The following is a 49130-nucleotide window of genomic DNA, read 5'->3' as shown; positions in this document are numbered from 1 at the left end:
TGCCCCGCGATAGGTATGAACTCAACTCCCCGAGCGTGTCGGCACCTGCAGGCACACCCGCAAGCCATCGGCCTGGCTGTCGAAACGCAGGTTGCCAGAACAGCGCTGGACGATGGCCTGGACGATCGCCAGCCCCAGGCCGCAGCCACCGCTCTGGCCGTTGCGCCAGAAACGCTCGGTCAGGTGTTCGAGATCTGCCGGCGCGATACCTGGACCATGATCGCGCACGAGGAAATCCACCTGGCCGTCCTGCGCCTGCACATCCAGCTCCACGGCGGCATCACCGCCATGGCGCAGGGCATTGTCCAGCAGGTTGCGCAGTGCCGCCACCGCCAGCGGCGCCGGCATGCCCAGGTAGACCCTGGCAGCCTCCTCGGGCAGATGCAGGTGAATACGGCGGTTGTCGCCGCCCCCGGCATCCTCGATGGCCTGCCGGGCAACCTGGGCGGCGCTGCACTGCACACCGTCATCGAACGACAGGCTGCCCTCGACCCGCGCCAGCATCAGCAACTGCTCCAACGTGCGGTGCATGCGGTCGGTACCCTGCTCGGCGTGTTCCAGGGCCTGTTCGCGCACCGCGCCGTCAGTCATGCGCGCCACCTGCAGGTGGGTCTTGATCGCGGTCAACGGGCTGCGCAGTTCATGGGCGGCGTCGTCGGTCAGGCGGCGTTCGCGTTCGAGGGTCTGGGCGATGCGCAGGAACAGCTGGTTCTGGGTGTCGAGCAGCGGTTGCAGTTCGCTGGGCAGGCCGGCCACCTGCAACGGCTCGACGCTGTCGGCGCGGCGCCTGCGCAAGGCGTCGCGCATGCGATTGAGCGGTTCCAGGCCCTTGCCCAAGCCGATCCACAACAACCCCAGGCTGCCCAGCAGGGCCATCAGCACCGGTGCCGAGGCCGCCAGCAGGATCGACTGGTTCAGCGCCTCGCGCTCCTGATGACGGTCGGCGGTGGTGATACGCACGTCGCCATGGTTGTAGGTGAAGGTACGCCATGAGGCACCATCGATGGTCTGGTCACGGAACCCACTGCGCTCGTCGTCCATGGCGCCATCGTGCTTGTGGTTGCTGGCGAGGATCTCGCCACGCAACGAGCTGACCTGGCAGGCCATGCCATCCGGCACACTGAACTGGTCGGCGGAGAAATGCGCGTCCTGCCCCTTGGCGGCCAGCGGCTGCGGCAACTGGTCGATCAGCCCCGCGACCATGCGCGCCGAGGCCACCAGCCGCTGGTCGAGGGAAAACATCATCTGCTGGCGCAGGTCACGCAGCATCCACGCCGCCGCCAGTGCCCAGATGACGATGAACACGCTGCCGAGGATCAGTGACAGGCGTACCCGCAGGCTCATGATGCGGCCTCCTCCGGCGCCTGGGCCGGGCCCAGGCGGTAACCCAGGCCGCGCACGGTCTCGACGATACTGTTGCCCAGCTTGCGCCGCAGGTGGTGGATATGCACGTTCAGCGCATTGCTCTCGACTTCGTCGCCGAAGCCATAGACGCAATCCTTGAGCTGCTCGCTGGAAAGCACGCGCCCCGGGTTCTGCAGCAGCGCCTGGAGCAGCGCCTGTTCGCGCCGCGACAGGTCCAGTGGCCGACCAGCCAGGGTCGCCTCGCAACTGCTGGGGTCGTAGCGCAGCGGACCATGCTCGATCACGTTCACCGCCCGCCCGGCCACCCTACGCAGCAGGGTGTGCAAGCGGGCGGCGAGTTCGCGCAGGTCGAAGGGCTTGAGCAGGTAATCGTCGGCGCCGGCCTGCAGGCCATCGACCCGGTCGGTGACCGCGTCACGGGCGGTGAGCACCAGCACCGGCAGGATCTCGCCCTGCTGGCGCAGGCGGCGCAACAGCTTCAGCCCATCTTCGTCGGGCAGGCCCAGATCGAGGATCATCACGTCGAACTTCGCGGTCTGCAGCATCTGCCGAGCCTGCGAGGCGCTGGCCACCCGGTCCACGGTCAGGCCTTGGGCCGAGAGACCGGCGCAGATGCCGCTGGCGATCAGGTCATCGTCCTCGCAGAGCAGAACGTGCATGGGGGGGCTCCTGGGTGGGGAAGATGGCATTGCACAGGTTCATCATTAAGGGGGGATTATGAACCGGTTTGGCGACGTTCGTCGGGCTGATAGCATCAGGCGCTGCAACGCCCCCACCGACGGTCCTAGGACCAGCTTAACCTTCAGTTAATAACCCAAGGCCAGCATGGCCTCCTTCAAAGTTCTGCCAAGGCGTCGACATGCGTGTTCTCCTGCTTTTCCTGACATTCCTGCTCGCCGGCCCCCTACAGGCCAACCCGTTCGCGGTCAAACCGGACTTCCTGCCGGTGAACGAAGCCTTCGTGCTGACTCACGACCGCCTGGAAAACGGCCAGACGCGCCTGCATTTCCAGATCAAGGACGGCTACTACCTCTACCAGAAGCGCCTGAAGTTCGACGGCCTGCCTCCCGAGCAGCACCCGCCCCTGCCCCAGGCCGAGAACCATCACGATGAGTTCTTCGGCGACAGCGCGGTCTACCGCACCGAACTCGAACTGCTGCTGCCGGCCAGCGCCAGCGGGGAACTGCGCCTGGGCTGGCAAGGCTGCGCGGACGCAGGGCTATGCTATCCGCCGCAGACCACCCCGATCGCCCTGGGCGGGGCGGCTGCGGCAACACCGGCTGCCGACCAGGCCAGCGACCAGGCCCTGGCCGGCACCTTGCAGCAGGACAGCCTGGCCTGGAGCCTGCTGGCATTCTTCGGCCTGGGCCTGCTGCTGGCCTTCACCCCGTGCTCGCTGCCAATGCTGCCGATCCTCGCCGGGCTGGTCCTGGGCAATGGCGCCAGCGCCCGACGTGGCTGGTGGCTGGCCGGCATCTATGTGCTGAGCATGGCGTTGGTCTATGCCGCCCTCGGCGTGATCGCCGCGCTGCTGGGCGCCAGCCTGCAAGCCTGGCTGCAACAACCCTGGCTGCTGGGCAGCCTGGCTGGTTTGTTCGTGCTGCTCGCCCTGCCCATGTTCGGCGCTTTCGAACTGCAACTGCCCGCCGCACTGCGTGACCGCCTGGACCGCGCCGGGCAAGGCACCCGTGGTGGCAACCTGTATGGCGCGGCGCTGCTGGGTGCCCTGTCGGGCTTGCTGCTGGGCCCCTGCATGACCGCGCCCCTGGCCGGCGCGCTGCTGTTCATCGCCCAGAGCGGCGACGTGCTGCAAGGGGCACTGGTGCTGTTCACCCTCGGCCTGGGTATGGGTGTCCCGCTGTTGCTGCTGGTCACCCTGGGCAATCGCTACCTGCCGCGCCCAGGCGCCTGGATGAACCTGGTCAAGGGCTTGTTCGGCTTCGTGTTCCTGGCCATGGCCCTGTACACCGTGCGCGGCCTGCTGCCGGAAACGCTGGTGCTGGCCCTGGCCGGTGCCTGGTTGATCGCCCTGGGCTGGGCCGCCTGGCCTGCCCTGCAGCGCCTGCCCGCCTTGCGTGCTATCCCACTGCTGGGCGCGCTGTGGGGCGGCCTGTTGCTGGTGGGCGCCGCAGCCGGTGGCAAGGATGTGTGGCAGCCGTTGCAGCCTTTCGCCGGCAATAGCGCGGCCACGGTCCCCGCCAGCGGCCACGACGCCTTTGTCACCGTCAGCGCACCGGCCGAGCTGCAGCGTGAACTCGATGCCGCCAAAGCCCGTGGCCAATGGGTACTGGTGGACTACTACGCCGACTGGTGCGTGTCGTGCAAAGTCATGGAGAAGCAGGTGTTCGCCCGTGCCGATGTCCAGGCCAGCCTTGACGACGTGCGCCTGCTGCGCCTGGATGTAACCGCCGACTCCCCGGCCAGCCGCGAGCTGCTGCAACGCTACCAGGTTCCGGGCCCGCCCAGCCTGATCTGGGTCGGCCCGGAGGGCGAGGAACGCCGCGCCCGCCGTATCACCGGTGAAATCGACGCCGCCGGATTCCTCCAGCACTGGGCCCAGACCAGGAGCCAAGGCTGATGCTCACCATCACTCTCGGGCCGCTGACCATGGCCCTCAACCACCTGCTGCTGCTTGCCGCACTGGGCATCGCCAGCCTGGTCGGCTGGCGAGTCGCCAAGCGCGGCGGCGAAAACCCGGAGTCGGCACTGTTCAACCTGTTCCTGCTGGGCTTGCTGTTCGCCCGCCTGGGGTTCGTCCTGGCCTACTGGCCGATGTACCGCGATGACCTGCTGCAAATCATCGATATCCGTGACGGCGGCTTCCTGCTCTGGGGTGGGCTACTGGGCATCGTGCTCGGTACCCTGTGGCAAGGCTGGCGCCGCCCGGGTTTGCGCCGTCCGCTGGGCTGGGCGCTGTTCAGCGGCGCCCTGTTCTGGGGGCTCGCCAGCCTGGCCAGCCACCTCTACAGCAAAGGCACCGAGCTGCCCGACATGAGCCTGCGCGACAGCCGCGGCCAGGCGGTGGCCTTGCATGGCTACCGCGGTCGCCCGCTGGTGATCAACATCTGGGCCACCTGGTGCCCACCCTGCCGCCGCGAGATGCCGGTGCTGCAACAGGCCGAGGACGACTATCCCCATGTGACCTTCCTGTTCGTCAACCAGGGGGAGACCCCTGAGAACGTCAGCACCTTCATGGCCACCACCGGCCTGACCCTCTCCAACGTGCTGTTCGACGGCACGGGCGAGCTGGCCCGCAAGGTCGGCTCCATGGCCCTGCCCACCACCCTGTTCTACAACGCCGAAGGGCGGCTGGTCGGCAGCCACCTGGGCGAACTGTCGCGCGCCAGCCTGCGCCACGCCCTGGAACCCTTCGAACGCGCCGATGCGCCCGCCCCACAAGGAAACTGACATGCGATTGAATGCACTGCTGCCCCTGACCCTCGCCCTGCTTGCCACCCCCACGCTGCAAGCAGAGGAACTGCCCAAGGCGATCCAGCAACTGCAAGCCAAGGGTGCCGTGATCAAGGGCAGCTTCGACGCCCCCGACGGGCTGCGCGGCTATGCCGCCGAGTACCACAACAACGGCATTGCCCTGTACCTCACCCCCGACGGCAAGCACGTCCTGGTGGGCAGCCTGTTCGACGAGCAAGGCAAGGACCTCAGCGCCGAACCCTTGGAAAAACTGGTGTACGCACCGATGAGCAAGGCCGTGTGGGCGAAGATGGAAAAGACCGCCTGGATCCAGGACGGCAAGGTCGATGCGCCGCGTACCGTCTACCTGTTCAGCGACCCCAACTGCCCCTACTGCAACATGTTCTGGCAGCAGGCGCGGCCCTGGGTCGACTCGGGCAAGGTGCAACTGCGCCACATCATGGTCGGCATCATCCGCGAGGACAGTCCGGGCAAGTCCGCCGCGCTGCTCGCCGCCAAGGACCCTGCCAAGGCCTTGCAGGAACACGAGAAGGCCGGCAAGGCCAGCTCGCTCAAGGCGCTGGACAAGGTGCCGGAGGCGGTACAGAAAAAACTTGAGGCGAATCTGGCGCTGATGGAAGAACTGGGCCTGGCCGCAACCCCGGCGATCTTCTATCAGGATGAAAAGGGGCAGTTGCAAAGCCAGCAAGGCGCGCCGCGGCCAGAGATGCTCGGGAAGATCCTCGGCAAACGCTGAAACGCGTCAGGGGAAACGGCTCAGGGCAGCTTTCCGGCTGGCTGCCCTGACCGCCCTGCCACCCTTTCTGGCACTGCGCACTGCGTACAGGATCACCAGCTTTTCATGGCGGTGGAGAAACACGGCGTTTGCCCATCGAAGTACAGTTTCACCCCCGTCGTGGTCAGCAGGATGGTCTGCCCATCCTTGCGCTCCGCCTCGAAGCCCACCCCTGCCTCGGTCAGGTAATCCTTGAACGCCTCCACAGACGTCGTCTCATCGATCGGATGCCGGTTGAAGGACATTTTGCGGATGCGCGAAATATCATATTGCACAAGACAGAGCTGGTTCATGTCGAACAGGTACTCGATACCTTGCGAGAACACCCCGAAGCGCTGATCCGGCTCGCTGATCATCTGCACGGTGGGTTTGTGAAAACCGGGCATGAGTGTTTCCAGAGAAGCCCCGAACCGCACCTGCAGCTTGCCCTTTACAAAATCGTCGAACGTCATGTGATTGCTTCCAGTAGTTTCTTGAACCTGACAACGCCTCGCTCCGCCTGCTGGTAGAGGCGGGTAGCGGGCTTGTTGTGCTTGAGGATCTGCTCGAAATCGGCAAGCGCCCGACGTGTCTGCGATACGGCTTCAGTCATGATGGAGGTGTCCTTGCCCATGCCACCGATGACTTTGTCCGCCTCTTTCAACATCTTCTTGTCCTTGATCAACTCGCCCCAGCGGAACCAGTCGCCATCATCGGACAAGCGCGCCTCGGCAACTTTCCGGTTGTTGACGTAGATATCGGCGTGCGGCCCCTTGACCATGACATCGTCGCGGTAAGGTTGCATCTTGGCATGACTGCAACTCAACCCCAGCGGATCGATCCAGGTCACCGGGTTGGGTGAATACTGGTACAGGTTCACGCCACCCAGCAGGCCGACAGGATCTTGCTGGGTGAACCGCCCGATATCCGGGTCGTAGAATCTGAACATGCTGTAATGCAGCCCGGTTTCCCGGTCCAGGTACTGCCCCTGGAAGCGCAGGTTCTGCCGACTGACCTGTTCGGATGCGTGCCACTCCTCCCTGCTGTTGCCCCACACCTGGAAATTGCCGTGCCAGACACTCATGCCGCGCTCATCAGTCAGTTGCTCTGGCAGACCGGCAAGATTGGTGTGGAAGTAGAAGACCCGTTCATGGCCAGGCGCTCCATCCACCCTGGCCAGAGGCTCGTGACTGGTCGCATCGGCATACAGGAACAGGCTCGGCCTGCCATCCTGTACTTCCTGCAGCAGACGCAACCCTTGCCACAGGAATTCGCTCCGGCTGACGGGTGCTTCATGATTGTCACGATAGACACGCTTGTCGACTCGCCTGCCCAAGGGATCATAGGCGAACTCGATTCGCTCGCGGACTGCTCCGCGTTGCTGCCTGACCCTGATCAGCCGATGCTCGGCGTCATACTCGAAATGCTGGACAAGGCGGTTGCCGCTGCGCTTCTCGCTGAGCCGGCCAAAGCGGTCGTAGCGGTAGCGTCTGTCCTGGAACACCTTGACCCGGTCATGGCGCACCCGGCCACCGACCTGGTAACCATCAAGCAGGTTCCCGGCAGGGTCATAGCCGAAGTGTTCGACAGTCGGCGACTGCCGGTGGGGCAACTGCCGTGATGCGCCATGGATACGTTCGGTGGGACCGTAGTCATAGCTGACGCGCCCACCAGCACCTGTCTGAAAGCGCCCGATGATCTCATCGAGCTCCACTCCCAGCCCATTGCCGCAGCGCTGGGCCTGGGTCAGTACCTCGCCAACGAGATTGTTGCCGGCATCGTACCGGTAATCCTTTTGCAGCAAAGGCAGTACCGCCTGTGCGCCATCCTGGTACTCGATGACCCTCTGCACCAGACGCCGCGTGCTGTCGTGGCGTGTCCTGGTTGACAATGCGCCCTGGCTTCGCAGGACTTCGGCGTGCAACGCATCCCGTTCGAAATCACTGATTACCCGGCCATCGAGGTTGAGCTGGTGAAGGTGCCCACTCCCGTAGCGCAGGTAATTGATCCGACGCTGGTCCGGCAAGGTCAGGGTCTGCAGGTTGCCCAACGGGTCGTAGCGGTATCCGAGCTGCCCGGGGCCGCAGCTTTCCTCCAGCAATTGCCCTGAAGCGTCATAGGCAAAGTCCAGTTGCCGGGATTGCCCAGCCTGGTCGCTGAAACGGATCGACAGCAGATTGTCGGCTGCATCGTAGGTATACGCTGTCAGCCCATCCTCGGTTCGCTTGCGCACCAGGCGCCCGGCCGCGTCATGCTCGAAGCAGCGCAACTGCACCTGAACGTCCGCTTCCTCAGGGCTGCCCGCAAGAGCGGGCTCCGCTGTACTGGCCGGATGCAGGGTCGTCTGGACGACGTTGCCCAACGCATCGTACGACAGGCTGTAACCACCGCCGTCGAGGTTCTTCTGGGCCAGAAGTCGATCCAGCGCATCCCACTGAAAGCGGTAGCACTCGCCGTTCTCGTTTTCCAGCTGCTGCAGGCGGCCGTAGGCATCCCAGCCCAGGCGTACGGTCAGGCCCATGGCATCGGTACGTTGCAGCAGCCGGCCGCTGGCGTCGTACTGCCATTGGGTCATACATTGGTCCGGGCCGGTATGGCCTGTCAGCTGGCCGGCCGCATCGACTTTATAGTGCTCGACCCTGCCGTCTGCCAGTTCGCGCTGCAACAGGTTGCCACGGGCATCGAAACGATATCGCATGGTACCGCCTTCGGCGTTGCGCAACTCGCTCAAGTACCCCTGCGGGTCATAGCGATAAGCCGTCTTTTGTCCTGAGCAGTCACGCGTGGCAATCAGCTGGCCTCGCTCATTCCAGCGCAACGAGCGGTCCTTGCCCTGCGCATCGACAATCCGCGCCAGTCTTCCCTGTTGATCATAGTCATAGCGGGTCTGTTGCCCGAGCGGGTCGATTTCGGCAAGCAGATTGCCCCGTCGATCATAGGTATAGCGACGCAACCGCCCTGCTCCGTCGGTGATACGGTCTGGCAAGGCCCAATGCTCGATGTAGCCGATGCTTTCACAACGCCCCAGGGGATCGGTCGTGGCGACCAGACGGCCAAGGGCATCGTAACCGTAGGACCACTCGCCCCCCTGTGCGTCGAGACTGCGGCGCAGCAATCCATCGACGTAGTCATACCGCCAGCATTGCCCCAAGGCATCACGGAAGGTATGGATTTCGTACAGCGCCCCCCAGTGATAATGCTCGGTGCGCCCCAGGCCGTCGACCACCTGGGTATGGCCTTGCTCAAGATCATAGGTGAAGCGGTACTCCTCGCCATCACTGCCCCAATGCCGCACCACACGCCACTCATGGTCTGGTTGTGCCTCAAGCAGTGGCGGCATGTGATAAGGCGTGCCGTCGAGGCTGCAGGGCTGACGACGGATGGCCGCAGAGGCGAAGCAGGCCCACTCGTACTGACGAATCGCGCCCGTGGGCAGCGTATGGCTGGCCAGCAATCCCTGGTCGGTGTAGGCGAAATGCCGCAGCACCCGCCCTTCGCCGTCGGCGACCTGTTCCAGTTGGCCCGCCGGGGTATACCCATACCGTGCCAGGCATTCCCGGCGCTCGACCACAAAGGCCTGGCCGGCCTGCAGGTACAGCCTGTGCACCGCCGACACGCGACGGGGTTGGGCTTCGGTGTAGTGCAGCTCGATGAATGTGCGAGCGAAACTGTCACCCAGAAACTGCAGGCGTCCCTGCGCGTCGTAGAACAGCTCCAGGGTATTGAGATTACGGTCGCCCAGCTTGACCAGCCGCGAGCGCCGGGGTTCCAGCGGATCGGTATGGAACACCTGATACAGTCCGCTGTTGATGTTCTCGACGATGGTGAAACCGTTGTCCTGATGGAAAAACGCCAAACCATCGAGAATGCTGACGAATGCGCTGCCGACCTGCAGGCGACCAAGCTCCAGCCGCGCACCCTCCTCGTCGACGTAGATCCACAGCTCTCCACCTTCCGGGTGCGCGACACGTTCCAGGCACACCTCGTAAGGCACGCTCCAGCCCATGCCGAACAAGCCATCGACACGTCTGTCGTTGCTGTCGTAGCGGCGCGCCCAGGTAATCGGCACCAGCGCCGCCAACCTGAAGTCCACATCCTCAGGACCGTCCTGGAACTTGCCGCCCGTGGACGGCGCCACTGGGTTGCCCACACCGCATCGGCGACCTTTGAGCATTCCCCTTCGACTGATGAGCATCCCCGCGATCAAGCCGATGATCTTCGCCGCGGCGCTCTTGCCATCATGGATGTCGCGCACTGTCAGCGTACCGCCGCCGATACGTACATTGGGCGAGAAGGTCATGCCGATGGGCCCGTCGCAGGTGGTCTTGTCCCCCACCCGGGCGGCGGGCTGGCCATTGATGAACACCTTGTCGGAGCCTTGGGCGACGAACTGTTCAGGCATCGGCGGGTGCTTGCTGCACACCGCCTTGTCCTGGGGCTTGGGGATCGTACCGGGTGCCGCGGGGGTCGTCACCGGTGGGTTGAAGATGCTGTTGATCTCCTGGGCCAGGCCGATCACCGGCAACACCATGGATGCCCCGACCATGGCGTACGCCCCGATATTTTCGAGGATCGACGGCTCCTCGCCCACGGCGGGCGCCTCGACCGGGCCACCGCTCACCCCGGCTGCGCGGGCGGCGAAGATGCCGTTGATGCGGGTATTGTGCGAGCCACTGCTGATGGCGCCGTAGGGCTCCGGGGGGAACAAGGAATTGCCGACCCAATTGCTGAAGTCGGATATGCGATCGCCGATACTCTTGTCCTCGCCACCCGGCAGCAGGCTGGCGGCACTGACCATGGCCCCGGCGATCAGCGGCGTGAGCACGGCGGCGGCACCGCCGGTACCGACCACCGCGACCACCGCGCCACCGATGGCGGCACCGACCGCGGCGACCGCCGCCGCATAGACCGCAGCCTCGACCAGGCCACTGACCAGCTCGGCCATCAGCGGCGGATGAAGAATGAGATCGCCCATGCGGGCGGCATGCAGGCTATCGTCCATGAAACCTGTGAAATCCTTGGCTACTGAGTGTGCAGCGTAGCACCGGCAAGGGTGGGTTTTACAGGGTGGCCCGGCGCCACATCGCCGCGTCAGCGCAGGGCTTGCCTGATCCTGTGGGAGCAGGCAAGCCCTGCGCTGACGGCAATGAGGCTACAACGCCTCCAGCTCCGCCATCAGGTCGCTCAACCGATCGACCTTGGCGTCGTCCAGCGCGCTGTCCTGCAAGCCACGCACATAGTCCGCCAGCTCTTGCACCGTGCTGCACTCGAACATTGCCCGCAACGGCACGTTCAACTGCAGGGCCTTCTGCACCCGCGAGGCGATCTGCGTTGCCAGCAGCGAATGCCCGCCCAGCTCGAAGAAGTTGTCGCGCACGCCCACCCGCTCGACCTTGAGCACATCGGCCCAGATGCCGGCGAGCGTCTCTTCAAGCTCATTGCGCGGCGCCAGGTAGGCCTGGCTGTGCTGGCCACCGATATCGATGGCAGGCAGCGCCTTGCGGTCGAGCTTGCCGTTGGCGTTGTGCGGCAGGCTGTCGAACCAGCCCCAGTGCAGCGGCACCATGTACTCCGGCAACTCGGCGCGCAGGCGCTGCTTGAGCTGGTCGAGCAGCGCGGTATCGGCACTGACGCCCTGGTGCGCCACCAGGTAGCCGACCAGGTGCTTGCCATTGACGCCCTCCTGCACGCCCACCGCCGCATCGCGCAGCTCCGGCTGTTCGTGCAGGCGCGCCTCGATCTCGCCCAGCTCGATGCGGTAGCCACGGATTTTGACCTGATGGTCGATGCGCCCGACGTATTCCAGCACGCCATCCGGACGGCGCCGCGCCAGGTCGCCGGTGCGGTACAGGCGCTCACCGGGGGCACCGTACGGGTGCGGGATGAACGCCTGGGCCGTGCGCAGCGGGTCGCCGACATAGCCACGGCCCACACCGGTACCAGCGACGCACAGCTCGCCCACCGCGCCTAGCGGCACCAGGGTCTGGTCTTCGCCGAGCAGGTACAGGCGGTTGTTGTCGGTCGGCGTGCCGATCGGCAGGTAGCTGCCCTGGGTCGAGGCGGCATCGACGCGGAAGAACGCCACGTCGTCCGAGCACTCCGCCGGGCCGTAGGCGTTGACCAGGCCGATGGCCGGGTAGCGCTGCAGCCACTGGGCGGCCAGCTCGGGCGGCATGGCCTCGCCGGTCGGCAGCATCCAGCGCAGCCCATCGAGGGCCTGGTGATCGTTGGCCAGCATGCCCTGGATCAGCGACGGCACACTCTCCAGCACTGTGATGCCGGTGGCCTGCACATGGCTCAGCAGGCCTTGCGGATCATGGGCGATGGCGTTCGGCACGATCTCCACACGGGCACCGAACAACGGCGCGGCGAGGAACTGCCACACCGAGATGTCGAAGCTCTGCGAGGCGGTCTGGGCGATCACGTCCTGCTCGTCCAGGGCCAGGTACGGCACCTTGCTCAGCTGGTTGTTGAGCATGCCGCGCTGCTCGACCATCACGCCCTTGGGCAGGCCGGTGGAACCGGAGGTGTAGATCACATAGGCAAGGTTGTCCGGCGCGCTGTGGATGCCAAGGTTATGGCTGGCCACGTTGCCTGCCTGCACGTCTTCCCAGACCAGCAGCTTCGGCCGCGCCGTGCCCGCTACCTCATCGAGCAGCTGGCGCGCCTGCTCGGCGCAGGCCGCGCTGCACACCAGCACTGGCGTGCGGCTGAGCTCGACGATACGTTGCAGGCGCGCTGCAGGCAGGCCCGGATCCAGCGGCAGGTAGCCAGCGCCGGCCTTGAAGCTGCCGACGATCATGCCCAGCAGCGCCAGGCCGCGCTCGGCCAGCAACGCCACCGGTTGGTCGATGGCCACGCCAGCCGCAACCAAAGCATGACCAAGCCGGTTGGCCGCCACGTTCAGGCCCGCATAGTCGTATGCGGCCGCCTCGCAACGGGCGACGGTGCGCTGCGGATGCGCGGCCACCCGTGCCTCGAACAGCTCGATGTAGCTCTGCTCCAGCGCATAGGCATGTTCGGTGCGGTTGCAGTCCTCGAGCAGGAAGCGTTGTTCGTCGGCCCCCAGCAGCGGCAGCTCGCCGACCTCGCCGTCGAAGCCCTCGACCAGCGCCAGCAGCAGGCGCTTGAATTCGGCGAGCAAGCGCTCGACGGTCGGGTAGTCGAAGTAGCGCTGGTCGAACGACAGGTGCAGGCCCAGGTCATCGCCCGGGTAGCACACCGCGGTCAGCGGGAAGTTGGTGTGGGTCCGGCCCGAATCGGAACTGGCGTCCAGGTGCTGGGCGTGGTCGAGCACCGCAGTTTCCACCGGGGCGTTCTCGAACACGAACAGGCTGTCGAACAACGGCTGGCCCTTGGGCAGTTCGCTGCATTCCTGGATCGCCACCAGCGGCAGGTACTCGTACTCACGCAACTGCATGTTGCGATCGAGCAAGCCTTGCAGCCACTGGCGCACGCTGCTGCGCTCGCCCGGCTGCGGCAACTGCACGCGCAGGGCGATGCTGTTGATGAACAGGCCGACCGTGCGCTGCATCTGCGGCAGGCTCACCGGACGCCCGGCCACGGTGACGCCGAATACCACGTCGCGCTCGCCGCTGTAACGGGCCAGGGTCAGCGCCCAGGCCGCCTGGGCGAAGGTGTTGACCGTCAGTTGGTGGGCCTGGGCCAGATCACGCAGGCGGGCGCCCTCGCTCACTTGCAGGCGGGTGTAGCAGTCACCCACGACCATGCCGTCTCCGGCGTGGTCATGGCGCAGCGGGCGGTCGCTGGGGATCGCCGTGGCGCGCTCGAAGCCGGCCAGGTTGGCCTGCCACCACTGGCGCGCCTCGTCGAGGTCCTGGCGCTGCAGCCAGCCGATGTAGTCGCGGTAGCGCGGCGGCACCGGCAACTGGGCCTGGCGCCCTTCGCCCAGGGCCTGGTAGATCTCGAAGAAGTCGTTCATCAGCAGCGAGCGGCACCAGGCATCGATGAGGATGTGGTGGTTGCTCATCATGAACCAGTAACGCGCATCGTCCACACGTACCAGGCGCAGGTGGAACGGTGCTTCGCGCAGCAGCTCGAAGCCGGCCTCGCGCTCCTCCTTGTGCAACGCTTGCAGGCGCGCTTCCTGGGTGTGCTCGTCGAGGCCGCGCCAGTCCTGATAGTCCACCGCGGTCTTGCCGGGTTTGTGGATGATCTGCAGCATCGCTTCGCCGGCGTTCCAGCTGAACGAGGCGCGCAACGCCTCATGGCGCGCCACCACCGCCTGCCAGGCCCGGGCGAAGCGCTCGGGATCTAGGGCGCTGTTGATGCGGTAGCGGTCCTGCATGTAGTAGATGCCGGTGCCCGGCTCGAGCAGGGTGTGCAGCAGCAGGCCTTCCTGCATCGGCGTCAGCGGGTAGACGTCCTCGATCTCGGCGGCCGGGATCGGCAGCGCGTCGATCTGCTCCTGAGTCAGTTGCGCCAGCGGGAAGTCCGAGGGGGTGAAGCTGCCGTTGCCGTCCGCCAGGCAGTGGGCGACCAAGGCCAGCAGCTCCTGGCGATAGGCCTCGGCCAGACGGGCGATGGTCGCCTCGTCATAGCGCTCGGCACTGAAGCTCCAGCGCAGTTGCAGCGCGCCGCCGTAGACCTGGCCATCGACGCTCAGCCAGTTCGGCAGCGGCGCATCCAGGTCATGGGCCAGGCCCGCCGGGGCATCCAGCGGCTGGAACAGTGCCGCCTGGTCGAACTGCTGGTCGAACTGGCCGAGGTAGTTGAAGGTGATCCGGGCCTGGGGCAAGGCGGCCATGCGCTCACGCCCGGCCTCGTCGGCCAGGTAGCGCAGCACACCGTAGCCCTGGCCTTTGTGCGGTACCTGGCGCAGTTGTTCCTTGATGCGCTTGATCGACGCGGCGCGGCCAACTTCGCCCTCAGCCATTACGGGGCTCAGGCTCAGTGGGTAGGCGTTGGTGAACCAGCCGACACTGCGGGTCAGGTCCATGTCCTCGAACAGACCATCGCGGCCATGGCCTTCCAGCTGCACCAATACTTGTTGGTCGCCGCTCCACTGGCACAGGGTACGGGCCAGGGCAGTCAGCAGCAGGTCGTTGACCTGGGTGTGATAGGCCGCCGGCGCCTGTTGCAGCAGCTGGCGGGTCTGCTCGACGTCCAGCTCGATGGCGATGCTGCGGGCATTACGGTGCAGGTTGTCGCCCTGGGGGTGGTCGCAGGGCAGTTCACGACGGGCGTTGCCCAGTTGCGCTTCCCACCAGCCCAGCTCGTCGCGCAGCGAGTCGCTGCCGGCATAGCTGGCCAGGCGCGCCGCCCAGTCACCCATGGCATGGGTCTTGGCGGCCAGGGTTTCACCGCGGTACAGCGCCTGCAGGTCTTCCAGCAGGACGCGCCAGGACACGCCGTCGACTACCAGGTGATGGATCGCCAACAGCAGGCGCTGGGCGCCCTGGTCATCGCTGACCAGCAAGGCGCGCAGCAGCGGCCCCTCGGCAAGGTCGAGGCTGCGCTGCACATCGGTATAGAACGCCTGGCAGTCCTCGAAATCGCTCACCGTCGCGGTCCATAGCAACGGCTGGGTGCTCGGCTGGGCGTACTCGGCCTGCCAGCGGCCGTTGGCCTGGCCAAAGCGCAGGCGCAGGCTGTCGTGGTGTTGCACCAGCGCGGCCAAAGCCCGCTCCAGCGCCTCGGCCTGCAATGGCTGGCGCACGCCGAGCAGCACCGCCTGGTTCCAGTGCTGCGGTTGCGGCACTTCGCTGTCGAAGAACCAGTGCTGGATCGGCGTCAGGCCGGTGCGTCCCTGACGTGCGCCCTGCTCGATCGCGCTCGGCGCCTCGCTGCGGGTCACCACGGCCGCCAGGGTCTGGATGGTCTGGTGCTGGAACAGGTCACGCGGGGTGAACTGCAGCCCCAGCTGGCGGGCACGGCTGACCACCTGAATCGACAGGATCGAGTCGCCGCCCAGTTCGAAGAAGTTGTCCTGCACGCCGATGCGGGGCAGGTTGAGCACCTCGCGCCAGATCTGCGCAAGTTGGCCTTCCAGCTCATTGGCCGGCGCCTGGTAATGCTGGCGCGCCTGCTCCAGATCCGGGGCCGGCAACGCGCGGCGGTCGAGCTTGCCGTTGCCCATCAGCGGCAGGCTGTCGAGCAGCACCAGGTGCGCCGGCACCATGTAGTCGGGCAGGTGCTGGCGGGCATCGGCCTTGACCGCCTCGCGCAGCAGGGCCTGGGCCTCGCCGTCGGCGCTGGCCTGCGGGCACACCAGGTAACCCACCAGCTGCTTGCCGCCCGGCAGGTCGAGGGCCAGGACTACCGTTTCCTCGACGTCGGCGTGCTCCTGCAGGCGGCTCTCGATCTCACCCAGTTCGATACGGAAGCCACGGATCTTCACCTGCTGGTCAGCACGCCCGACGTATTCCACCTGGCCATCGGCGCGCAGGCGCACCAGGTCGCCGGTACGGTACAGGCGACCACCGGCATGGCTGAACGGGTCGGCGACGAAACGCTCGGCGCTCAGGCCCGGACGGTCGTGGTAACCCTGGGCCAGGCCCGCGCCACCCACGTACAGCTCACCGATACCGCCCTGTGGCAAAAGGGCCAGATCGTCGTCGAGGATGTAGGCGGTGCGGGCACCGATGACCCGGCCGATCGGCACGCTGCCGGCGTCGACGGGTATCTGCTCCGGCGCCAGACAGGCCAGTGGCATCACCACGGTTTCGGTCGGACCGTAGGCATTGAAGAACTGCCGCGGCGCAAAGGCCTGGCGGATGCGTTGCAGGTGCTCGCCGGTCAAGGCCTCGCCACCGGTGATCACCAGGCGCACCGGCAATTGCTCGCCCTGCCCGGCCAGGTACTGGGCCAACTGGCTGCCGTAGCTCGGGGTGAAACCGAGCACGCTGACCTGCTGTTCACGCACCAGCTGGCAGATCTCCTCGGCGCCCCACTGGCCCTGGGCGCGCAGCACAACGCGGGCGCCACACAGCAGTGGTACCAGCAGGCGCTCGCTGGCGGCATCGAAATTGATCGAATAGAAGTGCAGCTCGCAGTCGTCGCTGTGCATGCCGAACTCGGCGATCACCGCCTTGCAGTGCATGGCGATCTCGCCATGGCTGACCACCACGCCCTTGGGCTTGCCGGTGGAGCCGGAGGTATAGATCAGGTACGCCTGGTGCTGCGGCAGGTTGAGGTTGTCCAGGGCCGCGTCGCTGTAGGCGGACAGGCTCGCGGCATCGTCCTCCAGGCTCCAGCGGGCGACGCCTGGCGGCAGTTCGCCCAAGGTCTCGAGCAACGCCCGTTGGCCGATCAGCAAGCCGAGGTGGCTGTCCTCGATCATGTAGCGCAGGCGGTCGAGGGGGTATTCCGGGTCCAGCGGCACGTAGGCGCCACCGGCCTTGAGAATGGCCAGCAGGCCCACCACCATCTCCAGCGATCGCTCCAGCGCCAGGCCTACTCGTACCTGCGGGCCGACGCCGCGCTCGCGCAGGGCCCGGGCGAGGCGATTGGCCTGCTGGTCGAGCTCTGCGTAGCTCAGGTGCTGGCCGGCAAAAGTCAGGGCCAGGGCCTGAGGGGTACGCTCAGCCTGGGCGGCGAACAGGCCGTGCAGCGTCTGGTCCAGCGCGAAGTCCTGCTCGCCCTGCAACTGGCCGATCAGCACCTGCTGCTCGGCATCAGCCAGCATCGGCAGTTCGCACAGGCGCTGCTGCGGATCGTCGATCAGCGCCACCAGCAACTGCTGCCAGTGCTCGGCCATGCGCGCGATGCGCGGTTCATCGAACAAGTCGCGGCTGTAGGTGAAGCAGCAGCCCAGGCGGCCGTCGAGGTCGGTGACCTCCAGGTACAGGTCGAACTTGGTGGCGCTGGCGTCGTTGACCAGATAGTCCACCTGCATGCCCACCAGCTCACGGCTCTGCTGGAAGGCCCAGCGCTGCACGTTGCACATCACCTGGAACAACGGGTTATAGGCGCTCGAACGCGGCGGCTGCAAGGCCTCGACCAGTTGCTCGAACGGCAGGTCCTGGTGCGACTGGCCATCGATGATGGTCTGGCGCACCTGGTCGAGCAGCGCGCCGGCGCTCATCTGGCCGTCCAGCTCGCAGCGCAGCACCTGGGTGTTGAGGAAGGCGCCGATCAACCCCTCGCTTTCCGGGCGGATGCGGTTGGCCACCGGCGCACCGATGCGCAGGTCGCGCTGGCCGCTGTAGCGGTGCAGCAACGCGGCCAGGGTGGCGGTCATGGTCATGAACAGGGTCAGGCCGCGCTGGCTGTTGAAGGCATGCACGCGCTTGACCAGCGCCGGATCCAGGTCGAAGCGGTACAGCTCGCCGCGGTGGCTCTGCACCGCCGGGCGTGGGCGGTCGGCGGGCAATGCCAGCACCGGGTGCTCGTCGCCCAGGCGGTCCTTCCAGTAAGCCAGCTGGCGATCGCCCTCGCCGCTTTCCAGCCATTGGCGCTGCCACACGCTGTAGTCGAGGTATTGCACAGGCAGCGGCGCCAGCGGCGACTCACGCTCGTCGACGAAGGCCTCGTACAGCTCGCCCAGTTCGCGGGCGAAGATGTCCATGGCCCAGCCTTCGGTGACGATATGGTGCAGGGTCAGGACGAAGTAGTGCTCACGCTCGCCGGCCTTGACCAGGCAGGCGCGCAGCAGCGGACCGCGCTCCAGGTCGAACGGCTGGTGCGCCTGGTCATCGGCCAGTTGTTGCAGGCGTTGCTGGCGGGCCTCGTCGGCCAGGGTACTGAAGTCATGCCAGTGCAGTTGCACGTGGCTGTCATCGGCCACGCACTGGTAAGGCTTGCCGTCGATGCTGGGGAAGGTGGTGCGCAGGGTTTCGTGACGCACGATCAACGCCTGCAAGGCGCGCTCGAAGGCGTCCACATGCAGCGCGCCCTGGAAGCGGGCCATGCCGCCGACGTTGTAGGCGGGGCTGTGCGGATCCATCTGCCAGAGGAACCACATGCGCTGCTGCGAGTACGACAGCGGCACCGCCTGGCGGCGGTCGACACGGGCGATGGCGCCTTGCAGGTTGCGTGCGCCGCAGCCCCGCAGACGGGCAATCTCGGCGCAGAACGCGCCCAGCTCGCTGGCCTCGAACAAGGCCTTGAGCGGCAACTCGACATCCAGCGCCTGGCGGGTGCGCGAGACGATCTGGGTGGCCAGCAGCGAGTGGCCGCCGAGGGCGAAGAAGTCATCCTGCAAGCCGACCTGCGGCCGGCCCAGCACTTCGCGCCAGATCGCCGCGACCTGTTGTTGCAACGCGCTTTGCGGCTCGACATGTTCACGTTGCTGCCAGACCGGGGCCGGCAGCGCCTTGCGATCGACCTTGCCGCTCGGCCCCAGGGGCAGCTGCGCAAGATGGATGAGTTGTGCCGGCACCATGTAGGCCGGCAGGCGCTCGGCCAATGCGGCCAGCAGCGCCTCGGTCTGCTCGACACCACTGTAGTAGCCCACCAGCTGGGCACCGACGGCATCCTTGTGGATCAGCACCAGTGCCTGGGCGACACCCGGCTCGGCCAGCAGCACCGCCTGCACCTCCTCCGGCTCGACGCGGAAGCCACGCACCTTGACCTGCTGGTCGAGGCGCCCCAGGTACTCCAGGGCCTGGCTCGGCACATGCCAGCGGGCGCGGTCGCCGCTGCGGTACAGCCGTGCGCCGTCGCCATCGGGCTGCGGCACGAAGCGCTCGGCGGTCAGCCCCGGGCGGCCGAGGTAGCCGCGGGCCAGGCCCGCGCCCCCCAGGCACAGCTCGCCGGGCACGCCCGGCGCGGTCAACTCGAACTCATCGTCCAGCACCCGGCACAGCACGTTGCCCAGCGGGCGACCAATGGGCGAGCGCTCGCCGTCATTCGCCTGGCAGTGCCAGTGGGTGACGTTGATCGCGGTTTCGGTCGGGCCGTAGCGGTTGTGCAGTTGCGCCTGTGGCAGCAGTTGCAGCACGCGGTCACGCAAGGCCGCGGACAGCGCCTCGCCACCGGAGAACAACCGGCGCAGGCTGGTGCAGCCGGCGGCCAACGGCTCCTGGACGAACACCTGCAGCAACGGCGGCACGAAGTGCAGCGTGGTCACCGCGTGTTGCTGGATCAGCTGGGCGATGCGCTGCGGATCACGATGTTCGCCGGGGCCGGCCAGGACCAGCTTGCAACCGGTGAGCAGCGGCCAGAAGCACTCCCACACCGACACGTCGAAGCTGATCGGCGCCTTCTGCATCAGCACGTCGCTGTCATCCAGCGCATAGCTGGCCTGCATCCACTGCAGGCGCTCGGCCAGCGCGGCATGGGTATTGCCTACGCCCTTGGGCTGGCCGGTGGAACCGGAGGTGTAGATCACATAGGCCAAGTTGTCGCCGTGCAGGTGCAGGCCGGGGGCCTGGCTTGGCCAGCTGTCCAGGTGCAGCTGGTCGAGGGCGATGGCGCTCACGCCTTCGACCTGCGGCAGTTTGTCGAGCAGGCTGCTGTGGCTGAGCAGCAGGCCGGCCTGGCAATCACCGAGCATGTAGGCCAGGCGCTCGGCCGGGTAGTCGGTATCCAGCGGCACGTAGGCGCCTCCGGCCTTGAGAATGGCCAGCAGGCCGACCAGCAGCTGCGGCGAACGCTCCAGGGCAATCGCCACGCAAGTGTCCGGACCGACGCCCTTGTCGCGCAGGTAGTGCGCCAGGCGGTTGGCCTGCTGGTGCAGTTCGGCATAGCTCAGCTGACCACCCTCCCACACCAGCGCGGTGCGTTCGGGGGTCATGCGGGCCTGTTCATTGAGTTGCTCGACCAGCAGGCGCGGCGCGCTCGCCATGGGCGCCTGGCCCCACTCGAGCAGTTGCGTCTGGCTGTGCTCGTCGAGCAGGCGCACCTCGCCGAGGGGCAACTGCGGCTCGGCGCAGACCTGCTCGAGCAAGGCCAGCAGATGGCTGGCCAGGCGTTTGACGGTGGCCGCCTCGAACAATCCGGCGGCGTAGTCGAAGGCCAGCGTCAGGCGGCCCTGGTGGTCTTCCTCGCTGTGCAACTGCAGGTCGAACTTGGCTTCGCGGCTGTGCCAGGGCAGCTCTTCGGCCAGCACGCCGGGCAGGCGGCGCAACGCCGACAGGTCGCGTTGCTGGTGATTGAACATGACCTGGAACAGACCCTGTTCACGGGCCTGCGGCAGCGCCTCGAGCAGTTGCTCGAAGGGCAGGTCCTGATGGGCCTGGGCCTCGAGTGTGACCTGGCGTGCCTGGGCCAGCAGCCCGGCGAACGGCAGACGGCCGTCGAGCTCGGCGCGCAGCACCTGGGTGTTGATGAAGAAACCAACCATGCCCTGGGTTTCCAGGCGCGGACGGTTGGCATTGGGCACGCCGATACGGATATCGCCTTGGCCGCTGTAGCGGTGCAGCAGGGCCTGCCAGCCGGCCAGCAGGACCATGAACAGGCTGGCCTGCTGGTCGCGGGCCAGATCCTTGAGGGCGCTGGTCAGCGCCGCAGGCACCTTGAGCGTGTGGCGCGCGGCAAGGCTGTGCTGCCGGCTGGCGCGGGGCTGGTCGGTACACAGGTCGAGCACCGGCAGTTCATCACCCAGCTTGTTCTTCCAGTAGTCGAGCTGGCGGGCGCTTTCGCCATCGGCCAGCCACTGGCGCTGCCACTGACCGTAGTCGGCGTAGCCCAGCGTCAGTTCGGGCAGTTGCACAGCCTGGCCCTGGGCCGCGTACAGACGGGCGAACTCATCCAGCAGGATGTTCAGCGACCAGCCGTCGGCGACGATGTGGTGCAGGGTCACCCACAGCTGGTGTTCTTCGTCGTCCAGGCGGGCCAGGGTCACCCGCAGGAGCGGCCCCTGGCGCAGATCGAAGGGCTGCTGCGCCTCATCCTCGCGGCGCGCGGCCACCTCGGCGGGAGACTGCCCTTCGAGCTCCAGATGACGCAGGGTGAACGCCTGGCTCGGCAGGATGCGTTGCACGGCCTGGCCGTCGACTTCGTCGAACAGCGTGCGCAAGGATTCATGGCGTGCCACCAGAGCCTGGAAGCTGGCCTGCAGCGCCGCGACATCCAGCTCGCCGCGCAGGTGCAGGCCAGCGGGGATGTTGTAGGCGGCGGACTGCGGCTCCAGTTGCCACAACAGCCACAGGCGGTTCTGTGCCAGCGACTGCGGCAGGGCCTGGTCGCGAGCCTGGGTTTCGATGGTGCCGGCGGCGCTGCCACCTTCGGCGAGGACGGCCGCCACGGCGGCGCTGTACTCGGCCAGGGTCGGTGCCTCGAACAGGGTACGCAGGCTGAGCTGGATGCCCAGTTCGTCACCCAGGCGCGCGGTTACCTGGGTGGCCGCGATGGAGTTGCCACCCAGCAGCAGGAAGTGGTCGTCCGCCGCCACCGCCTCGACCTTGAGCAGTTCACGCCAGATACCCGCGATCCGTGCCTGCAGGTCGTCACCGGCCACGCCATTGCCCTGCTCCGTTTGCGCCGTCGGGAACCGCGCATAGATATCCAGGCTGCTGTCGTTCATGCGCAGGCGGCAGGCCGAGCGCTGCAGCTTGCCGCTGGAGGTCTTGGGCAAGGCACCCGGGTTGAGCAGCAACACCACGGCCGGCGCCTGGCGGCAGGCATCGGCAATGACCCGGCGCAGGGTATTGATCAGCGCCTCGGGCGTGTGCGCCTTCTGCACATTGCGGCTGATCTCCACCGCCACGCCGATGCCCTCCTCGCCCTGGTCGTCGACGGCGAACACCGCTACCCGGCCCTTGCGCAGCACATCGACTTCACGCTCGAGGGTCTTTTCCAGGTCTTGCGGATAGATATTCTGGCCACGGACGATAAGCATGTCCTTCAGCCGCCCGGTGACGAACACTTCGCCATCGCGCATGAAGCCGAGATCGCCGGTGCGCAGCCAAGTCTGGCCGTCACGCTCGACAAAGGTCCGGGCGCTGGCCTCGGGGTTGCGCCAGTAGCCCAGGGCGATACTCGGGCCGCCGGCCCAGATCTCGCCGACCCGGTTGTCCTCCAGCACCTCCAGGCGCTGCGGGTCGACAATGCACACCGCGTGGCCCGGCTGCGGGTAGCCGCAGCTCATCAGCACGCTGCCCTGGCCGGGCTCGGCGCGGTTGGCGGCGAAGGCCCCGGCATCCAGTTCCAGGGCGCCGATGCCCTGGCCACGGCGACTGCCGCTGACGAACAGGGTGGCCTCGGCCAGGCCGTAGCTGGCGAAGAAGCTGCTGGCGTCGAAGCCACAGGCGGCAAATTTTTCGGCGAAGGTGTCGAGGCTGTCCTGGCGGATCGGCTCGGAACCGGAATAGGCCACGCGCCAGCGGCTCAGGTCCAGTCCGGCGAGTGCCGCCTCGCTGACGCGCTCGCTGCACAGTCGGTAGGCGAAATCCGGGCCACCGCTGATGGTGCCGCCGTAATCGCTGATCGCCTGCAGCCAGCGCAGCGGTCGGGCGAGGAAGTAACCCGGCGACATCAACACGCAAGGCACGCCGCTGAAGATCGGCTGCAGCAGGCCACCGATCAGGCCCATGTCGTGGTACAGCGGCAGCCAGCTGACGATCACGTCGTCCGGGTTCAGGTCGATGCCGAATCCCTGGCGGATCAGCTGTTCGTTGGCCACCAGGTTGCCGTGGCTGACCTGCACACCCTTGGGCAACGCGGTGGAGCCGGAGGTGTATTGCAGGAAGGCGATGTCTCTGCCTTCCAGCCTCGGTTCGCGCCACTGCGCGGCCAGCTGCGAATCCAGGCGGTCCACGGCCAGCAGGCTCGGAGCGTTGGCCCCGGCCAGGGCCTCGAGGCCCTGCAAACTGTCACACAGCGCCTCTACCGTCAGCAGCAGGCGCGGCTCGGCGTCGTCGATGATCGACAGCAAGCGTTCCTGATGGTGCTGGCGCGAAGACTCCGGCGGGTAGGCCGGCACGGCGATCACCCCGGCGTACAGGCAGCCGAAGAACGCCGCGACATAGTCCGGCCCACTAGGGAACAGCAGTACCGCACGCTCGCCGAACCCGGCTCGCGCCTGCAACGCTGCGGCGATGGTCCGCGCACGCTGGTCGAGGTCCCGATAACTGAGCACCGCCTGCTCGCCGGGCGCGTCAGCGAGGAAGCGCAAGGCGATGCGCTCCGGGGTCTGGGCGGCGCGTTGCGCCAGGGCCTGGACCAGCGAGTGCGGGAGTTCGAAGGCGTCCGTCATGGAATGTTCCTGCCAGTGTCTGGGTGAGTCGCGCCTGACTGGCCCGCGCACGACAGGCGGGCAGTGTTCGGCAGCCGAGATGTACACAGGGGAACGGATGGGCGGGGGAAGAAATTAGGACCGTCGGGAAGGCTGGAAAGGCCGGACGTAGAGGCAAATGTTGAAGCGTTTCACAGGTTGAAGCTTAGAACCAAAATGGATAGAAACTCATTAACTTTCGTATTTGACAATCATTATCATTACGAATAGTTTGTCGCACGTCGTAGGAAGCCTCCTCCAGAGGTGCGCTCCCTCTCCTCTCTGAGACAAGGTGATTTCCATGGCGGAACAACTATCCACAAGTAAGTGCGATTCACCATTACTCCAGGCATTCGTCGACAACCGCAGCATCCTGGTCAAGATCGCAGCCCGCATCACCGGCTGCCGCTCCCGCGCCGAGGATGTGGTGCAGGATGCCTTCTTCAGGCTCAGCGCCGCCCCGCAGATCACCTCATCGTTCAAGGCCCAGCTCAGCTACCTGTTCCAGATCGTGCGCAACCTGGCCATCGATCACTACCGCAAGCAGGCCATGGAACTCAGGTACTCCGGCAGCGAGGAGGAAGGGATGAACGTGGTCATCCAGAACGCCTCGCCCGAGGCCACCCATATCAACCTCGCGACCTTGGAACACATTGCCGACGCCCTCGACGAACTGCCAAAACGCACCCGCTACGCCTTCGAGATGTACCGCCTGCATGGCGTACCGCAGAAGGATATCGCCAAGGAGCTGGGGGTCTCGCCGACGCTGGTCAACTTCATGATCCGCGATGCGCTGATCCATTGCCGCAAGAGCAGCCGCTTGGGCTGAGGCCGTCATCGCGGGGCAAGCCCGCTCCAACAGGGGCGTGTTTGCCTTGGGCACTGCAACAGCCTGCCCACTCCATACTGAATACGCGACGGCCTTGCCGAAATTTAGGCTCCTAGTCGTGCGGCGCTTCGACGGTGATCTGGTAAGGCTGGAAGATCCGCAGCAGCTCGCCGTTTTCCCGCAGCTGGCGCAACAGGCTGGCGAACGCCTCGGGGCTGATGGACGCCCCTGGGCGCAGCAGCGCGTAGTGATGGTAGACCTGGTCGACCCGTTGCGAGGCCAGCAACTGGCCGGCACTGTCCGGGTTGCGCCTGAGAAAATCGCTGAGGTACGAACGGGTGACCAGGGCGATGTCCGCACGCCCACGCTCGACCATGTTCAGGTTGCTGTCGTGGGAATAGGTCAGGGTCGCCCTGTAGCGTTTCTTCAACCAGGCCGGGTCCGGGTTGAAATCGGCGAAAGCGTAGTGGTAGCCATTGAACAGCGCCAGGCGCTTGCCTTCGAGATCGTCGAAGTAGTGCTGGTCACGCCCGGCCTGCTGACGGCTGACGAACACCTCGGCATCTTCCAGCCCCATGTCCACGGTCTTGTGGGCAATCTCCTGCCAGCCCCACTGCGGGTTCTCGAAGATCGCCATGTCGGTGCGGCCTTGCTGGAAGTCGCCAAAGCGCCGGGGAATCGAGGTGGGCACCAGGACGAAACGGTGCCGGGACTGCAAACGGTTCAACGCCTCGACCAATTGCGGCAGCAAACCGGTATCGGCACCCTGTTCGGGGCGCACGGTATACGGGGGAAAGTGCGCCGCCCCGATCTTCACTTCCAGCACCTCGTCTGCCCGCGCCGCACCACCCAGCGCTACCGCAACGAACAACAGCAGGGAAGAGGAAATCTTGACGCTGGGCAGTGGGATCAAGTCGAGACACTCATCACGGGTAGGGGCCTGAATGCGCCTAAACTAGGCGTTTTCCCACATGGGCACAACCGCCGAATATGCCAAAGTGCCAGGGGATGCCGTGGCTCTCGACTTTGGCTACGCTCTACCGGCCGGCCCGCTCAGATCAGCGCGCCGGCCTTTGTGCATTGAAGGGGAGCCTGGCATGGGCCACTGGTTGGTGATCGACCTGGAAGCCACCACCGACGACGGTGGCTGGCCGGTCACGGAGATGGAAATCATTGAAATCGGCGCAAGCCTGGTCACCCGCGAAGGGCGCGAGGTCGATCACTTCCAGCGTTTCGTGCGCCCCAGGCGGCGGCCGCAGTTGACGCCATTCTGCTGCGAACTGACCCACATCACCCAGGCCGACGTCGATGGCGCGGAGAAATTCGACCGGGTCTGGCGCCAGTTCGAACAATGGCTGCAGCCGCACCAGGCGCAGTTGCAGGCGTGGGTCAGCTGGGGCGACTACGACCGCAAGCAGCTGCTGCAGGAATGGCAACTGCACCATGTGCGCAGCCTGCTGGAACAACTGCCGCACATCAACCTCAAGCAACGCTTCGCCAAGGCCCGCCACCTGCAGCGCCCGGCGGGCCTGAACAGCGCCTTGCAACTGGCCGGCCTGCAGTTTTCCGGGCAGCAGCACCGAGCCCTGGAAGACGCCCGCAACACCGCCCGCCTGCTGCCCTTGAGCCTGCCGCCGGGCACGGCGTGAAACAGATGACGCTGGGGCGGGCCTTGGGCATACTGGCTAGCCTTTTTTCATTGCTTTTTCAGGAGTCGCCCGATGTTCAAGGTCAATGAGTACTTCGATGGCACCGTCAAGTCGATCGCCTTCGAAGGCAAGGAAGGTCCAGCCACCGTGGGCGTGATGGCCCCGGGCGAGTACGAGTTCGGCACCGCCAAGCGCGAAATCATGCATGTGGTCTCCGGCGCCCTGAGCGTGAAGCTGCCAGGCAGCGACAACTGGGAAACCTTCAACGCTGGCGACAAGTTCAACGTGGCCGCCGACAGCAAGTTTCAACTGAAGGTGGCCGTGGACACTGCCTACCTGTGCGAGTACCGCGACTAAGCACCAACCTGTAACGGCCTCATCGCCGGCAAGCCGGCTCCCACAGGGACGGCGCTTGGCTTGAGGGCAGCGTGGTCGGAGTGGGAGCCGGCTTGTCGTGGCGACGAACCGTGGCGATGGGCTGCAAAGCAGCCCCAAGCGGCCTAGACCTTGAGAAACGCCGCCACCCGCTCCGCCGCCGCCTGCATATGCTGCTCATGGCTGAACCCCGACGCCTTCAGCGGCTTCAGATCATGGTCCGCCGCCGCCAGCCAGCTCACCTCGATCGCCGGCGATAGCGCATACCCCTCGACCGCCTCGCGATTGCCCAGGGCATCCCGCTCGCCCTGCACGATCAGCGTGCGTGTGCGCAGGCCTGCAAGATGCTCCACGCGAGGTTTCTCCGGCTTGCCAACGGCATAGAACGGATACCCCAGGCACACCAGCGCATCGGCGCCCAGTTCATCAGCCAACAGGCTGGCCATGCGCCCTCCCATGGACTTGCCACCTATGGCCAACGGGCCTGCGGCTAAACGCCGCACCTGTTCGTATACAGTCCGCCAGGACTCCAGCAACACCTTCTGCGGATTGGGCGGCCGCTTGCCGCCGTTCAACCGTCGTTCGGCCATGTAGGGAAACTCGAAGCGCACCACCCCTACCCCTTGCCCCGCCAGCCTTTGCGCCATGTCCTCCATGAACCCGCTGTCCATCGGCGCACCGGCGCCGTGGGCCAGGATCAGGCAGCCGCAAACGCCGCGATCCGCCGGAATTTGCGGAGGATCGCAGCGCAAGCCTGGGACATTTCCGATCTTCGCCCATTGATCCCCGTCAATACCGGCACTTTGCCCATTAATCATGCTTGCCTCGCTGTCTAGCCTGCCTATAACCGTGGATGGGAACCCATACATGAACACAACCAGCAGTACCGCCTACAACTATCAGGTGGTCCGCCAATTCGCCATCATGACGGTGGTGTGGGGCATCGTCGGGATGGGGCTCGGCGTCTTCATTGCCGCCCAGCTCGCCTGGCCCGCCTTCAACCTTGACCTGCCGTGGACCAGCTTCGGCCGCCTGCGACCCTTGCATACCAACGCGGTGATCTTCGCCTTCGGTGGCTGTGCCCTGTTCGCCACCTCGTATTATTCGGTGCAACGCACCTGCCAGACCACCCTGTTCGCACCGCGCTTGGCCGCGTTCACCTTCTGGGGCTGGCAACTGGTGATCCTGCTGGCGGCCATCAGCCTGCCGCTGGGCTACACCAGCACCAAGGAGTACGCCGAACTGGAGTGGCCGATCGACATCCTGATCACCATCGTCTGGGTCGCCTATGCCGTGGTCTTCTTCGGTACGCTGATGAAGCGCAACACCAAGCATATCTATGTCGGCAACTGGTTCTTCGGCGCCTTCATCCTGACCGTGGCGATCCTGCATATCGTCAACAACCTGGAAGTACCGGTCAGCCTGACCAAGTCCTACTCGCTGTACGCCGGCGCCACCGATGCCATGGTGCAGTGGTGGTACGGCCATAACGCCGTGGGCTTCTTCCTCACCGCCGGCTTCCTGGGGATGATGTACTACTACGTGCCCAAGCAGGCCGAACGTCCGGTGTATTCGTATCGCCTGTCGATCGTGCACTTCTGGGCGCTGATCACCCTGTACATCTGGGCAGGCCCGCACCACCTGCACTACACCGCGCTGCCGGACTGGGCGCAGTCGCTGGGCATGATCATGTCGCTGATCCTCCTGGCACCGAGCTGGGGCGGCATGATCAACGGCATGATGACCCTCTCGGGCGCCTGGCATAAGCTGCGCAGCGACCCGATCCTGCGCTTTTTGGTCGTCTCGCTGGCGTTCTACGGCATGTCCACCTTCGAAGGCCCGATGATGGCCATCAAGACGGTCAACGCCCTGTCCCACTACACCGACTGGACCATCGGTCACGTCCACGCCGGCGCGCTCGGCTGGGTGGCGATGATCTCCATCGGCGCGCTGTACCACACCATCCCGAAAGTGTTCGGCAAGGAGCGCATGTACAGCCTCGGGCTGATCAACGCGCACTTCTGGCTGGCCACTATTGGCACCGTGCTCTACATCGCCTCGATGTGGGTCAACGGCATCGCCCAGGGCCTGATGTGGCGCGCGGTCAACAGCGACGGCACGCTGACCTACTCGTTCGTCGAAACCCTGGTGGCCAGCCACCCAGGCTTCGTCGTGCGCTTCGTCGGCGGCGTGATCTTCCTCAGCGGCATGTTCCTGATGGCCTGGAACACCTGGCGCACCGTGCGTGCCCCGGCTGCCGAGCAAGCCACCGCCAACGCCCAGCTGGCTTGAGGAGTAGAGCCTGATGAAACACGAAGTCGTTGAGAAAAACATAGGCCTGATGGCCCTGCTGATGGTGTTCGCCGTCAGCATCGGCGGCCTGACCCAGATCGTCCCGCTGTTCTTTCAGGACGTGACCAACAAGCCGGTCGAAGGCATGAAGCCCTACACCGCCCTGCAGCTCGAAGGCCGCGACATCTACATCCGCGAAGGCTGCGTCGGCTGCCACTCGCAGATGGTCCGGCCGTTCCGCGCCGAAACCGAGCGCTACGGCCACTACTCGGTGGCCGGCGAAAGCGTCTGGGATCACCCGTTCCTGTGGGGCTCCAAGCGCACCGGCCCGGACCTGGCCCGGGTCGGCGGGCGCTACTCGGACGACTGGCACCGTGCGCACCTGTACAACCCACGCAACGTGGTGCCTGAGTCGAAGATGCCGTCCTACCCGTGGCTGGTGTCCTCGCAAGTCGACAACAGCCACACCGACGTCAAGATGCGCGTCCTGCGCAACCTGGGCGTGCCGTACACCGACGACGACATCGCCGGTGCCAAGGACGCGGTCAAGGGCAAGACCGAGATGGACGCGCTGGTCGCCTACCTGCAGGTGCTCGGCACCGCGATCAAGAACAAGAGGTGAGCGCGATGGAAATGGACATCGGCATGATCCGCGGCCTGGGCACTTTGGTGGTGATGATCGCCTTCATCGGCTTGTCGCTCTGGGTGTTCAACCGCCGCCGCGACCGTGATTTCGCCGAAGCGCGCCTGCTGCCCTTCGTCGACGACCGCCTGCCCCCCGCCGGGCAGGAACCTGCTGCAATGAGGAGTACCCGGCAATGACCACCTTCTGGAGTACGTACATCAGCGTACTGACCATCGGCAGCCTGATCGGCCTGACCTGGCTGCTGCTCGGCACCCGCAAGGGCCAGAGCAGCGACACCACCGACCAGACCATGGGCCACAGCTTCGATGGCATCGAGGAGTACGACAACCCGCTGCCGAAATGGTGGTTCTGGCTGTTCGTCGGCACCCTGGTATTCTCGGTCGGTTACCTGATCCTCTACCCGGGCCTGGGCAACTGGAAAGGCATCCTGCCCGGCTACGAGAACGGCTGGACCCAGGTGGACGAGTGGCAGAAAGAGATGGACAAGGCTGACGCCAAGTTCGGCCCGATCTTCGCCAAGTATGCCGCCATGCCGGTGGAGGAAGTGGCCAAGGACCCGCAGGCGCTGAAGATGGGCAGCCGGCTGTTCGCCTCCAACTGCTCGGTGTGCCACGGCTCCGACGCCAAGGGCTCGTACGGTTTCCCCAACCTGACCGACAAGGACTGGCGCTGGGGCGGCGAGCCGGAGACCATCAAGGCCTCGATCATGAACGGCCGCCACGGCGTGATGCCGGGCTGGGCCACGGTGATCGGTGAGCAGGGCGTGGCAGATGTCGCCGCGTTCGTGCTGACCAACCTCGATGGCCGCAGCCTGCCGGAAGGCGTCAAGGCCGACCCGGCCAAGGGCCAGGAGATCTTCGCCAGCAATTGCGTGGCCTGCCACGGCCCCGCAGGCAAGGGCACCCCAGCCATGGGCGCACCCGACCTGACCCACCCGCAGGCGTTCATCTACGGCTCGAGCTTCGCCCAGCTGCAGCAGACCATCCGCTACGGCCGCCAGGGCCAGATGCCCGCGCAGCAGGATATCCAGGGCAATGACAAGGTTCACCTGCTGGCGGCCTATGTCTACAGCCTGTCGCAGGATGAAGTGCCGGAAACCGTAACCGCCAAGTAAGCAAGCGCAACACCCCTGTGGGAGCAAGACCGCTCCCACAGGCCCGCTCTACCCTCCCCGCCTTGCACCCCCTCCGAACACAACTAAGCTTGTTGCCACAGTGGCTCCGCTCGCAGCGACCGGAACAGACGTGGTGCACAGCCTGACATCACGCATCCAACCTGGACGCTCGAGCCTGCGGCTTTGGGATGTGCCTTGCGCGCCCGTCCCAAGAACAAAAGCTTGACCGAACGATCAGAAAAACATGGAAAACGGTACACATTACAAATATTTATTTGTGTACAATCGTTCGGCCCCCAACGCCACGGGACGGTGGCGAAAAGGGCCTGGACACGGGTCGGCGTACACAACTTGCGTTGCCATAACCCTGGTGGTTATCAATACTGGCGCCGATTTACCAACCAACAAGAACACCCAAACCGTGGAACCTTAGAATGAGCACTGCAATCAGTCCGACTGCTTATAACTATAAGGTCGTCCGCCAGTTCGCCATCATGACGGTGGTCTGGGGGATCCTTGGCATGGGGCTCGGCGTCTTCATCGCCTCGCAACTGGTATGGCCCCAGCTCAACCTGGACCTGCCATGGACGAGCTTCGGCCGCCTGCGCCCGCTGCACACCAACCTGGTGATTTTCGCCTTCGGTGGCTGTGCCCTGTTCGGCACCAGCTACTACGTGGTGCAGCGCACCTGCCAGACCCGCCTGATATCCGACAGCATGGCCGCCTTCACCTTCTGGGGTTGGCAGGCGGTAATCGTCGGCGCGCTGATCACCCTGCCGATGGGCTTCACCACCACCAAGGAATACGCCGAGCTCGAGTGGCCGCTGGCGATCCTGCTGGCCATCGTCTGGGTCACCTACGCCCTGGTGTTCTTCGGCACCATCGTCAAGCGCAAGACCAAGCACATCTATGTCGGCAACTGGTTCTACGGCGCCTTCATCGTGGTCACCGCGATGCTGCACATCGTCAACCACATCTCGCTGCCGGTGAGCCTGTTCAAGTCCTACTCGGCCTACGCCGGGGCCACCGACGCGATGATCCAGTGGTGGTACGGCCACAACGCCGTGGGCTTCTTCCTCACCACCGGTTTCCTGGGGATGATGTACTACTTCGTGCCCAAGCAGGCCGAACGGCCGATCTACTCCTATCGCCTGTCGATCGTGCACTTCTGGGCGCTGATCACCCTGTACATCTGGGCCGGCCCCCACCACCTGCACTACACCGCGCTGCCGGACTGGGCGCAGTCGCTGGGCATGGTGATGTCGATCATCCTCCTGGCGCCGAGCTGGGGCGGCATGATCAACGGCATGATGACCCTGTCGGGCGCCTGGCATAAGCTGCGCACCGACCCGATCCTGCGCTTCCTCGTGGTGTCGCTGGCGTTCTACGGCATGTCCACCTTCGAAGGCCCGATGATGGCCATCAAGACGGTCAACTCGCTGTCGCACTACACCGACTGGACCATCGGCCACGTCCACGCCGGCGCCCTCGGCTGGGTGGCGATGATCTCGATCGGCGCGGTCTACCACATGATCCCGAAACTCTACGGCCGCCAGCAGATGCACAGTGTCGGGCTGATCAACGCGCACTTCTGGCTGGCGACCATCGGCACCGTGCTGTACATCGCCTCGATGTGGGTCAACGGCATCACCCAGGGCCTGATGTGGCGCGCCATCAACGACGACGGCACCCTCACCTACTCCTTCGTCGAAGCCCTGCAGGCCAGCCACCCGGGCTTCATCGTTCGCGCCCTGGGCGGTGCGTTCTTCGCCTCCGGCATGCTGCTGATGGCCTACAACGTGTACCGCACCGTGCGCGCCGCCAACCCGGTGGAGGCTGAGGAAGCCACCAAGATCGTCGTCGTGGGAGCCCACTGATGAAGCATGAAGCAGTCGAGAAGAACATTGGCCTGATGGCCTTCTTCATGGTCATCGCCGTCAGCGTCGGCGGCCTGACCCAGATCGTCCCGCTGTTCTTCCAGGACGTCACCAACAAGCCGGTCGAGGGCATGAAGCCACGCACCGCGCTGGAGCTCGAAGGCCGCGACATCTACATCCGCGAAGGCTGCGTCGGTTGCCACTCGCAGATGATCCGCCCGTTCCGCGCCGAAACCGAGCGCTACGGCCACTACTCGGTAGCCGGTGAAAGCGTCTGGGACCACCCGTTCCTGTGGGGCTCCAAGCGCACCGGCCCGGACCTGGCGCGGGTCGGCGGGCGCTACTCGGACGACTGGCACCGTGCGCACCTGTACAACCCGCGCAACGTGGTGCCGGAGTCGAAGATGCCGTCGTACCCGTGGCTGGTCGAGCACAAGCTCGACGGCAAGGACACCGCCAAGAAGATGGAAGTGCTGCGCACCCTGGGCACCCCCTACACCGATGAAGACATCGCCGGCGCCGCCGACGCGGTCAAGGGCAAGACCGAGATGGACGCCCTGGTCGCGTACCTGCAAGGCCTTGGCACCCTCATCAAGAGCAAACGGTGACCGTGATGGATATCGGGATGATTCGCGGCCTGGGCACCGTCGTGGTGCTGGTGGCCTTCGTGGGCCTGGCGCTGTGGGTGTTCAGCCCGCGGCGCAAGAAGGAGTTCGACGAGGCAACGCAATTGCCGTTCGCGGACGATCCCGAAGCCACCCGTCACGTCGAGCAAGCACAAGCTTCTAGGAGCAAACAACAATGACAACCTTCTGGAGTCTGTACGTCACCGTCCTGACCCTGGGCACCATCTTCGCCTTGACCTGGCTGCTGCTGTCGACCCGCCGGGGCCAGCGCGAGGAAATCACCGACGAAGTCGTCGGGCACGCCTTCGACGGCATCGAGGAGTACGACAACCCCCTGCCGAAATGGTGGTTCTGGCTGTTCGTCGGCACCGTCGTCTTCGCCCTCGGCTACCTGGTGCTCTACCCAGGCCTGGGCAACTGGAAAGGCATCCTGCCGGGCTACGCCTACGTCGACAACGAAAAGAAGACCGAGTTTTCCAACGGCCAGGCCGGCTGGACCGGCGTGCACGAGTGGGAAAAGGAAATGGCCAAGGCCGACGCCCGCTTCGGGCCGATCTTCGCCAGGTTCGCCGCCATGCCGGTGGAGGAAGTGGCCAAGGATCCGCAGGCACTGAAGATGGGCGCGCGCCTGTTCGCCTCCAACTGCTCGGTATGCCACGGTTCCGATGCCCGCGGCGCCTACGGCTTCCCCAACCTGACCGACAACGACTGGCGCTGGGGGGGTGAGCCGGAGACCATCAAGACCACCATCATGAACGGTCGTCATGGCGTGATGCCGGGCTGGGCCACGGTCATCGGCGAACAGGGCGTGGCGGATGTGGCGGCCTTCGTGCTGACCAACCTCGACGGTCGCAAGCTGCCCGAGGACGCCAAGGCCGACCCGGCCAAGGGCAAGGAAATCTTCGCCACCAACTGCGTGGCCTGCCACGGCCCCGAAGGCAAGGGCACCCCGGCGATGGGCGCGCCCAACCTGACCCACCCGCAAGCGTTCATCTACGGTTCGAGCTTCGCCCAGTTGCAACAGACCATCCGCTATGGTCGCCAGGGCCAGATGCCGGCCCAGGCGCAGATGCAGGGCAACGACAAGGTGCATCTGCTGGCGGCGTACGTGTATAGCCTGTCGCACCAGGAACAGCAGCAGGCCCCACAAGCCGAGTGATGTCGAACCATGGGAGCGGCGGCACGCCGCTCCCATGGCTGTTTCAGCACATGCAAAAACAGCCGCGACTGACATGGATCAATTGACACCCGCCATAACACGATTCACACCACGAACCCAACGCGACTAAGTGTCGCAGTGCGCCCCGCATGCGCTATCACAGGCGTATCATGGGCCGCAGAGCGCTAGCAGAACGCGCGAGACTGCGGCCGGCACGCACTGGCCGCGGCATTTCTCCACTGCCGTGGGACTTGATGATGAGCAAGCAAATTCCGGTACATGACGTCACCCCGCCTGCCAGCAAAGGGAAGGATTCCGTCGATCTCTACGCCTCGCGCGAAAAAATCTATACCCGCGCCTTCACCGGCATTTTCCGCAGGTTGCGGATGGTCGGTGGCGCGGTATTGTTCCTGCTGTATTTCGGCACCGTCTGGCTGAACTGGGGCGGCCACCAGGCCGTGTGGTGGAACCTGCCCGAGCGCAAGTTCTACATCTTCGGCGCCACCATCTGGCCCCAGGACTTCATCCTGCTTTCGGGCATCCTCATCGTCGCCGCCTTCGGCCTGTTCTTCATCACCGTGTACGCCGGCCGGGTCTGGTGCGGCTACACCTGCCCGCAGAGCGTGTGGACATGGGTGTTCATGTGGTGCGAGAAAGTCACCGAAGGCGACCGCAACCAGCGCATGAAGCTGGACAAGGCGCCCATGAGCGCCAACAAGTTCCTGCGCAAGCTGGCCAAGCACAGCCTGTGGCTGTTGATCGGCTTCGTCACCGGCATGACCTTCGTCGGCTACTTCTCGCCGATCCGCGAACTGGCGATCGAGTTCTTTACCGGCCAAGCCGATGGCTGGGCCTACTTCTGGGTCGGCTTCTTCACCCTGGCCACCTACGGCAACGCCGGCTGGCTGCGCGAGCAGGTGTGCATCTACATGTGCCCGTACGCGCGCTTCCAGAGCGTGATGTTCGACAAGGACACCCTGATCGTTTCCTACGACCCGCGCCGCGGCGAAACCCGCGGCCCGCGCAAGAAGGACATCGACTACAAGGCCAAGGGGTTGGGCGACTGCATCGACTGCACCATGTGCGTGCAAGTCTGCCCCACCGGCATCGACATCCGCGACGGCCTGCAGATCGAGTGCATCGGCTGCGCCGCCTGCATCGACGCCTGCGACAGCATCATGGACAAGATGAACTACCCCAAGGGCCTGATCAGCTACACCACCGAGCACAACCTGTCCGGGCAGAAGACCCACATGCTGCGCCCGCGCCTGATCGGCTATGCCCTGGTGCTGCTGGTGATGATCGGCGCTCTGGTCACCGCCTTCGCCACCCGTTCGCTGGTGGGCTTCGACGTGGCCAAGGACCGCGTGCTGTACCGCGAGAACGCACAAGGCCGGATCGAGAACGTCTACAGCCTCAAGGTGATGAACAAGGACCAGCGCGACCACGTCTACGTGCTCGACGCCGCCGGCCTGCCCGACCTCAAGCTCGAAGGCCAACGCGAGATCCGCGTGGCCGCCGGCGATATCGTCAACCTGCCGGTGCAGTTGTCGGTCGCACCGGAGCAGCTGCCCTCGACCACCAACGAAATCACCTTCATCCTCAAGGACGCTGACGACAGCGCCAGCCAGGTTGAAGCCAAGAGCCGCTTCATCGGCCCACAGATCCGCTGAAAGAGAACCTAGACAATGCCTGCCGCCACCGCCGCCAGCCCCTGGTACAAGCACCTCTGGCCCTGGATCATCATCGGCATCCTGGCCACCTCGGTGTGCCTGAGCCTGACCATGGTCAGCATCGCCGTGCGCAACCCGGACAACCTGGTCAACGACAACTACTACGAGGCCGGCAAGGGTATCAACCGTTCGCTGGACCGCGAGCTGCTGGCCCAGACCCTCAACCTCAAGGCCAGCGTGCGCCTGGATGAGCTGACCGGCGAGGTCGAAGTGCGCCTGACCGGCAACAGCGACCCGCAGGCGCTGGAGCTGAACCTGATCTCGCCGACCCAGCCGGCCAAGGACCGCAAGGTGCAGCTGGCACGCACCGAGCCAGGCCGCTATGTCGGCCAGCTGGACGACAAGGTCGACGGCCGGCGCTTCGTCGAGCTGCTCGGCAGCCAGGACGACCATGTGTGGCGGTTGTTCGAGGAGGAGAAGGTCGAGCATGGGGTGACCTTGCAGCTGGGCGATGAAGCCATTCAAGGGGCCGAGCACCAGTAACAGCGACACACCACACCTCGTGGGGGCGGGCCTGAAAACCAGCATTCCAGGCCCATCGCGGGGCAAGCCCGCTGCCACGAACCCGCTGCAGCAAGAAGAGATGTCGATGAGCCAACCCACCCCCTGCTACCACTGCGCCCTGCCCGTCCCCGCCGGCAGCCGCTTCACCGCCGTGGTGCTTGGCGAGCCCCGGGCATTCTGCTGCCCCGGCTGCCAGGCAGTGGCAGAGTCCATCGTCGCCGGGGGCCTGGAGCACTACTACCAGCACCGCAGCGACACCAGCGCCAACCCCGAGGCCCTGCCCCGCCAACTCCAGGACGAGCTGGCCCTATACGACCGCAGCGACGTGCAGCAGACCTTCGTGCGCCACACAGGCGAACTGGCCGAGGCCACCTTGCTGGTCGAGGGCATCAGCTGCGCCGCCTGTGGTTGGCTGATCGAGAAGCACCTGCGCACCCTGCCCGGCGTCGTCGACGCCCGGCTGAACCTGTCCAACCATCGCCTGCTGGTCAACTGGGACGACCAGCAACTGCCACTGTCGCAGCTGCTGGCCGGGCTACGCCACATCGGCTACGCCGCCCATCCCTACCAGCCCGACCAGGCCGCCGAACAGCTGGCCCGGGAGAACCGCAGCGCCCTGCGCCGCCTGGGCGTGGCCGGGCTGCTGTGGTTCCAGGCGATGATGGCGACCATGGCCACCTGGCCGGAATTCAACATTGACCTGTCGCCCGAGCTGCACACCATCCTGCGCTGGGTCGCGCTGTTCCTCACCACGCCCATCGTGTTCTACAGCTGCGCACCGTTCTTCAAGGGCGCGGCCCGCGACCTGCGTACCCGCCACCTGACCATGGACCTGTCGGTGTCGCTGGCCATCGCCCTGGCCTACTGCGCCGGGATCTGGACCGCGATTACCGGCCACGGCGAACTGTATTTCGACACCGTGGGCATGTTCGCCCTGTTCCTGCTCACCGGCCGCTACCTGGAGCGCCGCGCCCGCGAACGTACCGCGGCGGCCACCGCGCAGCTGGTCAACCTGCTGCCGGCCTCGTGCCTGCGACTGGACGCCAACGGCCAGGGCGAGCGCATCCTGCTCGGCGAACTGCAGTGCGGCGACCACGTGCAGGTATTGCCCGGCGCGGTGATCCCGGCCGACGGGCTGATCGTCGACGGCCGCTCCAGCGTCGACGAATCGCTGCTGACCGGCGAATACCTGCCTCTGGCACGCCACGTCGGCGACCGGGTGACCGGCGGCACCCTCAACGTCGAAAGCACACTCACGGTCGAGGTCCAGGCCCTGGGCCAGGACTCGCGCCTGTCGGCCATCGTCCGCCTGCTGGAGCGCGCCCAGTCGGAAAAACCGCGCCTGGCGGAAATCGCCGACCGCGCCTCACAATGGTTCCTGCTGTTCACGCTGGTTGCCGCCGCCGTGATCGGTGTCCTCTGGTGGCAGCTCGATGCGCCCCGGGCGTTCTGGATCGTCCTGGCCATGCTGGTCGCCACCTGCCCTTGCGCCCTGTCGCTGGCCACCCCCACCGCCCTTACCGCCGCCACCGGCAGCCTGCACAAGCTCGGCCTGCTGGTGACCCGCGGGCATGTGCTCGAGGGCCTCAACCAGATCGACACGGTGATCTTCGACAAGACCGGCACCCTCACCGAAGGCCGCCTGGCCCTGCGCAGCATCCGCCCGCTGGGCCGACTGGACGCAGACCAGTGCCTGGCGCTGGCGGCGGCGCTGGAAAATCGCTCCGAACACCCCATCGCCCGCGCCTTCGGCCGCGCCGCGCAGGCGGCCGAAACCGTCACCGCCGTGCCGGGGCTAGGCCTGGAGGGCATGCTGGCAAGCCAGCGCCTGCGCATCGGACAGGCCACCTTCGTCTGCGCCCTCAGTGGCGCCGAGGTACCCAACGTACCGGAACCACAGGGGCAATGGCTGTTGCTCGGGGACCGGCAAGGGCCACTGGCCTGGTTCGGCCTGGATGACCGCCTGCGCGACGACGCTCACGACCTGGTGACCGCCTGCAAGGCACGCGGCTGGAACACGCTGCTGCTGTCCGGCGACAGTTCGCCGATGGTTGCGCAGGTCGCCGCGCAACTGGGCATCGACCAGGCCGTTGGCGGCCTGCGTCCGGACGACAAGCTCGCTCGCCTGAAAACGCTGCAAGGTGAAGGGCGCAAGGTGCTGATGCTCGGCGACGGCGTCAACGATGTGCCGGTACTGGCCGCCGCCGACATCAGCATCGCCATGGGCAGCGCCACGGACCTGGCCAAGACCTGCGCTGACGCGGTGCTGCTGTCCAACCGCCTGCAGGCGCTGGTGCAGGCCTTCGAACTGGCCCGCCGGACCCGCCGCAACATTATCGAGAACCTGCTTTGGGCGACGCTGTACAATGGCCTCATGCTGCCGTTCGCCGCGCTCGGCTGGATCACCCCGGTGTGGGCGGCGATCGGCATGTCGATCAGCTCGCTGATCGTGGTGCTCAATGCCCTGCGCCTGACCCGGCTGCCCAGCGGGGAGACGCCGCCCGGGCGCGAGCCCGCGTCGCTCGAAAGGAAACCGCTATGCCCGCCCTCTACGTGATGATTCCCGCCGCCCTGCTGCTGGTCGGTGTCGCCGTGTACATCTTCTTCTGGGCGGTGGACAGCGGCCAGTACGACGATCTGGAAGGCCCGGCCCACAGCATCCTGTTCGATGACCAGGACCCCTGCCACCAGGCCGCCGTAAAGCCCAAGGGCGAGAAACCCGAAGACCAGGACCCTGCCCCGCGTGCCTGAACTGATCCCCCTGCTGGGCTCGGCGCTGGTCCTGGGCCTGCTCGGGGGCGGCCATTGCCTGGGCATGTGTGGCGGCCTGATGGGCGCCCTGACCCTGGCCATCCCCCACGAGCAGCGCAGCCGGCGCCTGCGCCTGCTGCTGGCCTACAACCTCGGGCGCATCCTCAGCTATGCCGCCGCCGGCTTGCTGCTCGGCCTGGCAGGCGTGGCCCTGGCCAGCAGCCCGCTGGCGACCGGTTTGCGGGTCGCGGCCGCGTTGCTGCTGATCGCCATGGGCCTGTACCTGGCGGGCTGGTGGAGCGGCCTGACCCGCATCGAAGCACTGGGGCGCGGGCTTTGGCGCCATGTGCAGCCGCTGGCCACGCGCTTGCTGCCGGTTTCCAGCCTGCCCCGCGCCTTGCTGCTGGGCGCCCTGTGGGGCTGGCTGCCGTGCGGGCTGGTGTACAGCACCCTGCTGTGGGCGGCGAGCCAGGGCGATGCACTGCACAGCGCGGCGCTGATGCTGGCGTTCGGCCTGGGCACCTGGCCGGTGCTGCTGGCCACGGGGCTGGCGGCCGAGCGGGTGGGTAGCCTGCTGCGCCATCGCGGAGTGCGCATGGCCGGCGGTGTGCTGGTGATTCTCTTTGGCCTGTGGACCCTGCCCGGTCCTCACCAGCACTGGCTCATGGGGCATTGAGGGGCTGCTGCGACCGCCAGATCTCCTGATACAAATCAACACGACTTCTTACAAGCGCCCCTAGACTCCGGACACTGCAGCTTTATCCGGGGACTACCCACATGCTCGACGACCTACGCTGGGACGCCGACCTGATTCGTCGCTACGATCTGGCCGGGCCACGCTACACCTCCTATCCGACCGCTGTGCAGTTGCATGGCGAAGTGGGCTCGTTCGACCTGCTCCACGCCCTGCGCGAGAGCCGCCGCGCCACCCGCCCGCTGTCGCTGTACGTACATGTGCCGTTCTGCGCCAACATCTGCTACTACTGCGCCTGCAACAAGGTCATCACCAAGGACCGCGGCCGCGCCGCGCCCTACCTGCAACGCCTGGAGCAGGAAATCCAGCTGATCGCCTGCCACCTCGACCCCAAGCAAGTCGTCGAGCAGCTGCATTTCGGCGGCGGCACGCCGACCTTTCTCAGCCATGTGGAACTGCGCCAGCTGATGGCCACCCTGCGCCAGCACTTCCACCTGCTGGACGACGACTCCGGCGACTACGGCATCGAGATCGACCCGCGCGAGGCCGACTGGTCGACCATGGGCCTGTTGCGCGAGCTGGGCTTCAACCGTGTCAGCCTCGGCGTGCAGGATCTGGACCCCGCCGTGCAGCGCGCGGTCAACCGCCTGCAGAGCCTGGAGCAGACCCGCACCCTGATCGAAGCCGCGCGCACCCTGCAGTTCCGCTCGATCAACCTGGACTTGATCTACGGCCTGCCCAAGCAGACACCGGAAGGCTTCGCCCGCACCGTCGAAGAAGTGATCCGCCTGCAGCCCGACCGTCTGTCGGTTTTCAACTACGCGCACCTGCCCGAACGCTTCATGCCCCAGCGGCGCATCGACAGCAGTGACCTGCCGGCCCCGGCGGCCAAGCTGGAGATGCTGCACGCCACCATCGACCAACTGACCGCCGCCGGCTACCGCTACATCGGCATGGACCACTTCGCCCTGCCCGACGACGAACTGGCCATCGCCCAGGAAGAAGGCACCCTGCAACGCAACTTCCAGGGCTACACCACCCATGGCCACTGCGACCTGATCGGCCTGGGCGTGTCGGCGATCAGCCAGATCGGCGACCTCTACTGCCAGAACAGCAGCGACCTCAACACCTACCAGGACTCCCTCTCCACAGCCCAGCTGGCGACCCAGCGCGGCCTGATGTGCAACCAGGACGATCGCTTGCGCCGTGCAGTGATCCAGCAACTGATCTGCCACTTCGAACTGGATTTCGAAGCGATCGAACACGCCTTCACCATCGATTTTCGCGGCTACTTCAAGGAGCAGTGGCCACAACTGCAAGCCATGCAACGCGACGGCCTGATCAGCCTGGACGCCAAGGGTATCCGCATCCTGCCGGCCGGCCGCCTGCTGGCGCGCTCGGTGTGCATGGTGTTCGACGCCTACCTCGCGCAGCAGAACCGCCAGCGTTTCTCGCGGGTGATCTGAGGCGCTTGAGGCGTTTCACCGCATGGACAGCCCGCCTTTCGAGGCACACTATGGACAGTTGAACGGTGACGGGACACACCTTCCGCACCGCTGCTAGCGTGCACCAAAAATGCGCACACTGGCCTACAGCCCATGCCGCAGGTTATCCTTACGGCTTATGTGTGCTTTCCCACAAGGATCGAAAGAAATGTCCGAGCCAGTAAAACTGCGCCCACACAACCAGGCCCACTGCAAGGATTGCAGCCTGGCCCCCCTGTGCCTGCCCCTGTCCCTGAACCTGGAAGACATGGACGCACTGGATGAAATCGTCAAACGCGGCCGCCCGCTGAAGAAAGGCGAGTTCCTGTTCCGCCAGGGTGACAATTTCGGCTCGGTCTACGCGGTACGTTCCGGCGCCCTCAAGACGTTCAGCCTCAGCGACAGCGGTGAAGAGCAGATCACCGGCTTCCACCTGCCCAGCGAGTTGGTCGGCCTGTCCGGCATGGACACCGAGGCCTACCCGGTGTCGGCCCAGGCCCAGGAAACCACCTCGGTGTGCGAGATCCCCTTCGAGCGCCTCGACGAACTCTCGGTACAGCTGCCACAGCTGCGCCGTCAGCTGATGCGGGTGATGAGCCGCGAGATCCGTGACGACCAGCAGATGATGCTGCTGCTGTCGAAAAAGACCGCCGACGAGCGCATCGCCACCTTCCTCGTCAACCTGTCGGCGCGCTTCCGCGCCCGTGGTTACTCGGCCAACCAGTTCCGCCTGAGCATGTCGCGCAACGAGATCGGCAACTACCTGGGTCTGGCGGTGGAAACCGTGTCGCGCGTGTTCACCCGCTTCCAGCAGAACGGCCTGCTCAAGGCCGAGGGCAAGGAAGTGCACATTCTCGACCCGATCCAGTTGTGCGCGCTGGCCGGTGGTGCACTCGAGGTCTGATCGCCGCGCTAAAAGGGTATACTGACGCCGAGCTTTTCCAGGATACCCGCCCCATGCACAGCGACACCTTCGACCTCAAAGCCTTGATCCGCCCGGTATTGGACTTCCCCAAGCCGGGCGTGATCTTCCGCGACATCACCCCGCTGTTCCAGTCGCCGCGCGGGCTGCGCTATGTCGCCGACCAGTTCATCGAGCGCTATGTCGAGGCCGAGTTCAGCCATATAGGCGCCATGGACGCGCGAGGCTTCCTGATTGGCTCGATCATTGCTCACCAGCTGAACAAGCCGCTGATCCTGTTCCGCAAGCAGGGCAAGCTGCCGGCCGACGTGCTGTCCGAGGGCTATCAGACCGAATACGGCGAGGCCTTCCTGGAAGTGCATGCCGACAGTCTCTGCGATGGGGATTCGGTCTTGATCTTCGATGACCTGATTGCCACCGGAGGCACCCTGCTGGCGGCCGCCAACCTGGTGCGCCGCACTGGTGCGCAAGTGTTCGAGGCGGCGGCGATCATCGACCTGCCGGAACTGGAAGGCTCGCGTCGCCTGCAGGCAGCCGGGGTGCCGACCTTCTGCCTGACCGAGTTTTCCCTGAGCGAATACTGAGTTCGCCTTCAAAACGATCGCGGGGCCAGTCGCATCGGCGCACCGCCGCTTCCACGCATGTTGATCTGCGCGGGAGCAGCGGTGCGCCGATGCGACTGGCCCCGCGATGCGATTACAGGTTTACAACGCGATCGGCCTGCGCCCGGCAAATGCATGGGCCAGTGTCCCGCCGTCCACCAGCTCCAGCTCGCCACCCAATGGCACGCCATGGGCAATACGCGTGGCGGTCAGGCCCTTCTCGGCCAGCAGCTGGGCGATGTAGTGTGCCGTCGCCTCCCCTTCCACCGTGGGGTTGGTAGCCAGGATCACCTCGCTGAAGGTGCCCTGCTCTTCGATCCGCGCCATCAACTGCGGAATGCCGATGGCATCCGGCCCCAGCCCGTCCAGCGGCGAGAGGTGCCCCTTGAGCACGAAGTAGCGACCGCGATAGCCGGTCTGCTCCACTGCGTACACATCCACCGGCCCCTCGACAACGCACAGTTGAGTGTCGTCACGGCGTGGGTCGGCGCACTGCGGACATAGTTCCTGCTCGGTCAAAGTCCTGCACTGGCGGCAATGACCGACGCCTTCCATGGCCTGGCTCAGGGCCTGGGCCAGGCGCGTGCCGCCACTGCGGTCGCGCTCGAGCAGCTGCAGGGCCATGCGTTGGGCGGTTTTCTGACCGACGCCGGGCAGGATGCGCAGGGCGTCGATCAGTTGGCGGATCAGGGGGCTAAAGCTCATGTGTGCAGGCCTGCCAATTCAGGAAACAGAATGAACAAGGGAGCAACGACCACCGGGTCGTTGCTCCCCATTTGAAGCCAGAAACCGATCAGAACGGCATTTTGAAACCGGGCGGAAGCTGCATCCCCGCGGTCATGCCACCCATCTTTTCCTGGCTGCTCTGCTCGATCTTGCGCACGGCGTCGTTCAGCGCGGCGGCGATCAGGTCCTCGAGCACTTCCTTGTCGTCAGCGTCGGTCGACATCAGGCTCTGGTCGATGCTGACGCGCTTGACGTCGTGGCGACCGGTCATCACCACACTGACCAGACCGCCACCGGACTGGCCGGTGACTTCCGCATTGGCCAGCTCTTCCTGCATCTTCTGCATCTTTTCCTGCATCTGCTGGGCCTGCTTCATCAGGCCGGCCATGCCACCTTTCATCATGGGGTATACCTCGATTGGGTCATGTGATGCGGCCCGGCACAAGGCCGGCCGCATGGTTATCCGTTCATTGGCCCTGGCTGGCCAGGGCGTCTACAGGCTCAATAGTATCCTGCCTGACCGTCGCGCCGAACTGCCGGATCATCTGCTGGATGAGCGGGTCCTGTTCGATCGACACCACGGCGTCATGCTGGCGCTCGGCGCGCTTGCGCGAGGCGGCCTGGGCCGGGGTTTCCTGCTCGGGGCGGATCAGCTCGATCTTCAGGCGGATCTCGCGGCCCAGTTGCTGGTTCAGTGCGTCGTTCAGCCTGCGCTGCTGCGTCGAGTTGAACAGCGCGCCCTGCCCCGGGTCCAGGTGCAACAGCCAGTCATCACCCTCGGCGGCGATCAGCGTACAGTTTGCGGCGATGTTGCCTGTCATACCGGAGACAGGCAACTGTGGGAATAATTCCAGCCATTGCAGGGCCAGGCCGGTCGCGGGCATGGCCGCCGGCAGTGGCTCCGGCGCCTGGGCAGGCGCCTCTTCCTGCACGTGCTCGGCCAGCTCGTCCAGGTAGCTGAAGCCGACCGGGTCGCTGTCGGGCGCGTAGTAGTCCTCGTCCGCCGGGGGCTCGTCGTCGCGCTCCATGCCCGCCGGGCTGTAGGCCGACGGATCGAACGGCGGCTCGTCATCGTCCGGCTGCTGGCGGGCGGCCTCGACCGCAGGTGCCGGCTCGGGCAACTGCTCGGGCGCAACCGGCGCCGGAGTGGCGATTGGCTCCTCCCACGGCAGGTCGACGACCTCCTCGACGGGCTGCGGCTCTGGCTCCGATGGCGCTTGCGGCGCCTCGACAACCTCGGCAACGGCCGGCACGTCCACAACTGGGGGCTCGGCCTGTATGGATGGCTCAGCCACAGGCAGCGGCGCGACCACTTCAGCCACAGGGCTGGCGACAACGGGCGGCGCCACGGCCATAGCCGCTGCCGCCACCGGTTGGGTCGGATCAGCTGTGGCCTGGCTGATCCCCGTCGGCTTTAGTACCGGCCTCGGTGCGTCGTCGGTATCGGCCGGGCGGAATGCCAGCATGCGCAGCAGGACCATCTCGAAACCGCCGCGCGGGTCCGGCGCCAATGGCAGGTCACGGCGGCCGATCAACCCCATCTGGTAGTAGAACTGCACGTCTTCGGCCGGCAGGGCCTGGGCCAACGCCAGCACGCGGTCACGGTCGCCCTGGCCGTTGTCCACCGCCTCCGGCAGGGCCTGGGCGATGGCGACGCGGTGCAGCACATTGAGCATTTCCGACAGCACGCCGTTCCAGTCCGGGCCTTGTTCGGCCAGGTCACGCACCGCGGCCAGCAGCGCACGGGCGTCGCCCTCGAGCAGGGCCTGGAGCACCCCATACACCTGGCCGTGATCGAGCGTGCCGAGCATCGCCCGCACGTCGGCGGCCAGCACCCGCCCCTCGCCAAAGGCGATGGCCTGGTCGGTCAGGCTCATGGCGTCGCGCATGGAGCCGTCGGCGGCGCGGCCGAGCAACCACAGGGCATCCTCCTCGAACGGCACATTCTCGGCGCCCAGCACGTGGGTCAAGTGCTCGACCACGCGCTCCGGGCTCATGTTCTTCAGCGAGAACTGCAGGCAGCGCGACAGGATGGTCGCCGGCAGTTTCTGCGGGTCGGTGGTGGCGAGGATGAACTTGACGTAGGGCGGCGGCTCTTCCAGCGTCTTCAGCAGGGCGTTGAACGAGTGGGTGGAGAGCATGTGCACTTCGTCGATCAGGTAGACCTTGAAGCGCCCGCGGCTCGGCGCGTACTGCACGTTGTCGAGCAGCTCGCGGGTGTCCTCGACCTTGGTGCGGCTGGCGGCGTCGATCTCGATCAGGTCGACGAAACGGCCCTCGTCGATCTCCCGGCATACCGAGCAGGTACCGCACGGCGTCGAGGTGATGCCGGTCTCGCAGTTCAGGCACTTGGCGATGATCCGCGCAATGGTGGTCTTGCCCACGCCACGGGTCCCGGTGAACAGGTAGGCATGGTGCAGGCGCTGGTTGTCCAGGGCGTTGATCAAAGCCTTGAGCACATGGGTCTGGCCGACCATTTCGCGGAACGAGCGCGGACGCCATTTACGTGCAAGAACCTGATAACTCATCAAAAAACCATCGTGACCGGAGCGGGCGGAAAGAGCGCTAATGCTAGCGGAGCGGGGCCGAAATTGCACCCTGCCGATCTCGTCTAAGCTCAGTGACGGGCACACGGACGACGGATCAGGGAGGATGAGGCGTGCGGCGAGTCCTGGCCATCCTGTTGTTGTGGGCCACCCACGGCCTGGCGCAACCGCCGGTGCTGCGCTTCTCCATCGCCGAAAGCTGGAGCATGCCGCTGATGCGCATCGAGGACCAGCAGCCAGCGGAAGGCATCCTGTTGGAGCTGATGCAGGCCATCGCCCGGGAGGTCGATGCCCGCCCCCAGTACCATGTGCTGGCGCGCCTGCGCCTGCAGGAGGCGATGCAGGCCGGCGAAATCGACGTACGCTGCTACGTTTCCACCCAATGGTTGACCGATCGGCCCGGCGACTATCTCTGGAGCATCCCTCTCATAGAGCAACGCGACCTGCTGGTCGGCCGCCCCGGCGACAGCGGCCCCGTCAGCCCGGACGCACTGCCACCCCAGGCCATCGGCACCGTGCTCGGCTACACCTACCCCACGCTCGAGCCGCTGTTCAACAAGGCCCGCCTGCAGCGCGAAGATAGCCGCAACCAGTTGCTGGTCCTGCAGAAACTCCAGGTCGGGCGCTTGCGCCATGCCGTGAGCAACCAGTTGTCGCTGCAGTGGTACAACCGCTCCCTGCCCCCGGCTCAACACCTGCAGGCCCTGGCCGTGCTTGAAGAGCAGGCGCTGGGCTGCATGGTGCGCAACGACCCCGCACTGCCGACCCAGGCGGTGCTCAGGGCGCTGGTGCGGATCAAGCAGTCCGGGGAAATGCAGCGGATCGTCGAGCGTTATAGCGAGCCCCATCCGTTCGCAGGTGACGACAGCCCTCAAGTACCCGCAGCCGCGACACCCAGTGCCGCCAGGTAGAGGCCCAAACCGAACACGCAGTGCGTCGCCAGGCTGCGCAGGCAGCTCTTCAAGGGCGCGGGTGTGTTCGTCGCGAAATACCCTGCCCCCAATGCAGGCTGCACCACGCACAATGGCACGAGCACCGAGACCACCCCGAACAGCAAGGCTGGCCACAGTGTCGGCGCCCGCAACCAGCCCTCCCCTGCAATAGCCGCCAGCAGCGCCGCGAATACCAACCCTGTGGCGTAGTGGAGCAGCCAGCCCCACGCCAGCTCCCTCCTGACCGGCGCAGCCTTGCCGATCGCCGCATGCCGCCAGCGCCCTTCGAGCAGGTGCCCCGCCCAGCGCCCGACCATGGCGTAGTTCAGGGTGGTGACGCCCAGATGCCTGAGCAACAGGGTCCACAGGTCCATGACCAGGGTGGCGCCGATGCCGATGAACAGGATGGAAAGCACAAGCGAGGAGATGGTCATGACGAGAGCCCTTGGCAGATTGACGGAAAGGTCGATGCCAAGCAGCATGCAAGTTGAAGTCAACTTCAAGTCAAGAGGGGTTGCAATGGACATTGCCGATGTCGCCAGGCGCACCGGAGTGCCGGCGTCGACATTGCGTTACTACGCGAACAAGGGGTTGCTCAGATCACTGGCCAGCCATGGGCAACGCCGCCAGTTCCCGCCAGACACCCCCGAGCGCCTGGCGCTGATCGCGCTGGGACAGGCGGCTGGCTTTTCGCTGGACGAAGTAGCCGCCATGCTTGACGAGCAACGGGTCGACCGCGAGTTGCTGCTGGCCAAGGCCGACGAGATCGACCGCCGGATCAAACGGCTGCAGGCGATGAGCAAGGGGTTGCGCCATGCGGCGCAGTGCCCTGAGGAGAACCATCTGCAATGCCCGACCTTCCAGCGGCTGTTGCAGGTGTCGGCCAGCCAGGGCAGGCGTGGAGGCCTCAGTAGCCGTGCAACTCGCGGAACGGCTGGCCCTTGTGGTAGTTGATCCACTCCTCCACGTCATACGGCAGGTACAGCTGCCGACGCGCCCGCGACAGGGCGATATACACGGCGCAGATCCGGGCATCGAAGGCGTAGGCGTCCTTGAAGCGGTCGGTGGTCATCAGTTCCGGTGTCAGCAGCACCTGATCGAACTCCAGGCCACCGGCCTCCTCGGCCATCAACACCGTCAGGCTGTCGGGCCGTGCAGCGATGCGTGCGTCCAGCAGCGTCAGGTCTGCAAGCTTGAAACCCGCCTCAAGGCGCGCCTCGACCCAGAGGAACGCGGCATCGAAACGCTCGGACTCGCGCACCTGCTGCCAATCGAGCAGGTGCGCGAAGTACGGATGCGGCCCTTCGGCGTCCTGCCCGGGCGCATAGAACGCAGCCCTGAACAGGCCGATTGCCGTGGCCATGAAGCGGCGCATTTGAGGCCAATCGGGGAAGTTCAACAAGCAATTGGACTCGGCCATTTCCATGGCCCAGCGCATCGTGTCCCAGCACGAGGCGGTCAGCACCACGCAGCCCTCGGGAGGGATGAACCCTTCGGGGAAGTGCTCGATGCCGACATCGACATGGCGCGCAGCCTCGAAGGCAACCTTGGACTTCTTCGAATGCACGCCGATCAACGGGTTGATCAGGCGCTCCACCTTGGGCCCGCTACGCACGGCAAAGGCCATGTCCTTCTGGCGCACCTGACGCTCGCGCCTGACCACCTCGCCGGAGGCCTTCTGATATTCATCGCCCAGGGTGATCAGCACCTGGCGGCCCCGTTCGATGACTTGCAGCAGCGAGGCCGGAACGTCCTGGCTCTCGTCGATGATCACGTGGCTGAAGCGCCCTGGCACGCTGCAGCCAGTCAGGCTCGCTCGCTTGAGCAGCAGCAACGCCTCGAACCCGGTCTGCGCGCCCCAGGCCGGTTGCGCCTCCAGGTAGCGCCATAGCCGGCTGGCGTACTCGAGCAGGACCTGGGTATCGACGCCGGAGAGTGCTTGGCGAAAATACGGCAGATGACGATTCGACAGGCTGTAATCCCGCGAATCGCAGTAGTTG

Annotated in this window: 36 protein-coding genes (1 of these 36 only partly in view); 24 read left to right on the top strand and 12 right to left on the bottom strand. The window is 65.7% G+C overall.

Annotated features, from left to right (window positions below):
* Positions 1–21: 21 nt before the first annotated feature.
* On the bottom strand, positions 22–1344 hold the full coding sequence (locus tag ACQ4OD_RS09715; protein ID WP_198753840.1) for an ATP-binding protein: 1323 nt from the start codon (positions 1342–1344) through the stop codon (positions 22–24).
* The gene (locus tag ACQ4OD_RS09710) at positions 1341–2024 is read right to left on the bottom strand and encodes a response regulator (RefSeq protein WP_102683106.1); all 684 of its coding nucleotides are present in this window, start codon (positions 2022–2024) and stop codon (positions 1341–1343) included. The genes ACQ4OD_RS09715 and ACQ4OD_RS09710 overlap by 4 nt, the downstream gene beginning before the upstream one ends.
* Before the next feature lie 200 nt (positions 2025–2224).
* On the opposite strand from ACQ4OD_RS09710, the gene dsbD reads away from it, so the two are divergent.
* Genes dsbD through dsbG form a run of 3 tightly spaced genes read left to right on the top strand, consistent with a single transcriptional unit; the run spans position 2225 to position 5533 of the window.
* Positions 2225–3943: a protein-disulfide reductase DsbD gene (gene dsbD / locus ACQ4OD_RS09705; RefSeq protein WP_430944212.1), complete on the top strand. Its 1719-nt coding sequence runs from the start codon at positions 2225–2227 to the stop codon at positions 3941–3943.
* Positions 3943–4773: a TlpA family protein disulfide reductase gene (locus ACQ4OD_RS09700; RefSeq protein ID WP_102684969.1), complete on the top strand. Its 831-nt coding sequence runs from the start codon at positions 3943–3945 to the stop codon at positions 4771–4773. Before dsbD ends, ACQ4OD_RS09700 begins: the two co-directional genes overlap by 1 nt.
* Position 4774: 1 nt before the next feature.
* Entirely contained in the window at positions 4775–5533 is a 759-nt protein-coding gene (dsbG, locus tag ACQ4OD_RS09695; protein WP_102684968.1) for a thiol:disulfide interchange protein DsbG, read from the top strand.
* Between the two features lie 92 nt (positions 5534–5625).
* Here the strand turns inward: dsbG and ACQ4OD_RS09690 are convergent, their stop codons facing one another.
* From ACQ4OD_RS09690 to ACQ4OD_RS09680, 3 genes are all read right to left on the bottom strand, one after another.
* Positions 5626–6024 carry a hypothetical protein gene (locus tag ACQ4OD_RS09690; protein WP_198753838.1) on the bottom strand — a complete coding sequence of 133 codons (399 nt, stop codon included), beginning with the start codon at positions 6022–6024 and terminating at the stop codon, positions 5626–5628.
* Positions 6021–10553, bottom strand: a complete 4533-nt coding sequence (locus tag ACQ4OD_RS09685; RefSeq protein WP_430944211.1) for an RHS repeat-associated core domain-containing protein — start codon at positions 10551–10553, stop codon at positions 6021–6023. The genes ACQ4OD_RS09690 and ACQ4OD_RS09685 overlap by 4 nt, the downstream gene beginning before the upstream one ends.
* A gap of 150 nt (positions 10554–10703) precedes the next feature.
* Positions 10704–23651: a non-ribosomal peptide synthetase gene (locus tag ACQ4OD_RS09680; RefSeq protein ID WP_430944210.1), complete on the bottom strand. Its 12948-nt coding sequence runs from the start codon at positions 23649–23651 to the stop codon at positions 10704–10706.
* A gap of 319 nt (positions 23652–23970) precedes the next feature.
* On the opposite strand from ACQ4OD_RS09680, the gene ACQ4OD_RS09675 reads away from it, so the two are divergent.
* Entirely contained in the window at positions 23971–24498 is a 528-nt protein-coding gene (locus ACQ4OD_RS09675) for an RNA polymerase factor sigma-70 (protein WP_046856458.1), read from the top strand.
* A gap of 112 nt (positions 24499–24610) precedes the next feature.
* Here ACQ4OD_RS09675 and ACQ4OD_RS09670 read toward each other — a convergent pair whose 3' ends face one another.
* Positions 24611–25411 carry a substrate-binding periplasmic protein gene (locus tag ACQ4OD_RS09670; protein WP_102684965.1) on the bottom strand — a complete coding sequence of 267 codons (801 nt, stop codon included), beginning with the start codon at positions 25409–25411 and terminating at the stop codon, positions 24611–24613.
* Positions 25412–25595: 184 nt separating this feature from the next.
* Between ACQ4OD_RS09670 and ACQ4OD_RS09665 the strand changes: the two genes are divergently transcribed.
* Together ACQ4OD_RS09665 and ACQ4OD_RS09660 are read left to right on the top strand one after the other, a co-directional pair.
* Complete coding sequence (locus ACQ4OD_RS09665) at positions 25596–26147, top strand: exonuclease domain-containing protein (protein ID WP_277503299.1); 552 nt, start codon at positions 25596–25598, stop codon at positions 26145–26147.
* A 72-nt stretch (positions 26148–26219) separates the two neighbouring features.
* Positions 26220–26504, top strand: a complete 285-nt coding sequence (locus ACQ4OD_RS09660) for a pyrimidine/purine nucleoside phosphorylase (RefSeq protein WP_038705716.1) — start codon at positions 26220–26222, stop codon at positions 26502–26504.
* Positions 26505–26647: 143 nt separating this feature from the next.
* Here ACQ4OD_RS09660 and ACQ4OD_RS09655 read toward each other — a convergent pair whose 3' ends face one another.
* Positions 26648–27340 carry an alpha/beta family hydrolase gene (locus tag ACQ4OD_RS09655; RefSeq protein ID WP_102684971.1) on the bottom strand — a complete coding sequence of 231 codons (693 nt, stop codon included), beginning with the start codon at positions 27338–27340 and terminating at the stop codon, positions 26648–26650.
* 49 nt (positions 27341–27389) lie between these two features.
* Between ACQ4OD_RS09655 and ccoN (ACQ4OD_RS09650) the strand changes: the two genes are divergently transcribed.
* The 16 genes from ccoN (ACQ4OD_RS09650) (at position 27390) to ACQ4OD_RS09575 (ending at position 42908) form a co-directional block, all read left to right on the top strand.
* Complete coding sequence (ccoN, locus tag ACQ4OD_RS09650; protein ID WP_050706570.1) at positions 27390–28814, top strand: cytochrome-c oxidase, cbb3-type subunit I; 1425 nt, start codon at positions 27390–27392, stop codon at positions 28812–28814.
* A gap of 13 nt (positions 28815–28827) precedes the next feature.
* Positions 28828–29436, top strand: coding sequence for a cytochrome-c oxidase, cbb3-type subunit II (gene ccoO, locus ACQ4OD_RS09645; RefSeq protein ID WP_046856462.1), 609 nt, complete (start codon positions 28828–28830; stop codon positions 29434–29436).
* Positions 29437–29441: 5 nt separating this feature from the next.
* Positions 29442–29636 carry a cbb3-type cytochrome oxidase subunit 3 gene (locus tag ACQ4OD_RS09640; protein WP_023632287.1) on the top strand — a complete coding sequence of 65 codons (195 nt, stop codon included), beginning with the start codon at positions 29442–29444 and terminating at the stop codon, positions 29634–29636.
* Positions 29633–30574 carry a cytochrome-c oxidase, cbb3-type subunit III gene (gene ccoP, locus ACQ4OD_RS09635; protein WP_102684963.1) on the top strand — a complete coding sequence of 314 codons (942 nt, stop codon included), beginning with the start codon at positions 29633–29635 and terminating at the stop codon, positions 30572–30574. The genes ACQ4OD_RS09640 and ccoP (ACQ4OD_RS09635) overlap by 4 nt, the downstream gene beginning before the upstream one ends.
* A 434-nt stretch (positions 30575–31008) precedes the next feature.
* Positions 31009–32451 (top strand): cytochrome-c oxidase, cbb3-type subunit I, encoded by a 1443-nt coding sequence (gene ccoN / locus ACQ4OD_RS09630; RefSeq protein ID WP_046856465.1) that lies wholly within the window; start codon positions 31009–31011, stop codon positions 32449–32451.
* Positions 32451–33059, top strand: a complete 609-nt coding sequence (ccoO, locus tag ACQ4OD_RS09625) for a cytochrome-c oxidase, cbb3-type subunit II (protein WP_023631369.1) — start codon at positions 32451–32453, stop codon at positions 33057–33059. The genes ccoN (ACQ4OD_RS09630) and ccoO (ACQ4OD_RS09625) overlap by 1 nt, the downstream gene beginning before the upstream one ends.
* A 5-nt stretch (positions 33060–33064) precedes the next feature.
* Positions 33065–33256 (top strand): cbb3-type cytochrome oxidase subunit 3, encoded by a 192-nt coding sequence (locus ACQ4OD_RS09620; RefSeq protein WP_102684962.1) that lies wholly within the window; start codon positions 33065–33067, stop codon positions 33254–33256.
* Positions 33253–34236, top strand: a complete 984-nt coding sequence (gene ccoP / locus ACQ4OD_RS09615) for a cytochrome-c oxidase, cbb3-type subunit III (RefSeq protein WP_110699087.1) — start codon at positions 33253–33255, stop codon at positions 34234–34236. The genes ACQ4OD_RS09620 and ccoP (ACQ4OD_RS09615) overlap by 4 nt, the downstream gene beginning before the upstream one ends.
* 257 nt (positions 34237–34493) lie before the next feature.
* On the top strand, positions 34494–35909 hold the full coding sequence (ccoG, locus tag ACQ4OD_RS09610) for a cytochrome c oxidase accessory protein CcoG (RefSeq protein WP_139672498.1): 1416 nt from the start codon (positions 34494–34496) through the stop codon (positions 35907–35909).
* A 15-nt stretch (positions 35910–35924) separates the two neighbouring features.
* Positions 35925–36452 (top strand): FixH family protein, encoded by a 528-nt coding sequence (locus tag ACQ4OD_RS09605; RefSeq protein WP_198753835.1) that lies wholly within the window; start codon positions 35925–35927, stop codon positions 36450–36452.
* A gap of 106 nt (positions 36453–36558) precedes the next feature.
* Positions 36559–39030, top strand: coding sequence for a heavy metal translocating P-type ATPase (locus ACQ4OD_RS09600; RefSeq protein ID WP_232967861.1), 2472 nt, complete (start codon positions 36559–36561; stop codon positions 39028–39030).
* The gene (gene ccoS / locus ACQ4OD_RS09595; RefSeq protein ID WP_102684671.1) at positions 39012–39224 is read left to right on the top strand and encodes a cbb3-type cytochrome oxidase assembly protein CcoS; all 213 of its coding nucleotides are present in this window, start codon (positions 39012–39014) and stop codon (positions 39222–39224) included. The genes ACQ4OD_RS09600 and ccoS overlap by 19 nt, the downstream gene beginning before the upstream one ends.
* The gene (locus ACQ4OD_RS09590; protein WP_430944209.1) at positions 39217–39900 is read left to right on the top strand and encodes a sulfite exporter TauE/SafE family protein; all 684 of its coding nucleotides are present in this window, start codon (positions 39217–39219) and stop codon (positions 39898–39900) included. The genes ccoS and ACQ4OD_RS09590 overlap by 8 nt, the downstream gene beginning before the upstream one ends.
* Positions 39901–40001: 101 nt before the next feature.
* On the top strand, positions 40002–41384 hold the full coding sequence (gene hemN, locus ACQ4OD_RS09585) for an oxygen-independent coproporphyrinogen III oxidase (RefSeq protein WP_139672504.1): 1383 nt from the start codon (positions 40002–40004) through the stop codon (positions 41382–41384).
* A 187-nt stretch (positions 41385–41571) separates the two neighbouring features.
* The gene (gene fnrA / locus ACQ4OD_RS09580) at positions 41572–42306 is read left to right on the top strand and encodes a Crp/Fnr family transcriptional regulator FnrA (RefSeq protein WP_023630845.1); all 735 of its coding nucleotides are present in this window, start codon (positions 41572–41574) and stop codon (positions 42304–42306) included.
* 53 nt (positions 42307–42359) lie between these two features.
* Entirely contained in the window at positions 42360–42908 is a 549-nt protein-coding gene (locus ACQ4OD_RS09575; RefSeq protein WP_139672510.1) for an adenine phosphoribosyltransferase, read from the top strand.
* 120 nt (positions 42909–43028) lie between these two features.
* Here ACQ4OD_RS09575 and recR read toward each other — a convergent pair whose 3' ends face one another.
* From recR to dnaX, 3 genes are all read right to left on the bottom strand, one after another.
* On the bottom strand, positions 43029–43631 hold the full coding sequence (gene recR, locus ACQ4OD_RS09570) for a recombination mediator RecR (protein WP_139672513.1): 603 nt from the start codon (positions 43629–43631) through the stop codon (positions 43029–43031).
* An 88-nt stretch (positions 43632–43719) separates the two neighbouring features.
* The gene (locus ACQ4OD_RS09565; protein WP_023632783.1) at positions 43720–44055 is read right to left on the bottom strand and encodes a YbaB/EbfC family nucleoid-associated protein; all 336 of its coding nucleotides are present in this window, start codon (positions 44053–44055) and stop codon (positions 43720–43722) included.
* Between the two features lie 64 nt (positions 44056–44119).
* Entirely contained in the window at positions 44120–46180 is a 2061-nt protein-coding gene (dnaX, locus tag ACQ4OD_RS09560; protein ID WP_430944208.1) for a DNA polymerase III subunit gamma/tau, read from the bottom strand.
* A 131-nt stretch (positions 46181–46311) separates the two neighbouring features.
* Here dnaX and ACQ4OD_RS09555 point away from each other — a divergent pair, with 131 nt between their 5' ends.
* A complete protein-coding gene (locus tag ACQ4OD_RS09555; RefSeq protein WP_139672519.1) occupies positions 46312–47109 on the top strand; it encodes a substrate-binding periplasmic protein in 798 nt (265 codons plus the stop codon).
* On the opposite strand, the gene ACQ4OD_RS09550 is transcribed toward ACQ4OD_RS09555, so the two are convergent.
* Complete coding sequence (locus ACQ4OD_RS09550) at positions 47070–47564, bottom strand: DUF2938 domain-containing protein (RefSeq protein ID WP_430944207.1); 495 nt, start codon at positions 47562–47564, stop codon at positions 47070–47072. The two genes, ACQ4OD_RS09555 and ACQ4OD_RS09550, sit on opposite strands and share 40 nt — an antisense overlap.
* 85 nt (positions 47565–47649) lie before the next feature.
* On the opposite strand from ACQ4OD_RS09550, the gene ACQ4OD_RS09545 reads away from it, so the two are divergent.
* Positions 47650–48084: a helix-turn-helix domain-containing protein gene (locus ACQ4OD_RS09545; RefSeq protein ID WP_139672524.1), complete on the top strand. Its 435-nt coding sequence runs from the start codon at positions 47650–47652 to the stop codon at positions 48082–48084.
* Here ACQ4OD_RS09545 and ACQ4OD_RS09540 read toward each other — a convergent pair.
* A protein-coding gene (locus ACQ4OD_RS09540; protein WP_430944213.1) for a hypothetical protein crosses the window boundary here: on the bottom strand, positions 48038–49130 show its 3' portion. It continues 854 nt past the right edge of the window; the window shows 1093 of its 1947 coding nt (coding positions 855–1947); its start codon lies off the right edge, out of view; it ends in the stop codon at positions 48038–48040. The genes ACQ4OD_RS09545 and ACQ4OD_RS09540 overlap by 47 nt on opposite strands.

This window comes from Pseudomonas sp. WC1 (assembly GCF_050586565.1).
In the GTDB taxonomy this organism is placed as follows: domain Bacteria; phylum Pseudomonadota; class Gammaproteobacteria; order Pseudomonadales; family Pseudomonadaceae; genus Aquipseudomonas.
The sequence above is the reverse complement of the archived record's forward strand: the minus strand, read 5'-3'. Positions and strand labels throughout refer to the sequence as shown.

Excerpts from the sequence above, each read along its gene's own strand:
- ccoP (WP_102684963.1), top strand. The coding sequence starts at position 29,633 with ATGACCACCTTCTGGAGTACGTACATCAGCGTACTGACCATCGGCAGC.
- ccoG (WP_139672498.1), top strand. The coding sequence starts at position 34,494 with ATGAGCAAGCAAATTCCGGTACATGACGTCACCCCGCCTGCCAGCAAA.
- ACQ4OD_RS09690 (WP_198753838.1), bottom strand. The coding sequence starts at position 6,024 with ATGACGTTCGACGATTTTGTAAAGGGCAAGCTGCAGGTGCGGTTCGGG.
- ACQ4OD_RS09575 (WP_139672510.1), top strand. The coding sequence starts at position 42,360 with ATGCACAGCGACACCTTCGACCTCAAAGCCTTGATCCGCCCGGTATTG.
- ACQ4OD_RS09700 (WP_102684969.1), top strand. The coding sequence starts at position 3,943 with ATGCTCACCATCACTCTCGGGCCGCTGACCATGGCCCTCAACCACCTG.
- ACQ4OD_RS09545 (WP_139672524.1), top strand. The coding sequence starts at position 47,650 with ATGGACATTGCCGATGTCGCCAGGCGCACCGGAGTGCCGGCGTCGACA.
- ACQ4OD_RS09640 (WP_023632287.1), top strand. The coding sequence starts at position 29,442 with ATGGAAATGGACATCGGCATGATCCGCGGCCTGGGCACTTTGGTGGTG.
- ACQ4OD_RS09665 (WP_277503299.1), top strand. The coding sequence starts at position 25,596 with ATGGGCCACTGGTTGGTGATCGACCTGGAAGCCACCACCGACGACGGT.
- ACQ4OD_RS09600 (WP_232967861.1), top strand. The coding sequence starts at position 36,559 with ATGAGCCAACCCACCCCCTGCTACCACTGCGCCCTGCCCGTCCCCGCC.
- fnrA (WP_023630845.1), top strand. The coding sequence starts at position 41,572 with ATGTCCGAGCCAGTAAAACTGCGCCCACACAACCAGGCCCACTGCAAG.
- ACQ4OD_RS09675 (WP_046856458.1), top strand. The coding sequence starts at position 23,971 with ATGGCGGAACAACTATCCACAAGTAAGTGCGATTCACCATTACTCCAG.
- ACQ4OD_RS09680 (WP_430944210.1), bottom strand. The coding sequence starts at position 23,651 with ATGACGGACGCCTTCGAACTCCCGCACTCGCTGGTCCAGGCCCTGGCG.
- ACQ4OD_RS09685 (WP_430944211.1), bottom strand. The coding sequence starts at position 10,553 with ATGGACGATAGCCTGCATGCCGCCCGCATGGGCGATCTCATTCTTCAT.
- dsbG (WP_102684968.1), top strand. The coding sequence starts at position 4,775 with ATGCGATTGAATGCACTGCTGCCCCTGACCCTCGCCCTGCTTGCCACC.
- ccoO (WP_023631369.1), top strand. The coding sequence starts at position 32,451 with ATGAAGCATGAAGCAGTCGAGAAGAACATTGGCCTGATGGCCTTCTTC.
- ccoS (WP_102684671.1), top strand. The coding sequence starts at position 39,012 with ATGCCCGCCCTCTACGTGATGATTCCCGCCGCCCTGCTGCTGGTCGGT.
- hemN (WP_139672504.1), top strand. The coding sequence starts at position 40,002 with ATGCTCGACGACCTACGCTGGGACGCCGACCTGATTCGTCGCTACGAT.
- ACQ4OD_RS09550 (WP_430944207.1), bottom strand. The coding sequence starts at position 47,564 with ATGACCATCTCCTCGCTTGTGCTTTCCATCCTGTTCATCGGCATCGGC.
- ACQ4OD_RS09660 (WP_038705716.1), top strand. The coding sequence starts at position 26,220 with ATGTTCAAGGTCAATGAGTACTTCGATGGCACCGTCAAGTCGATCGCC.
- ccoP (WP_110699087.1), top strand. The coding sequence starts at position 33,253 with ATGACAACCTTCTGGAGTCTGTACGTCACCGTCCTGACCCTGGGCACC.
- dnaX (WP_430944208.1), bottom strand. The coding sequence starts at position 46,180 with ATGAGTTATCAGGTTCTTGCACGTAAATGGCGTCCGCGCTCGTTCCGC.
- ACQ4OD_RS09655 (WP_102684971.1), bottom strand. The coding sequence starts at position 27,340 with ATGATTAATGGGCAAAGTGCCGGTATTGACGGGGATCAATGGGCGAAG.
- ACQ4OD_RS09620 (WP_102684962.1), top strand. The coding sequence starts at position 33,065 with ATGGATATCGGGATGATTCGCGGCCTGGGCACCGTCGTGGTGCTGGTG.
- ACQ4OD_RS09715 (WP_198753840.1), bottom strand. The coding sequence starts at position 1,344 with ATGAGCCTGCGGGTACGCCTGTCACTGATCCTCGGCAGCGTGTTCATC.
- ccoN (WP_046856465.1), top strand. The coding sequence starts at position 31,009 with ATGAGCACTGCAATCAGTCCGACTGCTTATAACTATAAGGTCGTCCGC.
- dsbD (WP_430944212.1), top strand. The coding sequence starts at position 2,225 with ATGCGTGTTCTCCTGCTTTTCCTGACATTCCTGCTCGCCGGCCCCCTA.
- ccoN (WP_050706570.1), top strand. The coding sequence starts at position 27,390 with ATGAACACAACCAGCAGTACCGCCTACAACTATCAGGTGGTCCGCCAA.
- ACQ4OD_RS09605 (WP_198753835.1), top strand. The coding sequence starts at position 35,925 with ATGCCTGCCGCCACCGCCGCCAGCCCCTGGTACAAGCACCTCTGGCCC.
- ACQ4OD_RS09710 (WP_102683106.1), bottom strand. The coding sequence starts at position 2,024 with ATGCACGTTCTGCTCTGCGAGGACGATGACCTGATCGCCAGCGGCATC.
- recR (WP_139672513.1), bottom strand. The coding sequence starts at position 43,631 with ATGAGCTTTAGCCCCCTGATCCGCCAACTGATCGACGCCCTGCGCATC.
- ACQ4OD_RS09565 (WP_023632783.1), bottom strand. The coding sequence starts at position 44,055 with ATGATGAAAGGTGGCATGGCCGGCCTGATGAAGCAGGCCCAGCAGATG.
- ccoO (WP_046856462.1), top strand. The coding sequence starts at position 28,828 with ATGAAACACGAAGTCGTTGAGAAAAACATAGGCCTGATGGCCCTGCTG.